This is a genomic window from Phaeobacter sp. CECT 5382 (assembly GCF_001457775.1).
GTDB lineage: Bacteria > Pseudomonadota > Alphaproteobacteria > Rhodobacterales > Rhodobacteraceae > Pseudophaeobacter.
Window position 1 is genome coordinate 1 of the sequence record NZ_CYSG01000022.1, and the last position, 56816, is coordinate 56816.

At 57.4% G+C, this 56816-nt stretch carries 55 protein-coding genes, 2 pseudogenes and 1 riboswitch (1 of these 58 running past the window's edge); of the genes and pseudogenes, 24 read left to right on the top strand and 33 right to left on the bottom strand.

All coding sequences use genetic code 11. The features are described from left to right. Positions 1-323, bottom strand: a pseudogene (locus PH5382_RS16950) (hypothetical protein); the annotation flags it as partial. Next, on the bottom strand, positions 320-1918 hold the full coding sequence (locus PH5382_RS16955) for an aldehyde dehydrogenase family protein (RefSeq protein WP_231751919.1): 1599 nt from the start codon (positions 1916-1918) through the stop codon (positions 320-322). The pseudogene PH5382_RS16950 and the gene PH5382_RS16955, both read right to left, overlap by 4 nt. A gap of 66 nt (positions 1919-1984) precedes the next feature. Here PH5382_RS16955 and PH5382_RS16960 point away from each other — a divergent pair, with 66 nt between their 5' ends. Continuing rightward, positions 1985-2755, top strand: a complete 771-nt coding sequence (locus PH5382_RS16960; RefSeq protein WP_058335587.1) for an AraC family transcriptional regulator — start codon at positions 1985-1987, stop codon at positions 2753-2755. Between the two features lie 206 nt (positions 2756-2961). On the opposite strand, the pseudogene PH5382_RS16965 reads toward PH5382_RS16960, so the two are convergent. The 4 genes and pseudogenes from PH5382_RS16965 to ychF all read right to left on the bottom strand — a co-directional run bounded on the left by PH5382_RS16965 (position 2962) and on the right by ychF (position 8745). Beyond that, positions 2962-4056 (bottom strand): annotated as a pseudogene (locus PH5382_RS16965) (IS3 family transposase). A gap of 165 nt (positions 4057-4221) precedes the next feature. Next, positions 4222-5583 (bottom strand): DMP19 family protein, encoded by a 1362-nt coding sequence (locus PH5382_RS16975; protein WP_231751920.1) that lies wholly within the window; start codon positions 5581-5583, stop codon positions 4222-4224. Positions 5584-6551: 968 nt separating this feature from the next. Next, positions 6552-7472: a nucleoside hydrolase gene (locus PH5382_RS16980; protein WP_058335589.1), complete on the bottom strand. Its 921-nt coding sequence runs from the start codon at positions 7470-7472 to the stop codon at positions 6552-6554. Positions 7473-7647: 175 nt separating this feature from the next. Continuing rightward, complete coding sequence (ychF, locus tag PH5382_RS16985) at positions 7648-8745, bottom strand: redox-regulated ATPase YchF (protein ID WP_058335590.1); 1098 nt, start codon at positions 8743-8745, stop codon at positions 7648-7650. Between the two features lie 204 nt (positions 8746-8949). On the opposite strand from ychF, the gene PH5382_RS16990 reads away from it, so the two are divergent. Both PH5382_RS16990 and trpA read left to right on the top strand, forming a co-directional pair. Then, positions 8950-9444, top strand: coding sequence for an acyloxyacyl hydrolase (locus PH5382_RS16990; RefSeq protein WP_058335591.1), 495 nt, complete (start codon positions 8950-8952; stop codon positions 9442-9444). A gap of 86 nt (positions 9445-9530) precedes the next feature. Continuing rightward, complete coding sequence (gene trpA / locus PH5382_RS16995; protein WP_058335592.1) at positions 9531-10322, top strand: tryptophan synthase subunit alpha; 792 nt, start codon at positions 9531-9533, stop codon at positions 10320-10322. Positions 10323-10376: 54 nt separating this feature from the next. On the opposite strand, the gene PH5382_RS17000 is transcribed toward trpA, so the two are convergent. Together PH5382_RS17000 and PH5382_RS17005 are read right to left on the bottom strand one after the other, a co-directional pair. After that, entirely contained in the window at positions 10377-11846 is a 1470-nt protein-coding gene (locus tag PH5382_RS17000) for an ATP-binding protein (protein ID WP_058335593.1), read from the bottom strand. Between the two features lie 3 nt (positions 11847-11849). Then, positions 11850-12110: a heme NO-binding domain-containing protein gene (locus tag PH5382_RS17005; RefSeq protein ID WP_058335594.1), complete on the bottom strand. Its 261-nt coding sequence runs from the start codon at positions 12108-12110 to the stop codon at positions 11850-11852. Between the two features lie 164 nt (positions 12111-12274). Between PH5382_RS17005 and PH5382_RS17010 the strand changes: the two genes are divergently transcribed. Beyond that, on the top strand, positions 12275-13441 hold the full coding sequence (locus tag PH5382_RS17010) for an alpha-hydroxy acid oxidase (protein WP_058335595.1): 1167 nt from the start codon (positions 12275-12277) through the stop codon (positions 13439-13441). Between the two features lie 15 nt (positions 13442-13456). Here the strand turns inward: PH5382_RS17010 and PH5382_RS17015 are convergent, their stop codons facing one another. Beyond that, positions 13457-14173: an HTTM domain-containing protein gene (locus PH5382_RS17015; RefSeq protein WP_082645739.1), complete on the bottom strand. Its 717-nt coding sequence runs from the start codon at positions 14171-14173 to the stop codon at positions 13457-13459. Then, positions 14170-14532 (bottom strand): hypothetical protein, encoded by a 363-nt coding sequence (locus PH5382_RS17020; protein WP_231751921.1) that lies wholly within the window; start codon positions 14530-14532, stop codon positions 14170-14172. Before PH5382_RS17020 ends, PH5382_RS17015 begins: the two co-directional genes overlap by 4 nt. 271 nt (positions 14533-14803) lie before the next feature. Between PH5382_RS17020 and PH5382_RS17025 the strand changes: the two genes are divergently transcribed. The 5 genes from PH5382_RS17025 (at position 14804) to PH5382_RS17050 (ending at position 18910) form a co-directional block, all read left to right on the top strand. Beyond that, entirely contained in the window at positions 14804-15433 is a 630-nt protein-coding gene (locus PH5382_RS17025; RefSeq protein ID WP_058335597.1) for a 50S ribosomal protein L25/general stress protein Ctc, read from the top strand. A 542-nt stretch (positions 15434-15975) separates the two neighbouring features. Next, a complete protein-coding gene (pth, locus tag PH5382_RS17035; protein ID WP_058335599.1) occupies positions 15976-16659 on the top strand; it encodes an aminoacyl-tRNA hydrolase in 684 nt (227 codons plus the stop codon). Between the two features lie 144 nt (positions 16660-16803). Beyond that, positions 16804-17967: a serine hydrolase domain-containing protein gene (locus PH5382_RS17040; protein ID WP_058335600.1), complete on the top strand. Its 1164-nt coding sequence runs from the start codon at positions 16804-16806 to the stop codon at positions 17965-17967. Between the two features lie 10 nt (positions 17968-17977). Next, positions 17978-18358 (top strand): DUF2237 family protein, encoded by a 381-nt coding sequence (locus PH5382_RS17045; protein ID WP_058335601.1) that lies wholly within the window; start codon positions 17978-17980, stop codon positions 18356-18358. A gap of 231 nt (positions 18359-18589) precedes the next feature. Further along, positions 18590-18910, top strand: a complete 321-nt coding sequence (locus PH5382_RS17050) for an antibiotic biosynthesis monooxygenase family protein (protein ID WP_058335602.1) — start codon at positions 18590-18592, stop codon at positions 18908-18910. Positions 18911-18969: 59 nt separating this feature from the next. Here the strand turns inward: PH5382_RS17050 and trpB are convergent, their stop codons facing one another. The 6 genes from trpB to PH5382_RS17080 form a co-directional block, all read right to left on the bottom strand. Beyond that, positions 18970-20229, bottom strand: a complete 1260-nt coding sequence (trpB, locus tag PH5382_RS17055; protein ID WP_058335603.1) for a tryptophan synthase subunit beta — start codon at positions 20227-20229, stop codon at positions 18970-18972. 236 nt (positions 20230-20465) lie between these two features. Then, positions 20466-21119: a phosphoribosylanthranilate isomerase gene (locus PH5382_RS17060; RefSeq protein WP_058335604.1), complete on the bottom strand. Its 654-nt coding sequence runs from the start codon at positions 21117-21119 to the stop codon at positions 20466-20468. Positions 21120-21127: 8 nt separating this feature from the next. After that, entirely contained in the window at positions 21128-21478 is a 351-nt protein-coding gene (locus PH5382_RS17065; RefSeq protein ID WP_058335605.1) for a lipopolysaccharide assembly protein LapA domain-containing protein, read from the bottom strand. After that, positions 21479-21763 (bottom strand): integration host factor subunit beta, encoded by a 285-nt coding sequence (gene ihfB / locus PH5382_RS17070; RefSeq protein ID WP_009811081.1) that lies wholly within the window; start codon positions 21761-21763, stop codon positions 21479-21481. Positions 21764-22186: 423 nt separating this feature from the next. Next, positions 22187-23863: a 30S ribosomal protein S1 gene (rpsA, locus tag PH5382_RS17075; RefSeq protein WP_058335606.1), complete on the bottom strand. Its 1677-nt coding sequence runs from the start codon at positions 23861-23863 to the stop codon at positions 22187-22189. Positions 23864-24205: 342 nt separating this feature from the next. Next, positions 24206-24838 (bottom strand): NAD(P)H-dependent oxidoreductase, encoded by a 633-nt coding sequence (locus PH5382_RS17080; RefSeq protein WP_058335607.1) that lies wholly within the window; start codon positions 24836-24838, stop codon positions 24206-24208. A gap of 113 nt (positions 24839-24951) precedes the next feature. Between PH5382_RS17080 and PH5382_RS17085 the strand changes: the two genes are divergently transcribed. Beyond that, on the top strand, positions 24952-26109 hold the full coding sequence (locus PH5382_RS17085; protein WP_082645740.1) for a serine hydrolase domain-containing protein: 1158 nt from the start codon (positions 24952-24954) through the stop codon (positions 26107-26109). A 101-nt stretch (positions 26110-26210) separates the two neighbouring features. Here PH5382_RS17085 and cmk read toward each other — a convergent pair whose 3' ends face one another. The 14 genes from cmk to miaB all read right to left on the bottom strand — a co-directional run bounded on the left by cmk (position 26211) and on the right by miaB (position 39783). Beyond that, positions 26211-26822 carry a (d)CMP kinase gene (cmk, locus tag PH5382_RS17090; RefSeq protein ID WP_058335609.1) on the bottom strand — a complete coding sequence of 204 codons (612 nt, stop codon included), beginning with the start codon at positions 26820-26822 and terminating at the stop codon, positions 26211-26213. Between the two features lie 36 nt (positions 26823-26858). After that, the gene (aroA, locus tag PH5382_RS17095) at positions 26859-28205 is read right to left on the bottom strand and encodes a 3-phosphoshikimate 1-carboxyvinyltransferase (protein WP_058335610.1); all 1347 of its coding nucleotides are present in this window, start codon (positions 28203-28205) and stop codon (positions 26859-26861) included. 120 nt (positions 28206-28325) lie between these two features. Next, entirely contained in the window at positions 28326-29150 is an 825-nt protein-coding gene (locus PH5382_RS17100; RefSeq protein ID WP_082645741.1) for a tRNA (guanine(46)-N(7))-methyltransferase TrmB, read from the bottom strand. A 142-nt stretch (positions 29151-29292) separates the two neighbouring features. Next, the gene (locus PH5382_RS17105; RefSeq protein ID WP_197410070.1) at positions 29293-29880 is read right to left on the bottom strand and encodes a COG3904 family protein; all 588 of its coding nucleotides are present in this window, start codon (positions 29878-29880) and stop codon (positions 29293-29295) included. Positions 29881-30092: 212 nt separating this feature from the next. After that, a complete protein-coding gene (locus PH5382_RS17110; protein ID WP_058335612.1) occupies positions 30093-30953 on the bottom strand; it encodes a bile acid:sodium symporter family protein in 861 nt (286 codons plus the stop codon). A 138-nt stretch (positions 30954-31091) separates the two neighbouring features. After that, entirely contained in the window at positions 31092-32273 is a 1182-nt protein-coding gene (metK, locus tag PH5382_RS17115; protein ID WP_058335613.1) for a methionine adenosyltransferase, read from the bottom strand. A 5-nt stretch (positions 32274-32278) separates the two neighbouring features. Further along, positions 32279-32328, bottom strand: a riboswitch (SAM-SAH riboswitch). Between the two features lie 61 nt (positions 32329-32389). After that, on the bottom strand, positions 32390-33928 hold the full coding sequence (lnt, locus tag PH5382_RS17120) for an apolipoprotein N-acyltransferase (RefSeq protein WP_058335614.1): 1539 nt from the start codon (positions 33926-33928) through the stop codon (positions 32390-32392). After that, positions 33925-34824: a hemolysin family protein gene (locus tag PH5382_RS17125; protein WP_058335615.1), complete on the bottom strand. Its 900-nt coding sequence runs from the start codon at positions 34822-34824 to the stop codon at positions 33925-33927. The genes lnt and PH5382_RS17125 overlap by 4 nt, the downstream gene beginning before the upstream one ends. Before the next feature lie 21 nt (positions 34825-34845). Next, positions 34846-35358, bottom strand: a complete 513-nt coding sequence (ybeY, locus tag PH5382_RS17130) for an rRNA maturation RNase YbeY (RefSeq protein ID WP_058335616.1) — start codon at positions 35356-35358, stop codon at positions 34846-34848. 51 nt (positions 35359-35409) lie between these two features. After that, positions 35410-35919, bottom strand: a complete 510-nt coding sequence (locus PH5382_RS17135; protein ID WP_058335617.1) for a hypothetical protein — start codon at positions 35917-35919, stop codon at positions 35410-35412. 117 nt (positions 35920-36036) lie between these two features. Then, positions 36037-37044, bottom strand: a complete 1008-nt coding sequence (locus PH5382_RS17140; protein ID WP_058335618.1) for a PhoH family protein — start codon at positions 37042-37044, stop codon at positions 36037-36039. 244 nt (positions 37045-37288) lie between these two features. After that, positions 37289-37588: a hypothetical protein gene (locus PH5382_RS17145; RefSeq protein ID WP_058335619.1), complete on the bottom strand. Its 300-nt coding sequence runs from the start codon at positions 37586-37588 to the stop codon at positions 37289-37291. 11 nt (positions 37589-37599) lie between these two features. Further along, positions 37600-38178: an OmpA family protein gene (locus PH5382_RS17150; RefSeq protein WP_058335620.1), complete on the bottom strand. Its 579-nt coding sequence runs from the start codon at positions 38176-38178 to the stop codon at positions 37600-37602. 282 nt (positions 38179-38460) lie between these two features. Next, complete coding sequence (gene miaB, locus PH5382_RS17155; RefSeq protein ID WP_058335621.1) at positions 38461-39783, bottom strand: tRNA (N6-isopentenyl adenosine(37)-C2)-methylthiotransferase MiaB; 1323 nt, start codon at positions 39781-39783, stop codon at positions 38461-38463. A gap of 141 nt (positions 39784-39924) precedes the next feature. On the opposite strand from miaB, the gene PH5382_RS17160 reads away from it, so the two are divergent. Next, positions 39925-40794, top strand: a complete 870-nt coding sequence (locus PH5382_RS17160) for a glycosyltransferase family 2 protein (protein ID WP_058335622.1) — start codon at positions 39925-39927, stop codon at positions 40792-40794. 70 nt (positions 40795-40864) lie between these two features. On the opposite strand, the gene PH5382_RS17165 is transcribed toward PH5382_RS17160, so the two are convergent. Next, positions 40865-41662, bottom strand: coding sequence for a phytanoyl-CoA dioxygenase family protein (locus PH5382_RS17165; RefSeq protein ID WP_058335623.1), 798 nt, complete (start codon positions 41660-41662; stop codon positions 40865-40867). 108 nt (positions 41663-41770) lie between these two features. Between PH5382_RS17165 and PH5382_RS17170 the strand changes: the two genes are divergently transcribed. Beyond that, positions 41771-42682 carry a LysR family transcriptional regulator gene (locus PH5382_RS17170; RefSeq protein ID WP_058335624.1) on the top strand — a complete coding sequence of 304 codons (912 nt, stop codon included), beginning with the start codon at positions 41771-41773 and terminating at the stop codon, positions 42680-42682. A gap of 47 nt (positions 42683-42729) precedes the next feature. Here PH5382_RS17170 and irr read toward each other — a convergent pair whose 3' ends face one another. Continuing rightward, positions 42730-43146: a Fur family transcriptional regulator Irr gene (irr, locus tag PH5382_RS17175; protein ID WP_058335625.1), complete on the bottom strand. Its 417-nt coding sequence runs from the start codon at positions 43144-43146 to the stop codon at positions 42730-42732. A 232-nt stretch (positions 43147-43378) separates the two neighbouring features. Here irr and fabA point away from each other — a divergent pair, with 232 nt between their 5' ends. From fabA to PH5382_RS17190, 3 genes are all read left to right on the top strand, one after another. Continuing rightward, complete coding sequence (gene fabA, locus PH5382_RS17180) at positions 43379-43888, top strand: bifunctional 3-hydroxydecanoyl-ACP dehydratase/trans-2-decenoyl-ACP isomerase (protein WP_058335626.1); 510 nt, start codon at positions 43379-43381, stop codon at positions 43886-43888. Positions 43889-44883: 995 nt separating this feature from the next. Next, a complete protein-coding gene (gene fabB, locus PH5382_RS17185; protein WP_058335627.1) occupies positions 44884-46113 on the top strand; it encodes a beta-ketoacyl-ACP synthase I in 1230 nt (409 codons plus the stop codon). Positions 46114-46120: 7 nt separating this feature from the next. Beyond that, positions 46121-46912: an enoyl-ACP reductase FabI gene (locus tag PH5382_RS17190; RefSeq protein WP_058335628.1), complete on the top strand. Its 792-nt coding sequence runs from the start codon at positions 46121-46123 to the stop codon at positions 46910-46912. A gap of 104 nt (positions 46913-47016) precedes the next feature. Here PH5382_RS17190 and PH5382_RS17195 read toward each other — a convergent pair whose 3' ends face one another. Continuing rightward, positions 47017-47445, bottom strand: coding sequence for an FKBP-type peptidyl-prolyl cis-trans isomerase (locus PH5382_RS17195; RefSeq protein ID WP_058335629.1), 429 nt, complete (start codon positions 47443-47445; stop codon positions 47017-47019). 282 nt (positions 47446-47727) lie between these two features. Here PH5382_RS17195 and PH5382_RS17200 point away from each other — a divergent pair, with 282 nt between their 5' ends. From PH5382_RS17200 to PH5382_RS17240, 9 genes are all read left to right on the top strand, one after another. After that, positions 47728-48414, top strand: coding sequence for a haloacid dehalogenase type II (locus PH5382_RS17200; RefSeq protein ID WP_058335630.1), 687 nt, complete (start codon positions 47728-47730; stop codon positions 48412-48414). Positions 48415-48441: 27 nt separating this feature from the next. Continuing rightward, positions 48442-49275, top strand: coding sequence for an alpha/beta fold hydrolase (locus PH5382_RS17205; protein ID WP_058335631.1), 834 nt, complete (start codon positions 48442-48444; stop codon positions 49273-49275). After that, complete coding sequence (locus tag PH5382_RS17210) at positions 49275-50252, top strand: threonine ammonia-lyase (RefSeq protein ID WP_058335632.1); 978 nt, start codon at positions 49275-49277, stop codon at positions 50250-50252. Before PH5382_RS17205 ends, PH5382_RS17210 begins: the two co-directional genes overlap by 1 nt. Before the next feature lie 36 nt (positions 50253-50288). Continuing rightward, on the top strand, positions 50289-51500 hold the full coding sequence (locus PH5382_RS17215) for an endonuclease/exonuclease/phosphatase family protein (RefSeq protein WP_058335633.1): 1212 nt from the start codon (positions 50289-50291) through the stop codon (positions 51498-51500). Between the two features lie 78 nt (positions 51501-51578). Continuing rightward, the gene (pcaD, locus tag PH5382_RS17220; protein ID WP_058335634.1) at positions 51579-52370 is read left to right on the top strand and encodes a 3-oxoadipate enol-lactonase; all 792 of its coding nucleotides are present in this window, start codon (positions 51579-51581) and stop codon (positions 52368-52370) included. Further along, a complete protein-coding gene (locus PH5382_RS17225) occupies positions 52363-53085 on the top strand; it encodes an alpha/beta fold hydrolase (protein WP_058335635.1) in 723 nt (240 codons plus the stop codon). Before pcaD ends, PH5382_RS17225 begins: the two co-directional genes overlap by 8 nt. Next, complete coding sequence (locus tag PH5382_RS17230) at positions 53085-54422, top strand: lyase family protein (RefSeq protein WP_058335636.1); 1338 nt, start codon at positions 53085-53087, stop codon at positions 54420-54422. Before PH5382_RS17225 ends, PH5382_RS17230 begins: the two co-directional genes overlap by 1 nt. A gap of 57 nt (positions 54423-54479) precedes the next feature. Then, complete coding sequence (locus tag PH5382_RS17235) at positions 54480-55679, top strand: TCR/Tet family MFS transporter (RefSeq protein WP_058335644.1); 1200 nt, start codon at positions 54480-54482, stop codon at positions 55677-55679. A gap of 90 nt (positions 55680-55769) precedes the next feature. Further along, a protein-coding gene (locus PH5382_RS17240; RefSeq protein WP_058335637.1) for a Zn-dependent alcohol dehydrogenase crosses the window boundary here: on the top strand, positions 55770-56816 show its 5' portion. 48 nt of this gene lie beyond the right edge of the window; 1047 of the gene's 1095 nt are visible here — the first part of the coding sequence; it begins with the start codon at positions 55770-55772; its stop codon lies beyond the right edge, outside the window.

Genomic DNA, 56816 nt, shown 5'->3' on the forward strand with positions numbered 1-56816 from the left:
ATTCCGTCCGGGGAAAGGGGAAGTCCCCTCAGAAACCGATTTGTGCAACAAAGCCTGGTCTTGTCGTCATATGAGATGATCTCAACAGGGCGCCGTGCCCCATCCACCATGAGGCCACCGCGATCATTGACCTGCTTGGACCACAGTTCGATATTTGGAATGTGAGTCACAGCATCGCCACCGGCCAAAGGCCCGGTCAGATGCGACACCACACCGATTTTGATCGGATCAGCGGCTACAGCGGTTGTCGCCATTAATGCGGTCAGCCCCAAAGCTGCACCGGAGCCCAACACCAGCGAACGGCGAATTTTGTCAAAGGTCATAACGTTTCCTCCCATTTCCTTTGGTTTGTCGTCTCGGTCTCTACTGCGCGGGTCACCCACCGCAGTTCAGTAAACTCGTGAATTGCCCAACGCCCACCAAACCGGCCATAACCGCTCGATTTTACGCCCCCAAAAGGCGCGTGTGGCGAGTCGTTTACAGTGCTACGATTGATATGGCAGATGCCGCTTTGGACTTGCGCAGCCAGTTTTTCAGCGCGTTCAATGTTTTGACTGAACACGGAACAGGCCAGACCATACTCGCTGTCATTGGCAACGGTTATGGCCTCAAGATCATTGGCAACGCGGGTGATTGATAGGATCGGGCCAAAGACCTCTTCGTTGTAGATGCGCATGTCGGTCTCGACGTCATCCAGCAATGTAGGCTCGACATATGCCTCGCGAAGTTTCCCACCTCCAACAAGCTTGGCCCCCTTTGAAACCGCGTCACTGATCATCCCGGAGAGGCGCTCGGCCGCAGCCAAACTAATAACCGGCCCAATATCCGTTTCCGGTTTGCGAGGGTCCCCAAGAACCAGAGTTCTGCGACCTGCCTCGATCCGCTCGATCAGTGCATCCGCAACAGAATGTGAAACAATCAATCGTTCTGTCGACATGCAGATCTGACCCTGGTTACGAAAGGCCCCCTTCAGGGCCATGTCCGCCGCGAGATCTATGTCCGCGTCATCCAGTACGACCATTGTAGATTGGCCACCCAGTTCCAGAAGGGGACGCTTCAGGTGTTTTGCACACAGCTCTGCGACACGCCGCCCGACCCGTGTCGACCCGGTAAAGTTCACACGTTGCACGACCGGAGATGAAATCAGCGCTTCGACAATTTCCTCACTGTCTTCCGCGCGGGTTTGGACCACCGCAGCAACATCTGCTGGAAGATGCGATGCATCCAGCACCTCAGCGATGAGCCGGAAAGTACGCGGCGCAAACTCGCTTCCCTTGAGTAGAACAGTGTTGCCGCACAGCAAGGGCATTGCGATTGCGCGAAACCCTAAAACGAGGGGCGCGTTCCAAGGCGCGATACCAAGGCAAACACCGCAGGGCACCCTTACCGCTTTGCTCTCGATATTCGGAGCGCTTTCGATGCGTTCAACATGGTTAACGTCATCGGCGTAAGAGGCCGTATGACGCAGAATTTCACTCGCAAACCGGACATTGCTTTCTGCCCACTCGATCGGTGTGCCGATTTCTTCGGTCATAGCCGAAATGAACGCGTCACGTCGTTGTTCGAGTTGAACAGCAATATCAAGAAGATTATCTGCACGGTCGGTTGCAGAACGTGCTGACCATGCGGGAAATGCAGCGGCTGCCCGAGCAGCAGCTGCCAGACCGGAGGACCGATCATGAGCAGCCTCAATGCTTACAACCTGACCACTTACGGGACTGATGCTTTCAATAACCAAGCCACTTTGAACAAGCGGCACTGCTGACGTGATCGCCATATCCCCCCCCTTGAGCCGAAACCCGGCTCCTCCTGCACTCAACAATAACTCTTGCATATTTGCATGAAATGCTAATTTTTGGGCATTCATTGTTAAATTCTGGGAGGTTTTGACGTGAAACAGTCCTACGCAGTCATCCAAGCGGAGCAAGTCGCATTACACAGCCGTACAATACGGTCACGTTTCCCAGATAGGTTTTCCAACCTCATGTTTCTGGAGCAGGGCCATTTGACTTCCGGCGAAGCAGAAATTGTTACCGTCGGTCCAGCTCTTTGTTTTTGGCCACAAAACCAACATCAAACTCTGAGCCTGAATGCAGGGTCCCGCGCTGTTATTCTGGGTTTGAGTGACACGATTGTTCTCGATGCGATCGGCGCCCGCTCCGAATCGGTGCACCTAAGAATGCTCGTTGAACAGACGTTTGCCGCTCCGCTGCCCCATGACACAGACATCGACCAGATTCGCACACTTTTCACTTGGTTTGCTGCAGAGCAGGCGAAGGAAGAAGGGCAGTCACCCATGACTCTCGCGGCCTATTTGCGTCTTATGCTCATCTGCGCGCTAAGGGCCCACCAACCCGAACCCATCGCAAAAGGTGCAGAGAAAACGAGTATTCTGCGACGGTTTCGACATCTGGTCGAACTACAATATCGAGATCACTGGCCGGTCTCCCGCTATGCGACAGAATTGGGAATAGACTACGATCGGCTGCACCGAACCTGCAAAAGAAAAACTGGCCGTAGCCCCGCCGAACTTGTTCATGAGCGACTGACAGCAGAGGCCAAGGCCCGCCTTGAAAACTCTGGCTCCCCTCTGAAAAAGATCGCCGCTGATCTGGGCTTTGCGGACGCCACACGGTTTTCACACTTCTTCAAACGCCGCACCGACATGTCTCCGGGAGCATATCGTGCGATTGTTTCACGGCCAGACGGAGAAGACCTTGTTGAACTAAGACGTGGATTCTCTGACTGGCCATAATGGCCACTCCACTCACCTGGAAATTGAAAAGCATTAACAAGTGAAAGCATCACAAGTCTAAAAGGAAATCCTTCTCATTGAGCGACACTTCCATACTTCTCCGGCTGTCCGCTGCGATAAAGTCGATTTTACAGTTACTATCCCATGACCTGAGCCCCAAGTTCCCACCAGCTTTACGCGGAGTCCTTGGGGTTAAATCTTTGGCGTTAGGCCGCCATCTTGTCCATCGCTTTTCTCTGTAAAAATTCCATGGGTGTCAGGTTGCCCAAGGCTGAATGTGGTCTGCGCCAGTTGTAATCCTCCTGCCATTCTTCGAGCGTTTCGCGCGCATCGCCTAAGGTGCCAAACAGTGTTTCGTTGAGGCATTCATCCCGCAGTTTACCGTTGAAGCTTTCAATGAAACCGTTCTGCTGGGGCTTTCCAGGCGCAATGTAGTGCCAATCGATACCTGTATCCTGAACCCACTTCAGAATTGCCATGCTGGTGAACTCTGTGCCGCTATCAGAAACGATTGTCTTTGGCATGCCTCGCTCAGCGATCACGCGGTCCAGTTCACGCGCAACCCGTTGGCCCGACAAGGATGTATCTGCGACCAGCACCAAGCTCTCGCGGCTGAAGTCGTCAACAACCGCAAGAATGCGAAAGCGGCGGCCATCCGTCAGCGCATCGGACACGAAATCCAAACTCCAGCGCTGGTTTGGGCCGTCTGGCAACACCATCGCTTCCTCGTGCCCAATGCGCACTTCCTGCCGCCCCTACGGCGCACCTGAAGCCTCTCTTCGGTATAAATGCGTCTGACCTTCTTGTGGTTCACGACAAAACCCTCCCGCGCAATCATCACGTGGACACGACGACAACCAAACCGTCGTCTCTCCCGCGAAACCCGTTTGATAGCATCGCGCAGATCAGCATCATCGCCACGGCGCGACAGATACCGCACCGATGACCGGTCCACTTGCAACACATGGCACGCCCGTCGTTGACTGACCTGATGTCGCGCCATCAGATGCATCACCGCTTTCCGCTTCGCTACGGGCGTCACCACTTTTTGAATTGATGTCTCGCAGCATGGCGTTGTCCAACATCTGTTCTGCCAGCAGCTTCTTCAACTTGCCGTTCTCATCTTCAAGCGCACGCAGTCGCTTCGCATCCGACGGTTCCATGCCACCATACTTCGATTTGTATTTGTAGAACGTCGCTGAGCTGATCCCGTGCCGCCGATATACATCAGCAGTCTTCTCACCAGATTCCTGTTCCTTGATCATCGCAATGATCTGCTCATCCGTGAATCGTGCCTTCATTTGTCCGTCCTTCTGTTGGGCGGACTCTACACAAATTTGGAGGAGTTTTAGGGGCTCAGGTCAGAATGATTGCAAGTCGAGAACCGCCGCCATTTGCAATCACGTCTGCAAACTAGGAAAAGGACCGGCGAGGCTGTTGATACTACCGCCCGACTCACTGATTTTTCAGTTTGTGCCTTCGATACTGTCACGGAGTGCGTGAAGCTCTTCGTGCTGATATACTTGGGTAGTTCCACTTGTGCTGATCTGCACATTCGTAGCAGACGCGATAACGTTTAGTCGAATGTCTCCAATTTCAAATCGCCAATGGATATTGTTGGGTTCGGCCAACTCAAGTCGCCATTTGACGGGAGCTGTGTTGTCCGGTGTCTGCTCGAGCCAAAGCGCTAAGGCTTCTGCCAGGTGGAAGCGCCTGTTGAGTGCTGCTATCTCCTCTCCGACAGAGTTGGCGACCTTACCTAATTTGCGGGTTCTACGGACCACTTTTTGGCGAGCTAGGCGCTTGAAGGCCCGCTCCGTGCGCCGTTTCGGGTCAATGAAATAGAACAGCCGGGAGACGAGCCCGCTAGGGGGAGAGGGAAAGTTGATTCCGTTTTCAAGCACAGCATCTGGGTCGCCTGTGGCCTCAAAGACCGACAGGCTATCTTTGCCCAGCTCAACAACATAGGCATGATCACCTCGTGTCGTTGCCAACACGCCGGCGCGTTCCGGGCGGCGAGTTTTGGCAGCACCAGTGCGCAGAAACTCCGCAGCTGGCAGATGCGCGCCTTCAGCGAATAGACTGAGGGCCGCACAGGTTGCGGGTTTGGGTAGAGCCTGCGCCAGGTCGGTCAATTGTGCGGCAATGCGCTGAACCCGTGCAACAGGATCAGCAGTGACGGCGGCCTTTACCTCGGCCTCAAACGTGTCATCAGAGACGATCTTCACGGGGCTGACCGCAAGCAAGAGTCGAAGTTCTTCAATCTCTGAAACGATTGCGGGAAAACGCACATATCCCTCATCGTAGCTGCACATGTGCAGGAATGCTTGTGCATGCGTCTTTGGCAAAGTGTTCACACGGGCGAGCCAAGTTTCTTCGTCCACTGTATCGGCCTCGTACAAAGCAGTGTCAAAGAGTCTGAGATCAGGCGAGACATATGGAGTGAAGCCTTTCTGCAATAACGCTTCTTTTGGGTTTTTCGCCATCCAAGCCTGTACATCGCGCATGATACTCAGGGTTTCGGGCATCTCGTAGCGTTCGGCAGCCTCCATCGCCCAGTCGAGAAAACGCGACGGGTCACCGTCATAGAAATTGCGCGCATTGCCCATGAACTGGCTATGGCCACCGTTGCGAACATTGCCGAGGTAATAGCCGAGTAAAAACGCAGCGCGAAGATCAGAATTTATTCGATCCCATGAAACACCGCCCCCTAGCAGAATGTGCATTTGCTTATTCAGATAGTATGAGGGAAGAGTTGCACCTGCTTGTGCGGCAGGGGGCAGGAAGAAGGGAAATGTGTCGGTCGAGCGGCTCTGTGATGCTGGCAATTGAATTATTCCGATAAATCGATCTTCGAACCTCTATCTACATCAGCAAGACTTAGCTTGGGAAGCAGACATTAGTGCATTCTGCAGCAGCGATCAAAGTGGGCTCGCTACCGACATTGAGGGCAAATGCCGCGTTTGACAGCTTGAATGTCCGGTTCCGGGAAGTCGAGGCGCGATTTGTGCTAGTGCAGCAACGAGAACAAACCTCGCTTCGCACCGGTCACTTTGGGCTGCGAGCTGCCGTTGACGTGTTTTCTTCGACGACAGGCCTGAGCCGTTCTAGATGGCCGATGGAGACTTTTCCCGAGGCGTTCCAAAGTTTGACTTCTTCACTTCCAAGACATTGGCTTGCCTGAATGGTCACCAATCTTAGATCGCATGGGTGTGAACGTCATCATCCCCAAGCCATCCTTTGGGACACTTTTTTCGCGCCGGAGATTTGAAAATCCCGTAAGAAAGCTCCGCAACCTACGGGCGTGCGTCAGGAAAGTATATTTTAATATCAATACATTGAGATAAGATTAGTCAGAAAACCTTCTTCACTATGAACCCAGGGTCGCCCACCACGCTTGTGTTACACGCATTTGGGAACCAGCAATGATTCTGCGGTAAGTTCCTTTCTTGGTGCGTTTATTCTGCTCGTAGCCTCCTACAACAAAGCCCGCAACAAAACCCGTAACAATCCAAGGCAATTTTCTCCACAACCAAATGATTTAAATAGGTATTTACGTCAAGGTTTAATCCCTTTGTCTCCGCCACCTGCCCGGTGTCGAAACACATTTACCAAAGACACTCAGCTACAGACATCGCCCCGAGCGACCGAAAACTTCGCCAGCGAAGGCAGTTGTTCCCGCTTTGGTATGCTCACACATCTCACCGGTTAGAAAGCGACGGTTACGCTGCTTTCACGGCATGATTTTGCTGGCAGGATCGGGGAGCTAGAGAAAAGGGACGGCTTCCGCTAAAGGCTAAGGAAGGAGTGCCAAACGTTTCAAGAAAAGGGACTTCACCCCACCTGCCTCTACACCCATACAAACCGAAATCTCACCCCGGCAGCTTGGGCCGGCTATGAGGGTTGCCCCAAGCGCCTCCCCTTCACAGGCGACTTTGACCGCCACTTTGCGCCTGTCAAAAAGCTGCGGATGACTGCAGGCGATGACTGCAGCCGGATCATGAAGGGAACAGCCGTCAAATTTCCCCACGGTCTCGTAAAACGCCAGATAGAACTCCGACATCTTCTGCAGCACCCCTCCCAGCTCGGGGGATTGAGCAGCGATAGCGCCAAAATCCGCCTTGGTGCAGAGTATGCGATGCGTGACATCCAGGCCCACCATCTCGACCTTGCCGCCAGCGGCAAAGACGACATCCGCCGCATGTGGATCATGATAGATATTTGCCTCGGCATGAGCCGTGATATTGCCCCCTTCCTCTAGAGAGCCGCCCATGATGACAATGCGTTTGACGTTTTTGACAAAATCAGGATCTCGCTGAATGGCCAGGGCAATGTTGGTCAGGGGCCCGATCGGGCAAAGCACCAGCTCGCCCCTGTGTTCGCGCGCCATGCGGATCAGAAAATCAGCGGCATCTTCCTCAATGGCGTTGCCACGCGGGGTCTGCGCCGGGATATCGCCGAAGCCTTCGTCACCATGAACATAGGCCGAAGGCGCAAAGGGAGCCAGGATCAGAGGCGCCTCTGCCCCACGGGCAACCGGCAGGTCAAGTTCGGCCATTTCAAGCAAGCGCAGGGCATTGCGGGTAGCGATCTCGGTGGTGACATTGCCAAAAATCGTGGTCAGGCCCAACAGCTCGATGTCCGGTGCTGCCGCGGCATAAAAAATCGCCATGGCATCATCGATACCGGGATCTGTGTCGATAATCAGCTTGATCATAAAGGTCTCCACTAGGTCTTTTCCGTCAGGGCTATACCAATATCTGGGCTGCACCAATAGATGCCCCTGGCAAGGCCCTGACCCAGACACAATTTCATCGCGACCAGCAAGGAAAAACGCCCAGGCAGTATCACTGCCCGGGCGTTTTTCTGTCTGGCAACGTGGTGACTGCCGATCAGGTGTTGAACAGGAAATGCATCACATCACCATCCTGAACGATGTAGGACTTGCCTTCGGCGCGCATCTTACCGCTTTCTTTGGCGCCTTGTTCGCCATTGCTGGCGATATAGTCGTCATAGGCGATGGTTTCAGCCCGAATGAAGCCCTTCTCAAAGTCCCCATGAATGACGCCCGCCGCCTGCGGAGCCGAGGTGCCCTGACGAATGGTCCAGGCACGAGCTTCCTTGGGGCCTACGGTGAAATAGGTTTCCAGGTGCAGCAGCTCATAGCCCGCTCGGATCAAGCGATCGAGACCGGCCTCTTCGAGCCCCATTTCCTCGAGGAACATCTGGGCTTCATCGGCTTCGAGCTGGCTGATCTCTTCTTCGATCTGTGCTGAAATGATCACATGTGCGTTGCCCTGCGCGGCTGCCATTTCTGCAACTTTTCCAGAGTGTTCATTTCCGTCGACAGATTCCGATTCGCCAACGTTGCAGACATAAAGCACCGGCTTGGTGCTCAGCAGTTGCAGCATTTTCCAGGCTTTGGCATCCTCTTCGTCGACCTCAACAAGCCGCGCGGGTTTGCCTTCTTCGAGCATCGCCTGTGCTTCAGCCAGCAATCGGTCCTGCTGCTGGGCGTCTTTGTCGTTGCCCTTGATCTTGCGCACCAGTCCGGCGCGGCGCTTTTCGATGCTTTCCAGATCGGCAAGCATCAACTCTGTTTCGATGGTTTCGGCATCTGCAACGGGATCAACGCGCCCATCCACATGGGTCACGTCACCGTCTTCGAAACAGCGCAAAACATGAGCGATTGCATCGGTTTCGCGGATGTTCGCCAGGAACTGATTGCCCAGGCCCTCGCCTTTGGACGCGCCTTTGACGAGGCCTGCAATATCCACAAAGGTCATCCGGGTCGGGATGATCTGTTTGGAGCCCGCAATCGCTGCCAGCTTGTCCAGACGCGCATCCGGAACACCGACTTCACCCACGTTGGGTTCAATCGTACAGAACGGGAAATTCGCCGCCTGTGCCGATGCGGTTTTGGTCAATGCGTTGAACAAGGTCGACTTGCCGACATTCGGCAGGCCCACAATTCCCATTTTAAAGCCCATATCGGCCTCCTGATGCCACTTGGGAGTGGCTTCTAGGCAGCATTGGCGCAAGGCGCAAGCTGAACTGCACGACCTCTCTGTCCTGTGCGCCTTGAAAAAATTCGAAAATCAGGTCACGTTAGGTCGCAATTTCGTGTGCAACCATTTATTTTGACACACACTATCCCATTTCTCCGTGACACCAATGTTTTGCCTGAGGTTTGCATGAAACGTTTTACTCTTATCTGCGCTGCTGTTGCAGGCTTCGCCGCTCCTGCTTTAGGGCAGGAAATTGTCCTTGGGGCTGGCTATACAGACTACTCCCGCGCAGGCTCCGAAGATGGGGTGCTTTTGTCACTGGAATATATCCACAGTCCCTTTTTTGAGAAAAACCGGTTTTCAGCCCGATTTGGCGGTGCGCTGGAAGTGGTGGAAACCGGAGACGCGTTCATCGGCGGTGGCATCAGCGGTAACTGGGATCTGAACCGCAACTGGTTCATCGAAGCCAGTGTCATGCCCGGAGCCTTCTTTGAGGGGCCGACGCTGAACGACCTTGGCTCCTCTTTTGAGATCCGCAGCCAGCTTGCGGTCGGTAAGCGGTTTGACAATGGCAAGGCGCTGTCCCTCGCCATTAGTCACAAATCCAATGCCTCGACCGCGGATACCAACCCCGGCGTCAATACCCTGTCGCTGCGCTGGCATATGCCGATCGGGAACTGAGTTTCGGGCCATTCGCAAACAGGTCGGGATTGATTTCCCCCGGATCTTTCGGCACACCGGAGCTGTAAGTTGCAAGAGGCCCGATCATGACCCGCATTGACGCAAAATTCGCCGAACTCAAAGCCGCCGGAAAAAAGGCCTTTGTGTCCTATGTTATGGCGGGAGATCCGAACTATGACAGCTCATTGGAGCTGGTAAAGGGCCTGCCCGGTGCCGGTGTTGATATCATCGAACTGGGCCTGCCCTTTACCGACCCGATGGCTGATGGTCCCACCATTCAGCTGGCCGGCCAGCGTGCCCTTGATGGCGGCATGACTTTGGAGAAAACGCTGCAACTGGCCAGCGAATTCCGCCAGACTGACGACAGCACTCCGATCGTTTTGATGGGGTATTACAACCCGATCTACAATCGCGGCGTCGACAAATTTCTGGTGGATGCCAAGGCCGCTGGCATCGATGGGCTAATCGTTGTGGATCTGCCTCCGGAAGAAGACGACGAGCTGTGCATCCCCGCGCAAAAGGCTGGCCTGAACTTCATCCGCCTGGCGACCCCGACCACAGATGACGCACGCCTTCCCAAGGTGCTGCAGAACACATCGGGTTTTGTCTACTACGTGTCGATCACCGGCATCACCGGGTCAGCCGAGGCCGAAAGCGCTGATGTCGCGCCCGAAGTTGCCCGGATCAAGGCAGCCACCGATATTCCGGTGATCGTCGGTTTCGGGATCAACACGCCGGAAAAGGCCCAGAACATTGCCGCGATCTCGGATGGGGCGGTTGTTGGCAGCGCCATTGTCAGCCAAATGGCTGCCGGAAAGTCAGTAAACGAGGTTCTCGCTTTCGTGAAAACCCTGTCAGATGGTGCCCACCGGGCCTAAAATTTACCCCAACGCGGCAAATCTACTATCGCAAGGCCCTTGGAGAAGACACCTTCAGGGGCCTTTTTCAGACGGGTGTCCGGCTGTTGATAGCGCTGGTGTTTGCAGCAGGCATCCGCTGGCAGACAAGTCCCCTGCCGCAGCCAAAACCTCTCCCATCGCCTGAATCAGATCCGTCCGGCGAAAGGGTTTTGCCACATGGGCCATCATCCCCTTCGCCAAATAGGCTGCGACCTGGTGGTGCATCGCATTGGCTGACACCGCAATGACCGGCACAGGCACCAAGCCCCGCCTCTGCTCTTCGGTCCGGATCACCGCAGTGGCGGATAAACCGTCAAGAACCGGCATATTCACATCCATCAAAATCAGGTCAAAACCTGTTTGGCGCCAGTGGTGAATGGCCTCCTCACCAGTTTCAACAAAAGTGATATCCAGATCAAGTGGGCGTAGAAAATGCCGTATTACCAGTTGGTTTGTCCGACTGTCCTCGGCCACGAGAATGCGCCAACGGCGCTGCGAAAGAACCGCTTCATAGCTGCTCGCTCTGGTATCCACAGGGGGCTTTGCAGGTTCTTTGGGGGCTTCGGCTCGCGGCACGTCCAAAGACACGGTGAACGTGCTACCTTGGCCTGCCGCACTGACAAACCGGATATCGCCCGCCATTTGTTGGCAAATTTGCTGCGACACCACCAGCCCCAGACCTGTGCCCCCGTGACTGCGCGCAATACTGGCATCCGCCTGCGAGAAGGGTTGGAACAGCCGGGCCTGCTGCGCCTCGGCGATGCCCCGGCCAGTATCAGCGATGCTGAATTCAAGGTGTAGCCGACCCAGCGGCAACGCTTCGGCTTTGGCCGACAGTGTAATTCCACCCGTTTCTGTGAACTTCAGCGCATTGGACATAAGGTTGCCCAACACCTGCCGAAGCCGTGTTGGATCCAGCTGCGCCCAAAGCGTGTCCTGAGCCAACAACTTTGTAGGCAGATAAGCAAACGACAGACCTTTTTCCCGTATCGCCACTTCGAATTGTTGGCATACAGCAGCCAGAACCCCGTCGACCGGACTTGGCAAAAACTCGAGCTCCAGCTTTCCGGCCTCGACCTTGGCAAGGTCCAGAATGTCATTGATGATCGTGAGTAACATGTCCCCGCTGGAGAGAATGACCTCCAGGGCTTCTGTCTGTTCCTGTGATGTCTCGCTCTCTGCCAGACAACTCGCCATACCCAGAATCCCGTTCAAAGGCGTTCTGATTTCGTGGCTCATGACCGCCAGAAAGTTGGATTTGGCCAGACTGGCAGCTTCGGCCTCAAGTTTTGCCCGTTCAAGATCCCGAGTTCTTTCGCGAACAACCGCATCCAGTGTCTGTGCGTGTTTATTCAGAGCCTCATTGGCCTGCACCAACTCCCTGCATTTAACTTCCAACAGATTTTCAGCTTCTTGGCGAGCGGCCTGTTCACGGGCGTAGCGGCGGCGCGAAACCCGATCCGTCGCAGATGGCACTGTCGGTTCTTTTTGTTCCTGGCACATGGGCTACGATACCCGCTCGATCAAAAACTCGACCATCTCCGGCTCCTTTTCAGGATAATCCGTCAAGGAGATCACCGCCTTCTCTGCAAACTGCGCAAGACAGGCCCCGATCAGGGTCAGCAGTTCCTCGCTGGGGTACGTCCCGCCTCTGGTATAGGTTCCGCCACTGGGCAAATCCGCCGCATCGATAATCTCGTCAATCTCGTCTTCGCTCAACACCGTCTCGGCCATTTCAAGCAACTCAGTAAAAACCAAACCCTTCACCACATGCCTCCAATCAACACTCCAATCTCATTTTGATACCACATTTTCTCACTGATGGCATTTGCAACGAAAATCATCGGCAAAAGCCACGATTGCACCGCGGAGTAAAAATTGGTAAGGAAACTTGACCACGCTAGGGCCGCATTAGGGCAAGGAGGCATTCAGTGCCGGTAATTACCAATATCCAGGACCTCAAACGCATCTACGAGCGGCGCGTGCCGCGGATGTTCTTTGACTACGCAGAAAGCGGCAGCTGGACAGAACAGACCTTTCGCGAAAACACCTCTGATTTTGAAAAAATCCGCCTGCGCCAGCGCGTCGCCGTGGATATGTCCGGGCGCACCACCAGCGGCAAAATGATCGGCGAAGACGTCGCCATGCCCGTGGCGCTGGCCCCTGTCGGCCTCACCGGAATGCAGCACGCAGATGGTGAAATCAAAGCCGCCAAGGCAGCTGAAGACTTTGGCGTCCCCTTTACACTTTCGACCATGTCGATCAACTCGATCGAAGATGTTGCCGAGGCCACGACCAAACCGTTCTGGTTTCAGCTCTATACCATGAACGACGAAGACTATGTGCGCCGTCTGATCCAGCGGGCCAAAGATGCCAAATGCTCTGCTTTGGTGATCACGCTGGATCTGCAAATTCTCGGTCAGCGCCACAAGGATCTGAAAAACGGCCTGTCCGCCCCGCCGAAACTGACGCCCAAAACCATTGCCAATCTGATGACAAAATGGGCCTGGGGCATTGAAATGTTGGGAGCTAAGCGGCGTGAGTTTGGCAATATTGTCGGCCATGTCGAAGGCATCTCGGACGCCTCGTCGCTTGGGGCCTGGACATCGGAACAGTTCGATCTCTCGCTGGATTGGGGCAAGATCGCTAAGCTGAAAGAGATGTGGGGCGGCAAGGTGATCCTCAAGGGAATTCTTGACGCCGAAGACGCCAAAATGGCTGTCAAAGTTGGTGCTGACGCCATTGTTGTGTCCAACCACGGCGGCCGCCAGCTAGACGGGGCACTCAGCTCGATCCGGATGCTGCCACAAATCATGGACGCGGTCGGCGGTGAGGTCGAGGTGATCCTGGATAGCGGTATTCGCTCTGGTCAGGACGTGCTCAAATCCCTGGCTCTGGGCGCATCCGGCACCATGATCGGTCGTGCCTTTGTCTATGGTCTTGGAGCCATGGGGCAAAAGGGCGTAACCACCGCGCTGGAAGTGATACACAAGGAGCTGGACACCACCATGGCCCTGTGTGGAGAACGCAAGGTCAGCGATCTGGGGCGTCACAACCTGCTGATCCCCCAAAATTTTGAAGGCGAGTGGCAGGACTAGGCTGCCGCTGCCGCATCAAAAAACCCGGTCCTGAAACCAGATCAGGGCCGGATAAGCGCAAAGCCAAATCCAGAAAAACCGGTTGAGGCCAAAAAAGCAGGCGTTGGAAAAATGGAACCCTGCCGCACAGAGCAGTGCCAGTTTCAGCGCCACAGGATGCAAGAGCGCAAGCGGAAAAACCAGCTCGAACAGCACCACAGACCAGCCCATGACTAACAGAAAACGTGGATGATCAGACAAGCTGCGCAGCGCCTCACTGACCGGGTAGGCTGAAAACCGGAAGACATCGCGCAGGGCTTCGCCCCGCTGCCATTCCGGATTGATCACCTTGATCCAGCCAGAAACGAAATAGGACAGCACCAGCTGCACCGCGAGATACGATAGCGCCATTTCCTGCCAAAAAATGTCCGGCGCCAAATGCGCTAGGCTCAGGCAAGTCAGGATCAGCAGAGTCATCTTATCACTGCCACCATTATATGGCCCCTGATACCGCCAGAGCATAGCCAGCCCCAGCCCCCAGAGCCCCCAAACGGTCCATCCCCCTCCTATTCCCAGCGCCAGAAACAGGCTCAGCACCAGGCGCGGCACAAAAATCATCCGATCACCGCGGGCCAGATGCTCCAGGCTTTGCTGTGCCAGCGCAAAGGAGAGCAGCAACTCGATCCAGCGCATCACCTCGGTCACCGAATGCCCCTGCCCCAGTCCCAGCAAGGTCACAACCAACTCATTCATGCCGCCACCCTCTGCAGTTGCTGCAATGGCACCGGCGTGCTTTCATATTCCACCATCTTGACGATCCGGCTGCCCTCGCGGGAGACAAAGACCAGCCGAAACTGCAGATCCCCGGATCCGCTAGGCAAAAGCCGCGCCACACGGGTGTTGATCTCATCTACACTGTGCTGACTGGGGGCATCGATCAGCCGTTCGGAACAGCTGACCAGAAACAGCTGTTCGTTCCAGTCCGGGTTCCACAGCATCCGCCGCAGCATCGTTGCAATCGACAGGCTGGCCGGTCGCGGACGATCTTCGCGCCAATCGCCCCGCTTTCCATCGCAAATCAGGCGGTATTCAATCCGCGGCGATGGTGCCACGGTTTTGAAAAACCGCCAGGAGGGAATCACCGCGGGCAAAAACAGGGAAATCAGGCGCAGCACTGGCGAGCCTCATAAGAAATCAGGGTTCAACCAGCATAAAGGCCGGGTTTTAACAGAGCGTTCCCAGCCTTTGCACCTGTTTTGCCTGCCGCCTGTGCCGCCGCCGGGGATAGAGACTTTTCAAAGCACACAATCTGGTGTAAGCGCAGGCCTTCACTCGGGGTGACAGCCTTGGAGGCACCCCGCCTAGTTATATTGGAGAATTCGAATGGCAAATGAGATTCCTGATCTCGTCGCCCAGGCACGTGCGGGGACAGGCAAGGGCGCCGCTCGCGCAGCACGTCGTGCTGGCATGGTCCCTGGTGTTGTTTACGGTGGCGAAGCTGACCCCGTTGCGATCCAGATCCCTTTCAACGAGCTGTTGAAAAAGTTGAAAGCCGGCAAATTCAAGTCCACCCTGTGGAACCTGAAGGTCGAAGGCCACGATGATGTGCGCGTGATCTGCCGTGACGTCCAGCGCGATGTTGTCAAAGATCTGCCAACACACCTGGACCTGATGCGCCTGCGTCGTACGTCCGAAATCAACCTGTTCATCCCGGTTGAGTTCCTGAACGAAGACAGCTGCCCCGGCATCAAAAAAGGCGGCATGCTGGCCGTCGTACGTCCCGAAGTCGAGCTGGTTGTGACCGCCGGCGAGATCCCCGAGAAGATCGTTGTGGATCTGGCAGAAGCTTCCATTGGCGATGTGATCACCATCTCGTCGATCGAACTGCCCAGCGGCGCACGTCCAACAATCGACCGTGACTTCGTTGTAGCAAACATTGCCGCTCCTGGCGGCATCTCGGCTGCGGACGAAGAAGAAGAAGAAGCCGGCGAAGAAGCCGCTGCTGAAGAATAAGACCCTCCCCGTTTCAGGGGATGGTGAAACGGGGTCCTTCGGGGCCCCGTTTTTTTTCGTCAGATCGCATTTTCGACTGCGTCCTTCGTGGCGTAGGAACAATCAGGCCAAAAGTAGAAACAAAATCAAAAGATTTTCCTGCTCCCCACACACGGATCCTTTGCCATTTCCCTGCAGGCTGCTGGTTGGGAAAATTACGGGGGTACCTGAGATGTCAAACAGACTGGATCGCGAAGAGGCCAAACTGCGCCGCAGACTTCTTTTTCGCCTTTTGCGGGGCTTCAATTTCGACGCTCCCAGATTTCGCAGCGAAATCATTTCCGATCCGGTCCCACGCGGATTGATGACCGGAGAATACCACTCGACCAATCGGCGCGGGTCGTAATTTTTCGCTCGCCTGCCCTGCACCTATGGCCGCAGAGCACAGAGGCTGGATATTTGGCTCAAAACAGGCCATGTAGCGCCAAAGCCCCTTTCCGGGCCGTGCCCCAGGTCCGGCCCACAGAAGTGGGGACAGCCATGGAACACAGGCGAGGCAAGCCATGAAACTTTTTGTTGGGCTCGGAAATCCCGGTGCCAAATACGCGCAGAACCGCCACAATATCGGCTTCATGGCGCTGGATGAGATCGCCTCGGCACATGGGTTTTCTCCCTGGAAAAGCAAGTTTCAGGCGCAGGTCTGCGAAGGAACCCTGGGCGACGTCAAGGTGCTGCTGCTAAAACCCCAGACCTTCATGAATCTGTCCGGCCAGGCGGTCGGAGAGGCGATGCGGTTTTACAAACTGACGCCACAGGACGTGACTGTCCTGCATGACGAACTAGATCTGGCCCCCGGAAAATGTCGTGTAAAACAAGGCGGCGGTCATGCCGGACACAACGGACTGCGCTCCATCCATTCGCATATCGGGGCAGACTACCACCGTGTGCGTCTCGGCATTGGTCACCCCGGACACAAAGATGCAGTTGCAGGCTATGTGCTGCGCGATTTTCCCAAGGCCGATGAAGGCTGGCTGGACGATCTGATGCGCGGGATTTCCGATGGCGCGGCGGCACTGGCCGCCGGAGATGGCGGTAAATTCATGAATGCGGTCTCATTGCGCACAGCTCCACCGCGCAGCTCAAATACAGCCAAACCCAAAATCGACACTGCAACAACCACAGTGGCCCCCGAACCAGCGCCGGACACCCGCTCTGCCATGGAAAAGCTGGTCGACAAGTTCAAATAGCGGCCCCGGCTTCCGTCGCGTCTCTCTTTGTTGCATGCGGTGCCCCGGTCTATTCCTGTTGAGACCTCCGCCCACAGTCATCTCGGTCTACGGTCATCTGGGCCTGAGGGTGTCTGGGTCTGAAGCGAACTCGGAGGATGCGACATGGGAAGAATTTTCAAACTACTGCTACGGGGCCTTCTGGTTCTCGTGGTTCTGGCCCTGGCCTTCGGGCTCTGGAAACGAGAAGAAATCCAGCGCCTGCTGGCAGTAAATTCCCTGTTTTCCCCTGAAAAGATCGTCGACAATTTCTCCAACATGGACGCAGCCTTTCTGACCACGCCTGTTGGCCGTGGCAACGGTCCCGTCAGCCCCTTGCCACAGGGGGCCGAAATGGCGTTGCCCACAGGAACTGACCAATGGATCAGCGATCGCGCAGTCACCTCGCTTTTGGTTCTGAAGGCCGGCGAAATCCGTCACGAGAGCTATCATCTGGGAACCAGACCAGCGGATAGGCGGATCTCCTGGTCGGTGGCAAAAAGCTATCTGTCCGCGCTGTTTGGTGTATTGCTGGACGAAGGCAAGATTGCCTCTCTTGATGATCCGGTCACTAAATATGCGCCCGCGCTCACTGGTGGGGCCTACGACGGTGCGACGATCCGCAATGTCCTGAACATGGCCAGTGGCGTCACCTTCGACGAGGATTATCTCGACTACAACTCCGACATCAATCAGATGGGGCGCGAAATTGCGCTCGGCGGCACCCTGGATCAGTTTACTGCTGATCTTACCGAGGTCTTTGCCGGCGCAGGTGAGACCTGGAAATACGTCTCCATCGATACCCATGTGATCGGGATGGTTATCCGCGGAGCCACCGGGCAGCCAATCGCACGCCTCCTGCAAGAAAAGATCATCGCGCCCTTGGGACTGGATCGCGACCTTTATTATGTCACCGATGGCGAGGGTGTCGCCTTTGTTTTGGGTGGCCTCAACATCACCACCCGCGATTACGCCAGATTTGGACTGATGGTCGAACAAGACGGCGCCTATAATGGGCGCCAGATTGTACCGGCCGCCTGGATCAAGGCCTCAACCAGACCTTCCGCCCCGACCAAGCCCGACAAGATTTCCTATGGGTATCAGTGGTGGGTCCCGGTGGGAGCAGAGCCCGGTGAGTTTCTCGCTCGGGGCGTTTATGGCCAGTATATCTATATTGACCAAGCCCGAGACGTGGTCATTGTCAGCACCGCTGCCGACCGGAAGTTCCGTGATGCGGGCGTCAGCGAGATCAACATCGAAATGTTTCGAAAGCTCGCCCGAATCCTGTAGGCTGACAGCCATGGAACAAGACAAAAGCATCAACGTACTTGGCGGGGCGCTCGCGCCCTGCTCTCAGAATCCGCTCACAGGCTATTTCCGCGACGGATCCTGCAACACCTGCGCCGAGGATGAAGGCAGCCATACGGTCTGCGCGGTCATGACGGCAGAATTCCTCGCCTATTCCAAATATGTCGGCAATGATCTGTCCACGTCGCGCCCGCAGTATCAGTTTTCCGGGCTGAAACCCGGGGATCAGTGGTGCCTCTGTGCCGCGCGCTTTCTGCAAGCAGCAGACGAGGGCTGTGCGCCACTGGTCAGCTTGGAAGCGACGCATTACCGCGCCCTGGAGATTGTGCCGCTGGCTCTGCTGCAACGACACGCAGCCTCGCCGCAAAGCTGATCCCCGGAAAGTTGCCCCTCCGGCTAAGCCCCAGTCGGACCCCAGTCGGGCCCCAGTCGACCTCAAGCTGGCTCCGGCTTTAGCCCAGACTTGGATCTCACTTGCCGCGTCAGCACCCAGATATGATTGCCCCCAAGGGGCTTTGCCGCTATGGCTTCCTCATAGCCAGCCCCGCGATCCCTCGGTCGCCTTCGCCAGCCTTCTCACACAACACTGACAGAGGAGACCGGCATGAGCTACATCGCCATGAACCGTTTCAAGATCCGCCCTGGACGCGACGCTGATTTCGAAGACATCTGGAAAACGCGGGAATCCCACCTGAACGAACTGAAGGGGTTTCGAGAGTTCCGCCTGCTAAAAGGCCCTGAATCCGAAGAGTACCACCTCTATTCCAGCCATGTCGTCTGGGACAGTCGGGAGGATTTCGAGGCCTGGACCAAATCCGAACAGTTCCGTGCCTCGCACCGCAATGTCGGCAAGCGGGAAGGCGAAAGCCCGATCCTGGGTCATCCTCAGTTCGAGGGCTTTGAAACCGTCCTGCACGAAGCCTGACACGCACAAAAAAGGCGCCCTCTCGGGCGCCTTTCTGTTTCATGAGCCTCAGCTCCGTATCAATCTTCGAAGGAGCGGCCTTCTTCAGTGTCGGACATGTCAAAACCGAGGTGTTTGGCTACGGTAAAGACATCCTTGTCGCCGCGTCCGCACATATTCATCACGATGATATGATCTGCGGGCAGGTCCGGCGCGATTTTCATCACATGGGCCAGCGCGTGGCTTGGCTCAAGGGCCGGAATGATGCCTTCCATGGCACAGGACAGCTGGAACGCCTCCAGGGCTTCCTTATCGGTGATCGAGACATATTCGGCGCGACCAGTGTCATGCAGCCAGGAATGCTCAGGGCCAATGCCAGGATAGTCGAGCCCGGCCGAGATCGAGAAGCCTTCCATGATCTGGCCATCGTCATCCTGCAGTAGATAGGTGCGGTTGCCGTGGAGCACGCCGGGACGACCACCAGTCAAGGATGCGCAGTGCTGCATCCGGTCATCGACGCCTTTGCCACCAGCTTCGACGCCAATGATGTTGACGGATTTGTCGTCCAGGAAGGGATGAAACAGGCCAATCGCGTTGGAGCCCCCCCCGATCGCGGCGATCACGGTGTCTGGCAGACGCCCCTCGCCTTCCTGTTCGGCCAGCTGCCAGCGGACTTCTTTGCCGATAATCGACTGAAAATCGCGGACCAGCGCCGGATAAGGATGTGGGCCAGCGGCTGTGCCGATGCAATAGAACGTATCTTTGACATTGGTCACCCAGTCGCGAAGCGCGTCGTTCATCGCATCCTTCAGCGTGCCGCGCCCAGAGGTAACGGGGATCACCTCGGCGCCCAGAAGACGCATGCGGAACACATTGGGAGCCTGGCGCTTCACATCATGAGCGCCCATGTAGACCACACATTTCAGACCGAACTTGGCGCAAACCGTCGCCGTTGCAACACCATGCTGGCCCGCTCCGGTCTCGGCAATGATCCGGGTCTTGCCCATGCGCCGTGCCAGTAGAATCTGCCCCAACACATTGTTGATTTTATGGGCCCCGGTATGGTTCAGCTCGTCCCGCTTCATGTAGATCTTGGCACCGCCAAGATGCGCCGTCAGACGCTCAGCGTAGTACAGCGGGCTGGGGCGCCCCACATAGTGTTTCCACAGATCATCCATCTCGGCCCAGAAGGATGCATCATCCTTGGCCCGGTTGTATTCCTCTTCGAGGCTCAGGATCAGTGGCATCAGGGTCTCAGAGACAAACCGCCCCCCGAAAATGCCAAAACGTCCCTGTTCATTGGGCCCGTTCATAAAGCTGTTGAAAAGATCGTCGGCCATGGTTCTTCCCCTTGTCACAGCGCTAAGTGTCACAGCACTGGGTGTCACGGCGCTGGGTGACAGCGCTGGATATGACTAGCGCGCAGGCGGCGGCGGGTAAAGAGAGACAGGACAGGATTCGCATCGCTGACCTCGGGTTTCAGGCGGCGGCAGGCAGCGCGCGTAAAAAGACCGGCAAGACTGCCGGTCTGGTTCTCAAATATGGAATGAGGTCTCGGCCACAAGCCGCGAGAGTATCAGCTGCTCACTGCCAGAGCCGCAGCGGTGAAGCTGGCAATCAGGGTTGGATCCTTCTCTCCTGGAGCGCTTTCCACACCAGAGGAGACATCGACCTGACGTGCACCAGTCAGCCGAATCGCCTCGGCTACGTTGTCAGGGGTCAGCCCGCCCGCCAGCATCCAGGGGCACTGCCAGTACTTACGTCCGGCCAGCAAGCGCCAGTCAAAGGCCAACCCATTGCCGCCCGGCAGATCCGCACCTTTTGGAGGCTTCGCATCAATCAACAACTGGTCGGCAACCTGCGAATAAAGGTCGATCTGCTGCAGATCTGCTGCCTCCGAGATGCCAATCGCCTTCATCACCGGCAGACCGTAGCGCGCTTTGACCTCACGTATCCGTTCCGGGCTTTCGGATCCATGCAGCTGCAGCATGTCCAGTGGCACGGCATTCGTGATCGCGTCGAGAGTGGCATCATCAGCATTGACCGTCAGCGCCACCTTGCACAGCCCCACAGGCACTTCGAGCGCCAGCGCACGCGCCTGCTCAAGCGAAACATTGCGGGGAGATTTAGCAAAGAACACAAAGCCGACATAGGCCGCCTGCGCCTTGGCGGCGGCAGCGACATCCTGCGGGCTGCGCAGCCCGCAGATTTTGACCCGAATAGCACTCATGATTTGGCTCAGCTGGTTTCTTCCAGAAGAGCCAGAACTTCGTCCTTGCCCTCATGTTTCTGCTTCTTCAGCTTTTGCACTTCGCGCGAAAGCTTTTTCACTTCGCGGCTGTGATCTCCAGCTGCACGACGATGCTTGTGTTCACGCAACCATTCCCAGATGAAGCCAATCACCAGGCCAGCGCCAAGCCCGCCAATCACCACGACGAACAGCGGCAACGAAATAGCCGGGTTCACCCCTAACAGCTCTGCCACGGCATTTGGCAGAAGCTTCAGGTCAACGATGGCACGGTTTGCCAGGCAAACCGAGACCAGCACAATTCCCAGAACTCCCAGGATAGCATAGCGAATATAGCGCATTTAGGCCTTTCCGTTCAGGCGGTCCCTCAAGAGCTTACCGGTCTTGAAGAACGGAACATGTTTCTCTTCAACCTGGACCGTTTCACCAGTACGTGGATTGCGGCCAACCCGCGAATCCCGCTGTTTCACCGAAAAAGCGCCAAACCCGCGCAATTCGACCCGGTCTCCCCGGGACATTGCGTCGGTCACTTCCTCGAAAACCGTGTTTACGATCCTTTCGACATCCCGCTGATACAGGTGCGGGTTTTCGTCTGCAATCTTCTGAATCAATTCAGAACGGATCATACTTCCTGCCCTCCCAAAACTACGCAAACCTTTGCTGGCTAACGACAACTATAGGTACAAAAGCCCGTTCAAGGAACCAAAACAGCCGCCGTCATATGGCTATTTTCCCTGCTAATTTGGGCAATCGGGCAGAATTTTTTGTTTTCGCCTCAGAAAAAGAGGTCATAAGCCTGCGCCAAAGCCTGAAAGCCCGGTCCGGTCGCGGATAAGAAATGATTGATTCGCAATCAGTTATCAATGTGCCCGTCGCGCGCTACACGCCCGGCCGTTAGGCTAAAGCTTCTGAAATTCGCATTCATCCAGCCCCACCTTCGGAGCCTTTCCTGCATCGCTTGGGTGGTGGAAATCCGCTCAAAACAAAAAACGCCCCCGCCAAAAGGCAGGGCCGTTCAAGTCTACAGGTACCATAGTACCGGTCGAAACTTAGTCGTTGTTCAGAGCTGCGCCCAGGATATCGCCCAGCGATGCGCCGGAATCCGAGGAACCATACTGCTCAACAGCTTCTTTTTCTTCTGCGATCTCGCGTGCTTTGATCGACAGACCCAAACGGCGGGTCTTGCTGTCAACGTTGGTGACGCGAACGTCAACTTTGTCGCCAACATTGAAGCGCTCTGGGCGCTGCTCAGCACGATCACGCGACAGGTCGGAACGACGGATGAAGCTCTTCATGCCTTCGTATTCAACCTCAACGCCGCCTTCTTCGATGGCAGTGACGTTCACGGTGATGATTGAGCCACGCTTCACGCCGCCAACGGCTTCAGCGAACTTGTCGCCGCCCAGGGCTTTGATCGACAGAGAGATACGCTCTTTTTCAACATCCACTTCGGAGACAACGGCCGAAACCATGTCGCCTTTGCGGTAGTTCTGGATCGCATCTTCGCCGCGCTCGTCCCAGGACAGGTCGGACAGGTGAACCATGCCGTCGATGTCGCCTTCGAGGCCGATGAACAGACCGAATTCGGTGATGTTCTTGACTTCGCCTTCGACTTCGGTGCCCTCGGGATGTGTCTCAGCAAAGACTTCCCATGGGTTGCGCTGTGTCTGCTTGAGACCCAGGGAAACGCGGCGCTTGGAGCCGTCGATTTCCAGAACCATAACGTCGACTTCCTGCGAAGTGGAGACGATCTTGCCGGGGTGCACGTTCTTCTTTGTCCAGGACATTTCGGAAACGTGGACCAGACCTTCGACACCAGGCTCCAGCTCAACAAATGCACCGTAATCGGTGATGTTGGTAACACGGCCTTTGTGGACCGATGCCAGTGGGTACTTGGCGCCAACCAGATCCCATGGATCTTCCTGCAGCTGCTTCATGCCGAGGGAGATACGGTGGGTCTCTTTGTTGATCTTGATGACCTGAACCTTGACGGTTTCGCCGATCGACAGAATCTCGGAGGGGTGGTTCACACGACGCCATGCCATGTCGGTGACGTGCAGCAGGCCGTCTACGCCGCCCAGGTCAACAAATGCACCATATTCGGTGATGTTCTTGACCACACCGTCAACGGAATCACCTTCGGAGAGCTTGCCGATGACTTCGGCGCGCTGCTCGGCGCGGGATTCTTCGAGGATCGCACGACGGGAAACAACGATGTTGCCACGACGACGGTCCATTTTCAGGATCTGGAACGGCTGCTTCAGACCCATCAGAGGGCCAGCGTCGCGCACGGGGCGCACGTCAACTTGCGAACCTGGCAGGAAGGCAACTGCGCCACCCAGATCGACGGTAAAGCCACCTTTGACACGACCAAAGATCGCGCCTTCGACGCGCTCGTCGTCGGCGTAGGCTTTTTCCAGACGGTCCCAGGCTTCTTCGCGGCGCGCCATCTCACGGGAGATAACAGCTTCGCCACGGGCATTCTCAGCGGAACGCAGGTAGACTTCTACCTCGTCACCAACTGCGATTTCAGGAGCTTCGCCAGGGTTTGCGAATTCTTTAAGGTCGACGCGGCCTTCCATCTTGTAGCCTACGTCGATCAGGGCCTGGCCCGCTTCAATCGCGATAACCTTGCCTTTAACAACGGACCCCTCGTTAGGGGTGTCCATTTCGAAGCTTTCATTCAGAAGGGCTTCGAAGTCCTCCATAGATACGTTTTGAGCCATGAGGTCTCAGGTTTCCTTTACAAAGTTTTCTGGCCGTGCGGTTGTCTCCGCCGGTCTTGGGGTTTGGTCGTACAAAGCGTAGCCCGAGCGCATCTGCAGCAAACAAACACAAAGGGCCGGAAGTGATCCCGACCCTGCTCAGATTGTCATTCGTGCGTTAGCCGCCTCTATACAGACAGCGCGGTTATTAAGCGGATTCCCTCTGACACGCAAGTGAAACCATAGCCACACCCCAAAACAGGCCTTATTTTTCTGGTCTCACGCGAGAAAATGACCATCAGCGCCCACTTCACACGCCGCCAAAATTGGGGCACCCCTGCTAGGATGCCCCAAGACATTTGATCAGTCGATATTGGTGACAAAGGTGCTCAGCGGCTTGCGCACCTTCTTGAGGTTCAACAACCAATCGCCGCTTTCGTCGCGGTAGCCGAGTGGCAGCAACAGAACCGAGCGCAGGCCTTTTGCCTTCAGCCCGAGGATTTCATCGACCTGTGCTGGGTCAAAACCTTCCATCGGAGTGCTGTCCACTTCCAGCTCAGCTGCGGCCGCCAAAGCAAAACCCAGACCAATATAGGCCTGACGTGCCGCATGGGCATAGTTTTCCTCAGCTGTACGCGGCAGATACATCGCTTTCAGGCGATCATAATACCCCTGCAGCAGATCATTCATGCCACCACGTTCTGCCGCCATCTGATCAACCACTGCATCAATGCGTTCTTCGCTGTAGTTGTCCCAAGCGGCAAACACCAACAAGTGCGAGCCTTCGGTGATCTGGGCCTGATCCCAGGCGACGGGGCGAATGGCAGCGCGGATATCGTCGTTGCGCACAACCAGCAGTTCATAAGGCTGCAGACCACTGGAGGTAGGTGCCATCTGAACCGCCTCGACGATCTTGGCAACCTTGTCTTCCGGAACCGATTTCGAGGGGTCCATCTTCTTGGTCGCATAGCGCCAGTTCAGCTTGTCTAGAAACATAGTCTTTCCCGTCATTGGAAGGTTTGTGTCTCTCTTATTTATAACTAAACTGTTTAGTTCAATACTTGGCTGGCAAATTTCTTTCCTGTTCGGTCAGAACGCGGGAATGAGACATGGCTCTCGTACTCTCTTGGTTGCAGAAAGTGTCTGCTTTGCGCCATTGTCAGCAGGGAATGGGGATAGGAAAGACACAAATGCGTCAATCAAGCTACCGGTTTTCCGAGAAAATTTTGGCCCCTTACAGAGGGGAGGAAACGGCTATTGTGACCATGCTGCTCAATGGCGGAAACATGGATGTCGCCGCCTCTGGAACATTTGGCACAAGAGAAAAAACCGCGCCCGCAGATATGATCTTCGAAATCGGATCAATCACAAAAGTCTTCACGGCTCTTCTTCTCGCCGTTCTCATCGAAGAAGGAAAGGTTGATCCCAATCGTCCAATCAAGGACTTCATTGCAGGCCTGTCAGACGTCCCGCATTGGATCACACTGCAGGCTCTTGCGACGCACACCAGCGGTCTGCCAAGAATTCATATGCCGCTATGGAAAGCACTGATTTCGTCATTGCCAGACGACCCTTATGGGTCTTTCTCCAGAGACGATCTTCTTGATTGGTTGCGCGTTAGAAAGGACGCAACACCTCCCCGGCGCCTGCGGTATGCCTATTCCAATCTGGGTTTCGGGCTTTTGGGCGAGGCCATGGCGATGAGCGAGGGCAAGCCCTACCTGGGTCTACTGACGGAAAAGGTAATAGCGCCGCTCGGGCTGGTTGATACCACCTCGGATTTGACGCAATCGCAGCAGGCGCGATTCATGCAGCCCTTCAATACTAAAGGCAAACCCGTCGTGCCCTGGACTTTCCAGGCCATTGCTGGTGCTGGGTGCCTACGCTCAACAGCACGTGATCTGGGTCATTTTTCTGCCTTTGTGTTGAAGGCTTTGGAAAACCCCAAAACTTCGCTAGACCGCTCAATTTGCAGAAGTGTTGAGCCGCTGTTTGGTTTGGGAAGACGCGGTGCAATGGAGCCTGTCGCTCAATGCCTGGGCTGGCTTTCGATAAAAACAGCACCAGAGGCACCCCAAATGCTCTTTCACAATGGGGGCACTGCCGGTTCAACTTGCGCACTTTACATCTGCCCCGAAGCAATGTCTGGCGCGTTGATCTTGTCCAACCGGGGTGTTGCCGCCAACCTGTGGTCAAGTTTAAGGCTTAGCAGGTCCGATCCCCACGGCGCGACAAACGATTTGTTTGCGAGCCTGGACAGGACCTAACAACGTATTTCAGCTACTTAGACAACTGTCTGTCCTCAGAGCCGCCTTTCTAGCCCCCCAGACACGCATCCAGTCGAGGCCAAAAGCACCTTGAAAGCGCCTCAACGAAGCGTGGCGACCACTTTCAGGGCCTGTGTCACGGCCTCTTCGATGGACAACGTGCTGCTGTCGATGATCACCGCATCCTCGGCAGGCTTAAGCGGCGCTTCGGCGCGGTTCATGTCACGCTCATCGCGGGCCTTCACATCGGCCAGAACTTCCTCCAGCGTTTCCGCCAGCCCTTTGGCAGAGAGCTCCAGAAAGCGCCGCTTGGCGCGCACTTCGGGGCTGGCGGTGACAAAGAGCTTCACCTCAGCCTGCGGGCAAATCACCGTGCCGATGTCACGGCCATCCAGAACGGCGCCCCCGGCGCGGCGGGCAAAGGCACGCTGAAAATCCACCAATGCGGCCCGCACCTCGGCAATCACCGCCACTTTGGAGGCAGCCTGTGCGGCCTCTGGCCCGCGCAAATCACCCCGTTCAAGATCTTCAGCAGTCAGCGTCCGCGCTGCCTCAATGGCTGGGGTGCCCTCGAGCGTCTTGGCCCCGACAGCCCGATACAGCAGCCCGGTATCCAGATGCGCCAAGTCCAAGGCCTCGGCCACGGCTTTGGAAATCGTGCCCTTGCCAGCAGCAGCCGGCCCGTCGATTGCAATGGTGAAACTGGCGGTCATCGGAAATACCTCCTGCAAGGATCAGTCCTACGGGAATCAGTCTTGGCTAAGCTTGGCACCCAGACCTGTCATCAAGGGCTCAAAGATCGGAAACGACGTGGTGATCGGGCTGCCGTCGTCCACCGTGACCGGGTTTTGTGCGCCCATACCCATCACCATGAATGACATGGCGATGCGGTGATCGAGGAAGCTTTCGCAGGTGCCGCCACCGGGAACACCATCGGGCCCCAGGCCTTCGACGGACCACCAGTCTTCGCCCTCTTCCACGGTGACGCCATTGGCCCGCAGTCCCCGCGCCATCGCATCAATCCGGTCGCTTTCCTTGACGCGTAGCTCTTTCACGCCCGCCATCATGGTTTTGCCTGTGGCAAAGGAGGCCACAACGGACAGCACCGGATATTCATCGATCATCGAGGCAGCGCGGTCTGGCGGCACTGCTATGCCCTTCATGGCGGAGGAATATTTGGCCCGCAGGTCAGCCACCGGCTCACCACCCTCTTCGCGCATGTTTTCGAATGTCAGATCCGCACCCATATCCTGCAGGGTATAGAACAGACCTGCCCGGGTGGGGTTGAGGCCGATGCCCGGCACCAGCACATCAGATCCCGGCGTGATCAGGGCCGCACAGACCGGAAAAGCCGCACTGGAGGGGTCACGGGGCACCGCTATGACCTGCGGTTTCAGCTCGGGCTGCCCCGTCAGGGTGATCTCCCGGCCCTCCTCTGTGTCCGCAACAGTGATCTCGGCGCCAAAGCCTGCAAGCATCCGTTCGGAATGGTCGCGGGTGGCTTCTTTCTCGATCACCACAGTTTGGCCGGGCGCGTTCAGCCCCGCCAGCAGCACAGCGGATTTCACCTGCGCCGAAGGCACTGGCACCACATAGCGCACCGGGGTCGGCTCAGCGGCGCCCACGATGGTCATTGGCAAACGGCCGCCTTTGCGCCCCACCGTTTTAGCACCAAACAGCGCCAGCGGATCGGTCACTCGTGCCATGGGACGTCCGTTAAGACTGGAGTCACCGGTAAAAGTGACAGTGATGGGCGAGGTCGCCATGCAGCCCATGATCAGCCGCACCCCAGTGCCGGAGTTGCCGCAATCAATGACCTGATCCGGCTCGGCAAAGCCGCCGACACCCACGCCAAAGACCGACCAGTTGCCGCCACCATGATTGACCACCTCGGCACCGAAGGCCTGCATCGCCTTGGCGGTGTCGAGCACATCGTCGCCTTCCAGCAGGCCGGAAATCTTGGTCTCGCCAATTGCCATGGCCCCCAGGATCAGCGAGCGGTGGGAGATCGACTTGTCGCCCGGCACCTCGGCCACTCCGCTCAGAGGTGCGGCGCGGTGAGAGGTCATCGGGATGGGCGTACCGTGTCCGGACATGGCGCTTCCTTTGTGAAAATCGTGATGATCTGTTCTGTTTCCGCTATCGGTAACGAATAGTCTCGGGGCGGTCCAGCATGGATGCGCCCCGAAGACAGCCCAAACCGTCAGCCAAGACCGTCAACCAAGACGGCGGAAGGTCAGATAGGTCGGGGTGCGCCCCTCGCGCAGGGCTTTTTGCTCATAACGAGTAGAGATCCAGTCCTCCCAGGGCTCGCGCCAATCGGCGGCCTCTGATGCCAGCCACTCAAACCCTGCCTTTGGCACCTCTTCCAGCGTCTGGCGCACATAGTCGGGAATATCGGTAGCCACCCTGAAGATCGCGCCGGGTTTGAGGCAGCGTGCCAGTGGCTCCAGGTGTTCCTGGGTCACAAACCGGCGGCGGTGATGACGGGTTTTAGGCCAGGGATCAGGATACAGCAGGAACGCTTTGGCGATCGATTGTGGCGGGATCACATCCATCAGATCGCGGGCATCGCCGGGATGTACTGCGATATTGTCACAGCCCGCCTTGCGGATCTTGCCCAGTAGCATCGCCACGCCATTGATAAAGGGTTCTGCGCCAATGATGCCCACATCCGGATTGGCACTGGCCTGATGCACCAGATGTTCGCCACCACCAAAGCCGATCTCGAGCCAGGTCTCACGCCCACCAAACAGCGCCGCAAGGTCCAGCGGTGTACGGTCGGGGTTTTCATCCCAGCCCACAGCACCGGGGCTGAGGCGCGCCAGGTCCTCATCAAGATAGCGCCGCTGGCTGTCTTTCAGCGTTTTCCCGCTGAAACGGCCATAAAAATTGCGCCATGGCGCACCACTGACATGGGTACCATCTGCGGTCTCTGTTCCGACCGCCAGTTCGGGTTTCCGGCTGGAAGGAGCGCCGATGGGCGACCCGCCAGGTGCATCCGCAGAGGCGGCGGTTTTGGGCGTTTTGTCATCAGCCATGGACTGGGTGCATCCTTTGTTCGGGCAAAATGGGACGACCCGCCATATTTCACAGGTCACAAGTTGGCCGCCCATCTGCCGCAACTGGCCCCGCAGGTCAAGGTCACGCGCCTTTGCCCCCCCCCCTGCCTTGGCTGTGACGCTAATCTTCTGGGGCCTCTTCGCGCAGCACACCTGCCGCGATCAACTGCAATCGCGACGGATACCATTCTTCACTGGAGATGGCCTGCATCGACTTGATGGCAAACCCCGGATCAACCCCGCGCGACACCATAAAGGTCAGGTGTTCGTAGATCTCCGCCTGCGTGTCGCCATAGATCCAAGCGCCAAATTCAAACGGCGTGGCCCAGTCCTTGCGTTTGCGCCATTCACGATAATAGTTCTGCACCGCTTTAGGCCCCCAGCTGCGGTGGTGAAACCCAAGTTTCGACCCAAAGGTCATACGCCGCCGCTTGCCTGCCAGAAACAGATCAATGCAGGCACTGATGCATTCCCCATCGACCCGAGTGTCGAGCCCGTAGTCCATCACGATCCAGGCCATCTCGCTGCCGGCATAGACACTGCCGCCGGTGCTGTTCAGCCTGAGCTCGGTGATGCCGGAATGCTCATTCAACACCTGTTTCAACGCATCGATATCTTCGTCGCGGATCTCGCCTTTCAGCTTTTCGGTATCATAGATCAGCACGCTTCCCTTAACTTCGAACTTCTCCGAAAGCGGCTCCTTCGCCATGGTTCCCATAGGCAGGAGTGCAAGACATGTGGCGGCGAATAATCGGATCATTTGTCTCGGGTCCTCCGGTCCATTTGCGTTGCCTTGTCTCATCATGGACCATGTATTGGTCTCAAACCAAGAGGGGAATCCGCGAGACGTACTGGCTAATTGTTGTTCCTGTGCTTGTGCCTACCCCCTGCAGGCTGTCCCCTGCCGCGTGTTTTTTGGGATCAAACCTTGTCAAAAATGGCGCGCAGGACAAACATGCCGGGAATGGTCACAATATATGTCGAAATACCATAAACCGCTGCCGGTACGGCATATTCGGGGATGCCGCTCGCCTGCGCCACCAAACCGGCCACTGCAATGCCAAGCGCCGCGTTCTGCACGCCCATCTCAATCGAGATGCACAGGCCATCGCTGCCGGTCAGCCCAATTGCGCGGGCGCAAAGCATCCCGACAAGCAATAGCACCGCATTCAATCCCATCAAGATCGGGCCAAGTACCGCGATACTGTTCACAAACAAATCCCAATTGGTGACCAGAGCCACCACAACGACCACCATAAACAGCACTGTCGCAATCAAGGAGACCGCACTCTCCGTCCGGGTCGCAAAATCCGCCACCAAAAAACGGACCACGAGGCCAACCACAACCGGCACAACTGTAATCGCAACCATCGACAGGGCGATCGATGTCACATCGATCTCCGGCGCGTCTGCCCCCAAAAACTGCTCTGCCGCCCAGGCAATCAAGACTGGCATCGTGAGAACAGACAGCAGGCTGACAATCGCTGTCAGTGTAATCGACAGGGCAACGGTACCGCCAACAAGTTTGGTCAGGATATTGGAGGTCACGCCACCGGGGCAAAACGACAAGAGCATGACGCCAAAGGCCAGTGCAGGCGGCAGCTCAAACACCAAAAGCGCCAGAAATGCCAGCACAGGCACGGCCACAACCTGCAAGAAAAGACCCGTCAACACGGCGCGTGGCAGGATCAGAACCCGCCCGAAATCGGCAAGGGTCAGCCCATAGCCCAGTGAAAACATGATAAAGGCCAGAGACAGCGGCAAAGCCACATCAATCAACATCGCGCATTTCCTCCCAGAAATCTGGGGCAAAGCGTGACATGGAAAGGCAAAAGGGCCAAAGCATTCCGTCACGGAATACCTTGGCCCCAGCGTAACCCCGCAGGGTCAGGCGCTCAAAGGCGCCCAGATTTGTCAGCCTTAAACAGCCTTTTTCAAAGCCTCTGCCAGGTCTGTGCGCTCCCAGCTGAACCCGCCATCGGCATCGGGTTCGCGGCCAAAGTGGCCATAGGCAGCCGTACGCTGATAGATCGGCTTGTTCAGACCCAGATGCCGGCGAATGCCGCGCGGGGTCAGATCCATGGCCTGATCAATGGCGTTTTCGATAGCTGCCGGGGCAACTTCGCCGGTGCCATGGGTATCCGCATAGATCGACAGCGGCTTGGACACGCCAATCGCATAGGACAGCTGAATGGTGCATTTTTCAGCCATGCCAGCCGCCACGACGTTTTTCGCCAAGTAGCGCGCCGCATAGGCTGCCGAGCGGTCAACCTTGGTTGGGTCTTTACCAGAGAAAGCGCCACCACCATGGGGGGCCGCGCCGCCATAGGTATCCACGATGATCTTACGGCCGGTCAGACCGGCATCGCCATCAGGGCCGCCAATGACAAACTTGCCGGTCGGGTTCACGTGCCAGACAGTGTCATCCGTCAGCCAACCCTCAGGCAGGACTTCGTGGAAATAGGGGGCAACGATGGCGCGGATATCAGCAGAACTCAGGGTTTCATCCAGGTGCTGTGTCGACAGCACCAAAGAGCTGACCCGGACGGGCTTGCCATCTTCGTAAACGACGGAGAGCTGCGATTTCGCATCGGGGCCCAGCGCGGGCTCGGTCCCATTCTTGCGCACTTCAGCCAGGCGACGCAGAACAGCGTGGCTGTACTGGATCGGTGCTGGCATCAACTGTGGCGTCTCGGTGGTGGCATAGCCGAACATGATACCCTGATCGCCGGCACCTTCGTCCTTGTCACCAGAGGCGTCGACACCCTGGGCAATATGAGCGGACTGTTCGTGCAGCAGGTTGGTCACTTCCACGGTCTCGTGGTGGAACTTATCCTGCTCATAGCCGATGTCTTTGATGCAGGCGCGGGTGATATCTTCGATCCGCCCCATGTAGTCATGCAGCTTGTCCTGATCTGACAGGCCGACTTCGCCGCCGATCACCACGCGGTTGGTGGTGGCAAAGGTCTCTGCGGCAACGCGCGCCTCGGGTTCTTCAGCCAGAAAGGCGTCGAGAACGGCATCGGAGATCTGATCACAGACCTTATCCGGGTGACCTTCGGAAACGGATTCCGAAGTGAAGGTGTAGTTATTACGGGTCATGAAAGTGCTCCATTGGATTTCACCTCGCCACGCCAGGAAGCCGTTGTGTGAGGTATCAATTCGCTCTACGCGGGGTTACCCTGAGGGTCAATCTATAATTGCCAGAGGTTAAGCAGCTATGAGTGCCGTGCAACGGCTGCACCACGAAACCAGAAGAACGGACCCAAAGCGATGCAAAGCAGAAACACCGGCCAGTCACCAGTGCGGCTATAGAGCGTCGCCGCCAAGGGCTTTGGCAGCAGCGCATCCACTGCCCCGGCCTCTCCGAGCGGGATATTCTCCCGTATTTGGCCATAGGGATCGATCATCGCCGTAATTCCGGTATTGGCCGCGCGCAGCATCGGCAACCCCTGTTCTGCGGCGCGCATCTGGGCCTGCACCAAGTGCTGATACGGGCCAGAACGGGCACCGAACCAGGCATCATTGGTTATCTGGATCAGCATCTCGGGGCGTTGCTTCACCGCATTCACATCCTGGGCAAAAACGGCCTCGTAGCAGATCAACGGCAAAGCCGTGCCAATCGGCAGGTCCATCACCTGCGGCCCTGCACCAGCGCTGTAGCCCGCCCCGGCCTGCGAGGCAAAGCCATAGATGCCAAAGCGCGCCATGGTATCGCCAAAGGGAACATATTCACCAAAGGGCACCAGATGAGCCTTGTCATAGATCTGGACCGCCACCCCTGCCTGATCCACCAGAGCCGCAGAATTGAAAAAGCGCCCGTCTTCTTCGCGCTGGATCCCGACCAACAGGGGAACGCCACCGATCTGGGCCATGATTGCCGCCAGAGTCTCGTCGGCATGGTTCAATAGCTGTGGCACAGCGGTCTCAGGCCAGACGATCAGCTCAGGTTGCGGGGCCGTCGTGCCCTGGCCTTTGGCGCTCAGCTCTACGGCACGACGGGCGAACTCCCAGCGTTTCTTGGGCAGCCATTTTTCCGCCTGCGGTGCATTGGGCTGCACCAGACGCACCAGACGCGTTGTCATTTCAGCCGCGGGCGGAGCAGGCAACAGCAGCACCATGGCCGTAGTCACGACCAGCGGCGATAGCGCCAAAACGGGTTTCCTGCGTAACAGGGCCAGAGGCAAACAGACAGCAAGCGTTAGAAATGCTAGCCCCTGCGCCCCGATCCAGGGCAGCAACTGCGCCATGGGTGTGTCGATCCAGAACTGGCCAAATCCCGCCCAGGGAAACCCGGTCAGCAAATAGGCGCGGCCAAATTCGGCCAGCGACCAAAAAACAAGGAGCACCAACAGCCGCCGCTGCCCAACCGCCCATCTTGCAGCCAATGCAAAGGTCGCGCCCCAGAACAGGGCCAACCCACCCGCAAGAAACACCAGCGCAAAAGGGGCCATCCAGGCGTAGCGTTCAGCGTCAATCTGAAACGGTTCGATAATCCAGGACAGACCAAAGCCGAAATACCCCAGCCCAAAGGCCCAGCCAATCAGGGCCGCTTGGCGCCACCCAACTGCCCGTAGCGCCAGAACGCCAATGCCGCCCAGCGCAAGGGGCAGCGTCCACAAGATGTGCAAAGGTGCCAGAGACAGCGACAGAACCCCGCCAAGCCCCAGCGCCAAAACAAGGGCGAGCCAAAGACTGGCCCGCCCGGAGTTTTTTACCAGAGTCGCAAGACCACTCGCAAAACCTCCCGGTGTCATGCAGGAGTTTCGGGCAGCATAACCCGCAAGCGCTTGATCCGGCGTGGGTCTGCATCCATCACTTCGAATTCAGGGCCATCCGGATGCACGATCACCTCACCACGGGCAGGCACCTTGCCGGACAGCATGAAGACAAGACCGCCAAGCGTGTCGATCTCTTCAGCGTCGACATCCTCATGACTGGTAAGCGATTGGCCGATTTCCGCCTCAAATTCATCCAAAGGCGTGCGCGCCAAAGCGATATAACAACCCGCCTTTTCCTGATACCAGGTCTGGTCTTCTCCGGGGTCATGCTCGTCTTCGATCTCGCCAATGACCTGTTCGATGAGGTCTTCGATAGTGACCAGACCATCGACGCCGCCATATTCATCGATGACCAGCGCCATATGGCGCCGCTCTGCCTGCATTTTGGCCAAAAGCACCCCAATGGGCATCGATGGCGGTACAAAAAGCAAAGGCCGCAGCATCTGGGACAGATCAAAGGGTTTACTGCCACCGTTAAAGCCGTGCGTGAGCGCAAAATCCTTTAGGTGCGCAAAGCCAAGCGGCGTATCCAGCGTGCCTTCATAAACGGGAATACGCGTATAGCCGCTGTCACGAAACACCTGCACCAGATCGTCACGATCAATCGACACCGGAACCGACAGGATTTCCGCCGAGGGAATTGCCACATCTTCGACCCGCATCCGGCGCAGGTTCATCATGCCGTGAGGCTGAACCTCGACGGTCGGCCCATGCGCGGCTTCCGGCTCCGCTATCGGCGCCGCTGGTGTAAAAGAGCCAAAGAGTCGCCCCCAAAGCCCCGGTCTCTCTGCAGCACCGGCTTCTGCCGGGGTGCTGCCAATGTTCTGCTGCGCGCCATGCGCTGCGTTAGAACTGCCTTCTATATCGCCCATTTGTCCTATCCAAAATGCCCCTCAGAGGCTGTCATCTATAGTATATGGGTCATCAATACCCATTTTGCCAAGTATCTCGACCTCCAAGCCTTCCATCACTGTGGCGTCAGGGTCGCGAATGTGGTCATAACCCAAAAGATGCAACACTCCGTGAACAACCAGATGTCGCAAATGATCAGCCAGCGGCTTACCTGCGGCAGCGGCCTCTGCGGCGCAGGTGTCATAGGCAATGGCAATATCGCCCAGCGGGATCTCGCCGGTGAAATCTGCTTCTGGCATGTCGGGTATTCCACCCGGCTCTTCGGCCGCCAGAACCTCTGCAGGCCAGCTCAGAACATTGGTCGCAACAGGTTTGCCGCGAAATTCCGAATTCAACTCGGCGATGCGGTCATCATCGCAAGCCAGCAGGGCAATCTCGCAGGTTTCCAGATCCAGTCCGAAATGAACCAGAGTCCTTGCGATAGCATCCTGTGCCACCTCTTCGACGCCCAGTGACGTCCAACGTTCATCTTCAATTGCAATTTCAAGTGTCATACCCGGCTTGGAGCGGAATTATACGACCCCGTCAAGGCAAGGATTCCGTTTCTAGCGCCCGCCCGCCAGAATGGCCGACAACGCGGCAGTCATCCGCAGCGCCTGATCGGCCGTCATGCGGGCATGACCGGGGAGGAACTCAGCCACGGGGCGCGCACTATAGCGCCCCCAAAGCACGCCATCCCGTTCGATCAGAAACAACTTGGCAAAATCATGGGCGCGCCCATGGCAGATCTTGCAGGTATCGTTGAAAAAACTACCCGCTTCGAGCTGCGACAGGAACATGTCCAACAGGCCGCGGATCTGTTCAGCAGGCAGTCCCCCTTTGTGCACAGACAGGAAGGGTTCCAGATTCTGCCCTGCACTGCCAAGGACCACACCATCCTGAACCTGCAGATGCTCCCGTGCGAAAGCCCCCGCATGACCATGACAGGCGGTACAGCGTTCCTCGAAGAGTGCGTGGTAGTCGAGATCTTCGGCCAAGGCAGCAGTTCCCGCGATCATAACCAGCCCTGCAATTGCTGCCGATAAGAAATTCTTGGTCCAGCGTTGTTTGATCATACCGGCCTCCTATAGCCATCCGCGACAAATTTGGCCGCGCAATCGCGCTAGCCTAGGACGAAAAAAGGGGCGCCACATTGACGCCCCTCAATTCACGAAATCTTTTCACGGGATCTTTCAGCCAGCAGGGGTTTCCGCATCATAGGCCTCGATGATCGCCGCTACCAAGGGATGGCGAACGACATCGCGCGATGTGAAATAGTTGAAGCTGATCTTGGAAATCGGGCTCAGAAGGCGTTCTGCATCTGCCAGCCCCGAAGGCACACCGCGTGGCAAATCGATCTGCGTTCGGTCGCCTGTGATCACCATGCGCGACCCCTCGCCCAAACGGGTGAGAAACATCTTCATCTGCATCGATGTGGCATTCTGCGCCTCGTCCAGCACCACAAAGGCATTGGACAGCGTGCGCCCGCGCATAAAGGCCAAGGGCGCGATTTCGATCTGCTTTTCCTCCAGCAGTTTGGCCAGTTGCTTGCCGGGAAGGAAATCATTCAGCGCATCATAAAGCGGCTGCATGTAGGGATCGACCTTGTCCTTCATGTCACCAGGCAGGTAGCCCAGCTTTTCGCCCGCCTCGACTGCAGGACGTGACAGGATGATCTTGTCGACCTGACCGGTGATGAACAGATTTACCCCAACCGCCACCGCCAGATAGGTCTTGCCGGTACCTGCAGGCCCGATGCCAAAGGCAAGTTCATGCTCAAACAGCGACCGGACATAGGCCTTTTGGGCGTCGGTGCGCGGCTCGACCAGCTTTTTGCGGGTCTTGATTTCCACCTGACCGCCCTTGAACATTTCCAGCTGGTCGTCAGCAGGCGCGTCCTGTTCGTGCCCCATGCGCAACTCGCGATCAACGTCACCGCGTTCGACACTGCGCCCTGTTTCCAGCCTGTCATACAGAGAGATCAAAACTTCGGCAGCCTGCTCGCGCTGCTCAGCCTCACCAAGAACAGAGAGCTGATTGCCCCGGCGAATGATCTGAACGCCTATCTTCTGCTCTATATCCGCAAGATTGCGATCATATTCACCGCAAAGATCAATCAACAAGCGGTTGTCAGGGAATTCAAGCAGCACTTCGTGCGAGCTGTCGGTGTCTGGCGTCTGGATCCGGGCGCTGGTGGCCAATTGGGGACTCCTGTTCTTGAGTTACCCCCTCAGTTTGCCTCTGCCACCGAGCGGGCGCAAGCACAGGCCGCGCAAATTCACAGGAATGAAACAAAAAAGGCGGCCCCTCCGATAAGGCGCCACCTTCTGCTGCATCTTGCACGCAGCATAACTCAAAGGATCAGGTCGGGCAGACTGAGGCGTCAGCCCTGTCCAGTTCCAATTTGTGGTTCGGTCTCTCGATACAGATCACACCGAACAGAGATCAGATGGGATCCTCGAACGAAGACCCGGATTTAAAAGGACCAGTCGCAGTATTGATCGGCAATTCGCTATTGCAGACCGGTTTGCCGTCCGGCGTGCGCCGCAAATCAGCGTAGCCTTCGACACCATCATCAATGATCCAGTGTTCGCAGCCATTGGGATCGACCCAGATACCGGCGGTCAGTTGTGACAGATCCTTGCCGTCAAAGCCGCGATCAACCGTCTTGTCGCGCTTTGGTGAATCACAGGCCGATAGCGCTACAGCACCAACGAGAAGAACAAGCCCCAGAGTTTTTTTCATGATGCCTATCCTTATCGCAGACAATAGATTTCGACGCGGCGATTCTGCGCCATATTGGACGCATTGGTATTAGGCACACGTGGGTCCCGCTCTCCATAAGCACGCACATCTGCGATCCGCGCCCCTACAGACTTGCCCACCTTTGCCACCGCATTGGCCCGGCGCTTGGACAGACGAATATTGTATTCGTCCGAGGCGCGGCTGTCAGTATGACCGGCGACAATAAAGTAGCGCACACTGGCCATTTTTGAGGTGAAAAACTCCATCAGGCGCGCCTTGCCTGCCGCATTGATATAGGACTTGTCAGTGGCAAAGAAATGGTCTGCCTCCAGCACACCGCACATGCTGCCACTTCGGCAGACGGGTTTGCCATCCGGTTTTACATGCGGCGTCATGAACCCCTCGGTGCCGTCGTCCATCACCCAGTGTTCACAGCCATCCGGGTCAACCCAGATCGTTGGCACGTAGCGCTCACCAACGATTGCGACCTGCCCCGTAGCAGCCTGCGCCTGCACAGAAGCGGCCGACAGGCCCAGTGCTGCAAAACCAACCGCCAACAAGCCAAGCATGTTTTTTGCGTTCAATGTCATCACAATCAGATTTCCTTCACCAAAGCCCTCTCGAAGACGAGAGCTCACCACCAAATGCTTTCAAACCCGGAGCATCAGCAGCGACTTACACATACACGGAGACTTACATAGCGATTTTGTTAAATTTCCACGTAGAGACAGCCATTTCGAGCAGAATAGGCTTCTTTGCAGGACACTCAAACCCACTGGCGCGAATTGTGCGGCCTACGCGGCAATAATGACTCACTTTACAGCCTTACTTCATGGCCTCACTTCCACGGCACAGGCCTTGCTGGCCTCACCTCACTCGATCAGCTCACCCGCCAAAGAGTTGGTGCGCGATGACACGATGCGAACCCGCGCCAAATCGCCAATTTCGCGATCGCAATCGGCCACATGCACCGCGTGCAGATAGTCCGATTTGCCGAGCATCTGCCCAGCCTGGCGTCCTGGCTTTTCAAACAGCACGCCGACCTCACGGCCGACCATGCTATCCTGAATCTCTCGCTGCTGCCGCGTCAGCAAAGCCTGCAGCCGCTGCAGGCGATCATCCGCCTCTGCGGGATCTACCTGAGGACGCTCTGCGGCTGGGGTGCCGGGGCGGGTGGAATATTTAAAGGAATAGGCGGTGCCGTATTTGACCTCTTCGACCAGATCGAGGGTCGCCTGAAAATCTGCTTCGGTCTCTTCGGGAAAGCCGACGATGAAATCGCCCGAGATCAGAATATCGGGCCGTGCGGCGCGGATACGTTCGATCAGACGCAGATAGCTTTCAGCGGTGTGGCTGCGGTTCATCCGCTTCAGGATCTTGTCCGAGCCTGCCTGCACTGGCAAATGTAGATAGGGCATCAGCTTTTTGCAGCTCGCATGCGCCTCGATCAAATCATCCATCATGTCGTTGGGGTGACTGGTTGTGAACCGGATACGTTCCAGCCCATCCACCTTGTCCAGCTCCCAGATCAGCTGCGCCAAGGTCAGATCACCGTTGGCACCAGCCCCATGATAGGCATTCACATTCTGGCCCAGCAGGGTGATTTCGCGCACGCCGCGCTCCACCAGATCGCGGGCTTCGGTCAGGATACGATCCGCCGGACGCGACACTTCGGCGCCACGGGTGTAGGGCACCACGCAAAAGGCGCAGAACTTGTCGCAGCCTTCCTGCACCGTAAGAAAGGCTGCAGGGCCACGCTTGGCCATAGGGCGACGCTTCAGCTTCTCAAACTTGTCTTCTTCGGGGAAATCCGTGTCGAGCACCTTTTCCCCGGAGCGCGCCTTTTCTTCCATCTCGGGCAAGCGATGGTAGCTTTGCGGCCCCACCACCAGATCTACCAGCGGCTGACGACGCATGATCTCCTGCCCCTCGGCCTGGGCGACACAACCCGCAACCCCGATCTTCAGATCCGGTTTTTTCGCCTTCAGCTTTTTGAAACGCCCAAGTTCGGAATAGACTTTTTCAGCGGCCTTTTCGCGAATGTGGCAAGTGTTGAGCAGGATCATATCGGCGTCATCCGCCGATTTGGTCTCGACATAGCCCTGCCCGCCCAGCGCTTCGGACATGCGTTCACTGTCATAGACATTCATCTGACAACCGTAGGTCTTGATAAACAGCTTCTTGGGGGCGCTCATGTCTCTACTTAGCCTTCCAGCCTGATATGGGATCAGCGGATTGCCTTAACGGCAAATCTCGCGGCTTGCAATGCAGGCGGGATTACCCGATTTTAGCAGCAATTGCCAGAAAGGCAGCAATACAGGCCGGGACATGAGCGCATGATGTATTCTTCGCTGGATGATTTTCTCAAACAACAACAGGCCCTGCTGACCAAGGGGCCAGTGGCACTGATCTTTGTCGAAGACGATGTCGAGGTGGCCACGACCCTGCGCCACCACCTGCAAAGCGGCTTCAAAGCCGTGGTTGCACTGATGCCGGATGCCTTTGATCTGCCCCGTGACATCAAGAATAAAGTCCACCGGGTGCCCTTTGATTGCAGCGCGCCGGAACGTCCCTTTCACGCCATCAATCAGGTCATCGCAGCCGCCACCCCTGGATGCTGGCTCTATTATTGCTACAACGCCGAATTCCTGTTCTTTCCCTTCTGCGAGACCCGGTCAGTGACCGAAATGCTGGCCTTTCACGGCGAGGAACGCCGCTCGGCCATGCTGAGCTATGTGATTGATCTATACGCGGGGGACCTCAGCGAACATCCCAGCGCGGTCTCGCTGGATACTGCCTACCTGGATAAATCCGGCTACTACGCCCAGGCCCGGCCCGACCTGCCGGATGGCAGCACCCCAGAGCGCCAGCTGGATTTCTTTGGCGGCGTGCGTTGGCGGCACGAGGAACACATCCCCGAAGCCAGCCGCAAGATCGACCGCATTTCACTGTTTCAGGCCAAACCGGGTTTAGAACTGCTGCCCAATCACACCTTCAACGAGCAGGAGTACAACACCTATTCCTGTCCCTGGCACCATAACCTGACCGCCGCCGTGTGTTCGTTCCGCACCGCCAAAGCGCTGAAACGAAACCCAGAATCAGACTATGCCATCCACAGCTTTCGCTGGCACAACTCCACCCCCTTTGAATGGCATTCACGGCAGCTGCTGGACCTTGGCCTGATGGAGCCAGGACAGTGGTTTTAACACCTACTGCCCCCTCTTGCACCACAAGATCCCCCCAATGATGCGACACATCGGGGAGTAAGACTATGATTCAACGCTGCAGCAGTACCGGGAACCAATCTTCGCGCAGGCGCTGTCCGGGTTGCATCTCATGCCCCGGATAGGGCGGCGAGGTTGGGCCGGGACGTTCTACATAGCGGGCGTCTTCACCGACCAGACGCAGTGAAAAGGCCCGGCGGCGGCTGTCGCTGGTATTGCCACGCGCCCCATGCAAGGTCTTGTAGTTGAAAGCCACTGCATCACCGGGCTCCATCGTCCATTCGCGGATCGTCATCCCTTCGGCCTCGGGATCGGGAACCTGCATGTACTGGCCTTCGTCGGCAAAGAATCCCTCGTTCGAGACCCAACGGGTCGGCAACACTTCTTTTTCCCATTTATGCGAGCCTGCAACGCAGCGAAGCGAGGCATCTTTTACCGGATCCAGCGGCGACCAAAAGCTGACGGTCTGCGCACCTTCGACGAAATAATATGGCCCATCCTGGTGCCAGGGCGTCGGCATCGATGTTCCGGGTTCTTTAACCAGCACGTGATCGTGAAACATCTGCACCCGATCTGATTGCATCAGGTCTGCCGCAACTTCAGCCACCGGCGAGGTCTTGATCGCCTGTTCAAAGGTGGGGATTCGCGTCCAGTTGCAATAGTCATCAAAGAACCGCCCGGTCTGCCCCGCCTTTTCATTGTTCGAGGCATAGGGGCCCGGTTCCGCCATGTTCTGGTCGACACCAGCGCGCAGCATGTCGACCTGATCCTTGAACAGACCTTTGATAAACACCACGCCGTCGCGCTGGAACTGATCAATATGATCCTGGGTAATTAGGGGGTGCACCATGCGGGCCTCCGTCTGAGAGTGGGCTGAAAGATGTATTATTGCTGTCGCGACCCTGCCTGCAGCCATAAATAGTTTCAAATCATATATTTCTAAGTTAGGGATAAGCTGATGTTATACCTTACCCTACGCCACTATGAATACGTTTGCGCTGTTGCCCATCACGGCAGCCTTTCAGCCGCCGCCGAAGCGCTGCATGTCAGCCAGCCCGCCCTGTCGGCGGCCCTTTCACGCATTGAAGAACATTTGGGACATGCGCTTTTCCTGCGCCGTCGTGGCGCCCCACTGGCCCTGACACCGCAGGGGCGCAGCTTCACCAAACGCGCCCAGAGCCTGGTCGATCAGGCGGCACAACTGGAAAGCCCCAACGCGACCGCACCAATCGCACAGAAACTTGTATTAGGCTGCTTTTCAGATCTTGCCCCTTTTTTGCTAGCCCCCGCTCTGCAGCATCTGCGCAGCGCCCTGCCCGACCTGGCCATCACCCCACGTGTTGGCGACTTCGCAACACTGACAGAGGCCATGTTGCAGGGCGAAATCGACTTCGCCTTCACCTATGATTTGGGTCTGGATGCGGGGTTCGCGCGGCAGATCATGGATCATCGCCGCCCGCATATCCTAGTACAGCCCGGACACAGGCTGGCAGACCACCCCGCAGTTGCTCTGGCCGATGTCGCACCGGAACCGCTGATTCTGTCACAGGAAGGTCTGTCGGTTCAGCATATGCTGTCCTTGTTCAAATCCCGGAACCTTTCACCCAGAATTGCCCATCGCGCCGCCTCACTGGAGCTGCTGCGCAGCCTCGCTGCCAATGGCGAGGGCGTCGGCATCAGCTACAGCGCGCCGCCCCTTGATCTGAGCTATGACGGCAAGCCACTGATTTCTGTGCCAGTCAGCGACGAGATCGCTCGCGAACCGGTGATCCTCACAAGTCACGGCATGCCCCACCCCGAATCGTCACAGGCGATGGCAACATCTCTGCTCACGGAATTGTTCACCAAACCAGACCGGAACCAAAACTGAGGGAACAAACCGGTACGTCAGTTTGTGCGGCTTCAAATCTTGCGCCTTCAGATTTTGCGGAGGCGGATCACCACATCAACCGAGGCAATCTCCATGCCCTCGGGCGCATCTGGCAGACGCTGGATGACCAGTTGATCAGAGGGCGCATCGGTGACGTGACTGCCATCTTCCCAGAAGTAATGCGGATGATCATGGGTATTGGTATCAAAGTAGCTTTTTGACCCATCCACAGTGATTTCCTGCAACACACCAGCGTCACAAAAGGCCCGCAAGGTGTTGTACACCGTCGCCAGAGACACCGCAGCGCCTTTGGTTTTGGCCGCGTCAAACAGGCTTTCGGCGGTGACATGGCGATGATTGCCATCCCCGACCAGAAGCTCCGCCAGAGCAACCCGCTGACGGGTTGGGCGCAAACCGGCCTCGACCAGCCAATTGGTTGCCACGTCTTCGCTGTTTGGCGTCATGTGCGGTTCCTGCATCGCGTTGCTACCCACGTTTATACAGTCAAAGAGTTGTGTTTTTCAAACGGAATTCCCAGCCCCCGCTGCCATACAGGCAGGCATTGCGCAGCGCCTTTGCACTTTCTGGTGGTACAATCTCCCTGCCCCGCGACTTTCAGCACCCTTGCAGGACCCTTTGGGCGGGTGCTACAGGAAGGAAAACATAGTAAACACCACAGGCAGGAGACGCGCCAGCATGGCCGATTACCCCAGCAGCTTTGACAAAGACGACCTGTTGAAATGTGCCCGCGGAGAGCTTTTTGGCCCCGGCAACGCCCAGCTTCCAGCCCCACCAATGCTGATGATGGACCGCATCACCGAAGTCAGCGCCGATGGCGGCGCCCATGGCAAGGGTCACATCGTTGCAGAATTCGATATCAACCCGGACCTGTGGTTTTTTGAATGCCACTTCCCCGGCAATCCGATCATGCCCGGCTGTCTGGGTCTTGATGGTCTGTGGCAGCTGACTGGTTTCAACCTCGGCTGGCGCGGCTGGAAAGGTCGCGGCATGGCCGTTGGTGTGGGTGAAGTAAAGCTCACCGGCATGGTGCGCCCCGAACGCAAGATGCTGACCTATAAAATCGACTTCAAAAAAGCGATCCAAACCCGCCGTCTGACTATGGGCGTGGCGGATGGCATCGTCGAGGCCGATGGCGAGATGATCTATGACGTCAAGGACATGAAGGTCGTTCTGTCCGAGGCCTAGTTCGCTCGGATAATCCAAGATTGAAGAAGAGGCCCCCGGGCCTCTTTTTTTTGTTATTGAGAGGATATTTACTTCTGAGCCCGTTTGGATGGGTCTATGGACATAGAGTTGGCAGGTATGGATTTCGTTTTGTGTCGAGAATTTCAAAGCGCATTCGCCTTTTTGACCAGTTGTAAACTTCAGTTCGCTCGTGAGCTGGTGCAACAAGGATAGCGTGATAGTCGAAAACGATTGTACCAGTCGGGCCTGTTCTACTGGTCGCGACGTGGGGAAGGCGCATTTCCCAGATAGAGCTTAGCTCGGTGCCATAGCGAACAGGTTTGGGCACCAGAATACACGCCCCATCGGTGTTGCCAGAGGCCCCACGGTGAACGAACATGCCTAGCGCTGAAACCCAAGACCAACTGGCAAGAAGAAACAGAACCCAGAACCCTGTTCCAAAGTGCAAATCAGGGGCTTGTCCGGGCGTCAAAACCCTAGAAATCATATGTAGATAACCGGCAAAACCCACGACGTAGAAAAATGTAATTGCCCCATCTACTGATGTTCCTATACTCCACGCGAGAATAGCGAGAAACGCTCCGCTAATCAGAACTAGGACTGCTAGTACCCGCAACATCTTTGCTGGCCAACGACGATCCTTCAGTCGCTCTTGGGCGACAAATGCCGCGCATAGTCCAAATATACAGACGAAGCTTAAAGAGAGAGGCCATTTATCCAGTGAGGTTGGAAGCCAACTGCTGATCCAGCAAACAAGCACAAGAAATGGCGATGCGAACTTCATTCGGAATTGTGCTCCATACTAAACTATCCTCTATCATGAAAATGGGTATGTGTTGGATACCTTATCTGGGCGCGTTTCCCAAGGTTAGCTCCCTCCGCAAAGCTGCCAACCACCGCAATCCCGTCAGTCAACCACCACCTCTCCGCCAACCCATCTTGCACCCCTCCCCTGCAACGCATACTAAGACATAAGCAATTAAGGGAGTGCACGTATGCGTCGTGTCGTCGTCACCGGTCTGGGGATCGTCTCCTCCATCGGAAACAATGCCGAAGAAGTCATCGCCTCGCTGAAGGCCGGGAAATCCGGGATCGAGGCGAGCCCCGAAATGACCGAGCACGGCTTTCGCAGTCAGATCGCGGGCACTCTGAAGATTGATACCAAGGAACTGGTGGACAAACGCACGCTGCGTTTTATGGGCGATGGCGCCGCCTATGCCCATATCGCCATGAGCCAGGCCATTGCCGACGCGGGACTTTCTGAGGACCAGATCGTCAACACCCGCACTGGACTGGTGGCGGGCTCTGGTGGGCCGTCCACCTCGGCCATGTTGGCGGCGCATCAAGTGGTTGCCAAGACTGGCGCCACCAAACGCATCGGGCCTTTTGCGGTGCCAAAATGCATGTCCTCTACGGTCTCGGCCAACCTTGCGACCGCCTTCAAGATCAAGGGCATCAACTATTCCATCACCTCGGCCTGTTCGACCTCATTGCACTGTATCGGCAATGCGGCTGAACAGATCATGATGGGCAAACAGGATGTTATGTTTGCCGGCGGCGGCGAAGAGCTGGACTGGACCCTGTCCTGCCTGTTCGATGCCATGGGTGCGATGTCCTCGAAGAAAAACGACGCCCCCACAGCCGCCAGCCGCGCCTTCGATCAGGACCGCGACGGTTTTGTCATCTCTGGCGGCGGCGGCATCGTGGTGCTGGAAGATCTCGACCATGCGCTGGCACGTGGTGCCAAGATCTACGCCGAAGTTGTTGGCTATGCCGCGACTTCGGACGGGCACGACATGGTCGCCCCTTCTGGCGAAGGCGGCGAACGCGCCATGCGTCTGGCGCTATCGACCGTGCCCGAGGGCCGCAAGATCGGCTATATCAACGCCCACGGCACATCGACCCCAGTTGGCGACGTTGGCGAAGTCGAAGCCGTCCGCCGTGTCTTTGGCGAAGGCCAAACGCCGCCTATTTCATCCACGAAATCAATGACCGGACACGCACAGGGTGCCGCCGGCGCATTGGAGGCGATCTTTTGCCTATTGATGCTGGACAATGATTTCATCGCTCCCTCGATCAATGTGGACACACTGGCCGAGGGCATTCTCCCCGGCGAGATCGCCACTGACCTCGTGGAAAATGCAGGCCTCGACTCTGTCATGACCAACAGCTTTGGCTTTGGCGGCACCAATGGGTCGATGGTTCTGAGCAAATACAAAGGATAACCCGACAATGTCAGGAATTTTGACAGGCAAACGCGGATTGATCATGGGCGTAGCCAATGATCGCTCCATCGCCTGGGGCATTGCCAAGGCCATGTCCGAGGCCGGTGCTGAGCTGGCCTTCACCTATCAGGGTGAGGCCTTTGGTAAACGCCTGGCACCGCTGGCGCAAAGCGTTGGCAGTGATTTCATGGTCGATGTCGACGTCACCGATGATGCCTCGCTGGACACAGCCTTTGACCAGCTGGCAACCCGTTGGCCGACGATTGATTTTGTCGTCCATGCCATTGCCTATTCGGACAAATCCGAACTGACTGGGCGGTTCCTCGATACCAGCCGGGCGAACTTCAAAAACTCGATGGATATCTCGGCCTATTCTTTCATCGAAGTGGCGCGCCGCGCCCATCCCATGATGGTCGAAAATGGCGGCACTCTGCTGACCCTGACCTATCAGGGCTCCAACCGGGTGGTTCCCAACTACAACGTCATGGGCGTGGCCAAGGCCGCATTGGAAAGCGCCACCCGCTATCTGGCCAATGACCTTGGCCCTGAAGGCATCCGCGTCAATGCAATCTCTCCTGGTCCGATGAAGACCCTTGCGGGAGCTGCCATTGGTGGTGCCCGCAAGACCTTCAAGCACACAGCGCAGAACGCGCCGATGCGCGACAATGCCACGCTCGAAGCCGTAGGCGGCACCGCTGTCTATCTGGCATCTGACGCTGGGGCCTGCACAACTGGCGAAATCATCCGGGTCGACGGTGGCTTTCACGTGTTGGGAATGCCGCAACAGGATCATCTGTGAAGACCTGAACACCAGAGAGAATTTAAACGAAAGAGGGCGCCCAACACATGGGCGCCCTCTTTTTAGTCGATGCAGTTTAGTCAATGCAGTGGCTCAAACCCAGATCAGCCGATCGAGACAAGCTCGATGTCAAAGTTGAGATCTTTGCCCGCCAGCGGGTGGTTTGCATCCAAAGTCACGGTCGCCTCAGTAACCTCAACCACGGTCACAGGCAGCACATGGCCTTCGGGGCTTTGCATCTGCAGCTGAATGCCCACTTCAAGCGGGATATCATCAGGAATGCCTTCGCGCGGGATGGCTTGACGCGCCTCGGGGTTCAGGGGGCCATAGGCATCTTCCGCCGCAATCTCGAGCCGCTTCTTGTCGCCAACCTTCATGCCTGGAAGGCCTGCATCCATGCCGCCAATCACATGACCGGCGCCAACGGTGAACTCCAGCGGATCGCGCCCTTCGGAGCTGTCAAAGACAGACCCATCCGTCAATGTGCCAGTGTAGTGGATCTTGACGGTGTCGCCGTTCTTTACCTCGGTCATAGGACCTCCAGTTGATATACAGGGAAACTAAAGGCGCGCACCCTACAGCCCTTGGGAACAATGTAAACCCGACTTGCTGCCGCATCTGCGCGTCAATTTCGCTGATTCAACCGCTCAAATCCCCGCATATCGCTATCCTGATTTCTATCCACGTCTCTATCCAGGCCCAAGTGCAGATCCCCGGATCGTGCAGGAACTGACTGCAAGGAATTGTAACCATCACAACTTCGCACTTTGCGCGTCCACCTTCTCCGTGACAGGATGCAGGGAACGGAGGATTACATGCCCATTACCACCTGTGTTTTTGACGCCTATGGCACTCTTTTCGACGTCGCGGCCGCCGCGCGTCAGGCCGCCGCGGAACCTGAATTTCCGCATCTGCAAGACAGCTGGGTTGAACTGGCCAATCACTGGCGCCTGAAGCAGCTGCAATATACTTGGTTGCGCGCCATAACGGATGCCCATTGCGACTTTTGGCAAGTCACCCAAGACGGGCTTGACTGGGCGCTGGAGGCTGCAGCCCTGGCAGGCGATCCCAAACTTCGCCAGCGTCTGCTGGATCTCTATTGGGAGCTACAGGCCTATGCCGAAGTCCCCGCCATGCTTGCGGCCCTCAAAGAAGCTGGCATGAACACTGCCATTCTGTCCAATGGATCACCAAAGATGCTGGATGGGGCAGTGCAGTCCGCAGGTATCGGCGCGGTCCTGGATGATGTGCTCTCGGTGGAAAGCGTCGGTATTTTCAAGCCAGATCATAGGGTTTATGATCTGGTCGGTCAGCGCTTTGACTGCGCCAGGGACGAGGTGCTGTTTGTCTCATCCAATGGCTGGGACGCGGCCGGGGCCTCGGGCTATGGGTTCACCACCGCCTGGGTCAACCGCGCGGGCGAGCCTGTGGACCGCCTACCCTGGACCCCGGCCCATATCCTGCCCAACCTCATCACCATTCCCGATCTGGCCAAGCGCTGACCGATCCAGCGTTTAAGGACCAAGGATATGAGTAATTTCACCACCACAGACGGGCTGTCGCTGTTATTTGAAGAAAGCGGCACCCCGACTGGCATACCACTGATCTGTCTTGCAGGTCTGACCCGTGACAGCCGCGATTTTCGTTATTTCGCTCCCCATGCACAGCGCTATCGCCTGATTACGCTCGATGCGCGCGGGCGGGGGCAGTCCGACCATGATCCGCAGTTTGAAAACTACAACGTACCGCGTGAGGCACAGGACGTGCTGGAACTGATGGACCACCTTGTCCTGCCTCAGGCCGCCCTCCTCGGGACGTCACGCGGCGGCATGGTTGCGATGATGCTGGCGGCAAGCGCCAAACCGCGCCTTATGGCGGTGATCCTGAACGATGTCGGCCCGGTGATCCCGGCGAATGGGATCGAGCGCATCATGCAATACGTAGGCCGTCGCCCAGCTGCCAAAACCCAGGCACAGGCTGCCGAAACTCTGACGGCGCTGATGGCGCCCGCCTTTGCGGGTGTTCCCGCCCAACGCTGGCGCGAAGAGGTCGAAACCTTTTACGACAGCACACCCCAGGGGCTGCAACTGCGCTATGATCCGCGTATCCGTGACGCGCTTCTGGCTCAGGCCGAGGCGGGACCGGTGCCGGATCTCTGGCCGCTGTTTCTGGCCCTGGACGGCCTGCCCTGCGGTGTCATTCGCGGTGCCAACTCTGATGTGCTCAGCCATGAGACCTATGTCGAAATGCAGGCCCGCCTACCCGCGCTTCAAGCGGTAGAACTGCCTGGTCGCGGCCATGTACCCTTTCTGGATGAGCCCGCCGCCCTTTCCCTGATACAATCCGTTCTGGAGCAGATCTGATGTCCAACTTTGCCATGATCCAAGCCGCCGCCGCCCGCCTGGACGGACAGGCCCGTGTCACGCCGATGCTCTCGTCTCCGTTTCTGGATGAGATCGCCGGACGCCGGGTTCTGGTCAAAGCTGAATGCCTGCAGCACACGGGTTCGTTCAAGTTTCGCGGCGGCTGGGCGGCTGTCTCGGCGCTTTCACCGGCGGAGCGCGCGCGCGGTGTTATCGCCTATTCCAGCGGCAACCACGCCCAGGGTGTTGCCGCCGCCGCCAAAGCCCATGGGGTTGCTGCCGTCATTTTGATGCCCGCCGATGCACCGCAGTTGAAGATCGACAACACCCGCGCCTTGGGCGCAGAGGTGGTGCTCTATGACCGCGCCGGGGGCGAAGACCGCGATGCCATTGGTCATGATCTGGCACAGGATCGCGGCTTGACGCTGATCAAACCCTACGACGAACCCGAAGTGATTGCAGGACAGGGGACTACCGGGTTGGAAATCGCCGAACAGGCCGCCGCCCAGGGGGTGACCAGCGGCGATGTTCTGGTCTGCTGCGGCGGTGGTGGGCTGACCAGTGGTATCGCCCTGGCACTCGAAGGCCTCGGCTCGGATCTCAGGGTGCGCCCGGTGGAGCCAAAGGGTTTTGACGATGTGGCAAGATCGCTGGCCAGTGGCGAAATCCAGACCAATGCGCAGATCTCAGGCTCGATCTGCGACGCCATCCTGACACCCGCGCCCGGCGCGCTGACCTTTCCCGTGCTGCAACGCCTGTGTGGCGCCGGGATCACCGTGAGCGAAGACGAAGCCATGCACGCCATGGCACTTGCCTTTCTGCGCCTGAAGATCGTGATCGAACCCGGCGGCGCTGTCGCCCTAGCGGCAGCCCTGTTTCATGGCGACAAGATCGAGGGCAACGCGGTGATCGCACTGGCCACTGGTGGCAATGTCGACGCCGCCCTGTTCCAGCGTGCCCTCAGCACCTATGCTTGACGCAGCAGGTCAGAATTTTAGCGAAGGGAAACCCAGATGAGCCGTTTCACCATTGCCTCTTTCAACGTGAAAAACCTGATTGGCCCGGATCAGGAATATTACAAGTTCCAAAACTACACCCCCGAAGAATACGCCTGGAAATCCGACTGGATGGCAGACCAGTTGCTGACGCTGGACGCCGATATTGTCGGCTTTCAGGAGATCTTCGAAGAAGAGCCCCTACGCGCGGTGATCGCCGAGGCAGACAAGCGCGGCATAGAGGCCAATGCCGCCACGGTTCCCGACCGCTCCAAGCGCTATCACCGCAAGGCAATCTTTCGCAAATTGGCCTATGGCCCCTATGGTAGCGGCGGTCTGGCCTTTGCGCCCAACGTGAATGACACCGACACACCCGGCCAGCGCCGTCCTGGCCTCGCGATCCTGTCGCGCTTTGGCTTTGTCGGCACGCCTGAGGTGATCCAGGAGTTGGAACACCCGCTGGATATCCCGATGTCGGATCTGGGCGGCGACGAGGACGCGGGCTATTTCACCCTGCGCCGCCTGTCGCGACCGATCCTCAAGGCGCGTATTCCCATCAATGGCCAGGTGGTCACCGTCTTCAACTGCCACCTGAAATCAAAATTGGGCGAATTCATCACCCCAGCAGGTGCACCCTTTGCGCCCGAAGCGGTGCTCACGGCCTATGATCCGGCGGGGCGGGCATTGGGCGCGTTGCGGGCCGCGCTGCGCCGCATGGGAGAGGCCTGGGTGCTGCGCCGCGCCATTCTGGACGAGCTGGAACAGGACCGGCCTGTTATGGTGCTCGGGGATTTCAACGATGGCGAACATGCCGTCAGCAGCGAAATCATCTCAGGCGAGGTGCCGTTTCGCAACTATTCCTGGATGCTGCGACACGATGCCAAACACGGCAGTGATCGCTATAGCAGCAAGGAAAACACCCAGATCGTTGAAGCTATCGACAAGGTCCGACTGCGGGCTGCAGAAAAGATCTTTCTCAAACGCTCCCTGCGTGATGTGGTCTACACCACGGCTTTTGGCGGTGTGCATGAAAGCATCGACCAGATCTACATGTCGCGTCATTTCGACCCTGAATGGTCGGGTGCTACAGGCAAGATGCATTACTTCAGCGTCTTCAATGATCATCTGACCGATGGCAGCCACCCCGAAGCACCCTACAATAAGCTTGCCTCGGACCACGGCCAGATCATGGCGCATATGGAGCTGCTTACCCCTGAAACGCCCGAATAGGCCAATCCGGGCTGGAACGGGCTTTACCCTGCTTAGGCACCTCCCTAAATTGCGCGCCATATTTACCGGAGAAAGTGCATGCAGATCGCAGACCTGGGCGATGTCCAGCTTCACTACCAAATCGATGGCGACCCAAACGGGGCGCCCATCGTTTTTGCCAATTCCCTTGGCACCGACCTGCGGGTTTGGGACGCCGTGGTGGAACGTCTGCCTGCCGGGTTGAAGGTCATTCGCTATGACAAGCGCGGCCACGGCCTGTCCTCTTGTCCGGATGCGCCCTATTCCATGGGTTCGCTGGTGCGAGATGCCGAACGGCTGCTGGATCATCTGGCGGTACGCGATTGCGTCTTTGTCGGCCTGTCTATTGGCGGCATGATCGCACAGGGGCTGGCGGTGAAACGCCTGGATCAGGTGCGCGCATTGGTGCTCTCCAATACCGCCGCCAAGATCGGCACTGCCGAGATGTGGCAGGACCGGGTCAAAGCGGTCACCGATCATGGCATCGAGCCTTTGGCCGATAGCGTGATGGAACGCTGGTTTGCCCGTGGTTTTCGCGCCAAACCAGAGCTACAGCTCTGGCGCAATATGCTGGTGCAGCAATCACGTAGTGGCTATGCAGGCTGCTGCGCCGCCATTGCAGGCACCGATTTTTACACTCCTACCAGCGGGTTACGCCTGCCTTGCCTTGGCTTTGCCGGTTCTGAGGATGGCGCAACCCCACCTGATCTGGTACGTGAAACCGTTGATCTGATCCCCGGTAGCCAGTTCCATCTGATCCGCCGCGCGGGCCACATTCCCTGCGTTGAGCAGCCCGATGAATATGCCATCCGCCTGACACAGTTTTTGCAGGAGACCGGACACATTGGCTGATATTCTATTGATCCACGGATCCTGCCATGGCGCCTGGTGCTGGCGTGATCTGACCCCAGCACTGGAGGCGCGCGGCCATACTGTGCGCACAATCGATCTCCCAGGAAACGGCAGCGGTCATGAAAACGAACGCGATCTGGGCCAGGTCACCCTACAGGAAAGCGCTGAAGCGATCTTGGCAGCAACCACACCAGACACGTTGGTGCTGGGCCATTCTTGGGCTGGCTATCCCATCTCTGCCGCAGCCGAAATCAACCCACAGGCCATGCGCGGATTGATCTATCTTTGTGCCTATGTGCCGCGTTCAGACCTGTCGCTGATCGACATGCGCAAAGCCGGACCGCGCCAGACCATTGGCTCAGCTGCCATCAAGGATCCCACAGGCACCAGCTACACCATTGATACTGCTGAAGCGCCGCGTCTGTTCTACCATGACTGCCCCGCCGAGGCCGTCGCCTATGCCCTGCCCCGGCTATGCCCGCAGGCCATCAAGCCACAGGACACCCCGCTGACGCTGGGCGAAAACTGGCAAAACACAGCCAAGGCCTATATTCGCTGCACGAATGACCAGACGATCCCGCCGGAGTATCAAGCCGAAATGGTGGCTGACTGGCCCCGGGACATGGTTCACGACATGCACTGCTCTCATTCGCCCTTTTTCGCCGACCCAGAGGGTCTGGCTGATCTCATCGGGCAAATCGCAAAGGACATCTGATGGCGGCTTCGGTCTTTGACAGCCAGATCTATGGCGACCTCTTCACCTCTGGCGACGTTGGTCGCCTGTTCACCGATACTGCTGAAACCCGCGCTATGCTGCTGGTCGAGGGCGCACTAGCCAAAGCGCAGGGTGCGCGCGGCGAGATCCCCGAGCTCAGCGCGGCGGCAATTGGCCGGGCAGTGATGGAAGTGGCAATGGATCCCGGCACCATCCGCAAGCCAACCGGTCAGAACGGCGTGCCGGTTCCCGGCCTTGTCGCCGCCTTTCGCGCCGAGATGAACGCGCCGGAACACGCGCAATATGTGCATTGGGGGGCCACCTCGCAGGATATCATGGACACAGGCCTGATGCTGCGACTGCGTCAGGCACTGGCGCTGATCGAGGATGATCTGAAACTGGCGCTGGCCTCTTTGGGCAAATTGGCCCGTGACCACGCCAAACTGCCGATGCCAGCGCGCACCTATGGCCAGCATGCCACTCCTACCAGTTTTGGCGCGACTGTCGCCGCTTGGGGGGCACCGCTGCTGGATCTGCTGGCAGAGCTGCCTGGTCTGCGCAAATCCTGCTTGCTGATCTCGCTGTCAGGCGCGGCAGGCACGGCTGGTGCTCTGGGCCCCAATGCGGCAGAAATTCGCGCCGATATGGCCAAGGCACTTGGTCTGAATGACCCGGAGCGCAGCTGGCACAGTGATCGCGGCCCCCTGTTGCGGCTGATGGACTGGATGGTGCGGGTGAACCTCGCGCTTGGGAAATTGGGCGAAGACTGCATCGCCCTGGTGCAGACTGGTATTGGCGAATTATCACTGGGTGGTTCTGGGGCGTCGTCGACTATGCCCCAAAAGCAGAACCCGGTCGCCCCTTCGGCGCTGGTGGCGCTGGCGCGTCAAGGCACTGGTCTGCTGTCGATCCTGCACGGCAGCGCTGTGCAGCAGCATCAGCGCGACGGGGCCGCCTGGTTTAGCGAATGGCTGTGCCTGCCGCAGATCACGCTGGGCGCCGCAAGTTCTGCCCGCATTGGCCGGGATCTCTGTGCTGGGATCACCCCGGTGGAGGCCGCGATGACTGCGGCTCTTGCCTCGGGACTTGATATGATCAACGCCGAAGCGCTGAGCTTTGCCCTGGCTGAACCCCTGCCCCGCCCCGAAGCACAGGCGCAGGTCAAAACCCTGTGCCGCGAATCTGGCGCCACCGGGCGCGCTCTCAGCGAGCTGGTTGCGCGGGACTATCCGGATCTGGACAGCTCGCACCTGTTTGACCCGGCTGCCCAGCTTGGCGCTGCCCCTGCGGAAGCCTTGCGTTTTTCCAGTAAAGTGACGGAACTGTCTCAGACCTGATGGCCAAGCCCGGCCGCTGCGTCACCAAGTCGTGATTTCATCAAAAGACGAGTGCTGATGCGCCTGCCCCTGATCTTTGTACTCACCACCGTGATGATTGATGCCATGGGCATTGGTCTGATCATGCCAATCATGCCCAACCTTCTGGTCGAGGTGCAGGGCGGCAGTCTGGCGGATGCGGCGATCTGGGGTGGTATCCTCAGCACCGCCTTTGCGGTGATGCAGTTTCTGTTCAGCCCAGTACTGGGCTCCCTTTCGGATGCCTATGGGCGCCGTCCTGTGCTGCTGATCTCGCTATTCATCATGGCACTGGACTATCTGGTTATGGCGCTGGCGGGCTCGCTCTGGCTGCTGCTGATCGGGCGTCTGGTAGGTGGCATCACTGCCGCCACCCATGCCACCGCCGGGGCCTATATCGCCGATATTTCCAAACCCGCGGAAAAGGCCGCCAATTTCGGCCTACTCGGCGCGGCCTTTGGCGCCGGATTTGTCCTCGGGCCGCTGATCGGCGGTCTGTTAGGAGAGATGGGCACCCGCGCGCCGTTTTATGCGGCTGCCGTTCTGGCCGGCCTCAACTTTGCCCTTGGCTGGTTCGTGATGCGCGAAACCGTCACGGATGATACCCGCCGGGCCTTTGACTGGCGCCGGGCCAATCCCTTTGGCGCTTTTCGCGCCATGGCCAGCATTCCGGGCATCAAAGGTCTGTTGTGGGTCTATTTCCTGTACTCCGTGGCGATCTATGTCTACCCGGCGATCTGGTCTTATTTCACCGCTGAACAGTTTGGCTGGCAGCCGCAGATGATTGGCGTCTCGCTGGCGATCTATGGGATTTCCATGGCCTTGGTGCAGGGCTGGCTGCTGCGCCATGTGGTGCGCTGGGTCGGCGAACGGCGCACGGTGATCTGGGGGCAGGTCTTTGACTTTGTCGCTTTTGGCATCCTTGCCGTTATCACCAGCGGCAATCTGGCGCTGGCGCTGATCCCAATCTCGGCCCTTGGTGCCTTGGTGCAGCCCGCGCTGCAGGGGTTAATGTCGCGCGCCGTCGCCGACAACCAGCAAGGTGAGCTGCAGGGCGTGATGACGGCTGTCCATGCGCTGTCGATGGTGGTGTCGCCACTGATGATGACAGCCGCTTTCGCACAGTTCTCCGACAGGGATACCGCTTACTATCTGCCCGGTGCGCCGTTTCTTTTGGCACTGGTCCTGATGATCATCGGCTGCCTCGTCTTTTTGCGCACGCGCCCTTCCGTGACGTAAAAACGGCAGCCTACGGCGCAGGCCTGACGGTTTCGCGCTTGCAGTAGATCTCCCCCCGCGCCACCGTGCATCAAAACAGGGAGTGAGATCATGCAAACCATCAAAGCCGCCGTCTGTCATGCCTTTGGGGAACCGCTGGTGATCGAAGAGATCCAGATCGAAGACCCACGCATGGGAGAAGTGGAAGTCACCCTGGACGCGGTGGCGATCTGCCATAGCGATATTTCTTTTGCCGAAGGCGCCTGGGGCGGGTTTTTGCCTTCGGTCTATGGTCACGAGGCCGCAGGGGTCGTCACTCAGGTCGGTGAAGGCGTCAGTGGGTTTGCCGAAGGTGACAGCGTTGTGGTCACGCTGATCCGGTCCTGTGGCAGCTGCCCCAGCTGCGCCAGTGGCAAGCCGACCATTTGTGAAACCCCCTATGATGCCGTGAAATCCGGCCCGCTGAAGACTGCGGATGGCGCGCCGCTGATGCAGGCCATGGCCTGCGGTGCCTTTGCCGAAAAGGTCGTGGTGGATCAGCGCCAGATCGTGAAGATCCCCGAAACCCTGAGCAAAGAAGCAGCCGCGCTGATTTCCTGCGGTGTCATCACCGGCGTCGGCGCGGCCGTTAACGCCGCAGGCCTGCGCGCCGGGCAGGATGTGGTGGTGATTGGGGCTGGGGGCGTTGGCCTGAACGCCATACAGGGCGCGCGCATTGCTGGTGCACGGCGCATCGTAGCTATTGATATGACCGAAGAAAAACTGGAGATCGCCAAGGAGTTCGGCGCCACCGATGGCGTTTTGGGTACACTGAAATCACCGTGGAAAGCTGCGTTCAAAGCACTTGGCGGCAAGGGCGCTGATGTGGTTCTGGTCACCGTCGGGGCCATCCCGGCCTATGAACAGGCGCTGCGCTATCTTGGCTATGGCGGCAAAGCCGTGATGATCGGCATGCCACACTCCGGCCAAAAAGCCACCTATGAGCCCGTCATCATGGCAGCCGTCGGTCAAGGCATGATCGGCTCTAAAATGGGTGATGTGGTCATCCAGCGGGATATTCCCTGGATGGTTGATCTATACGAGCAGGGTCGCCTGAAACTGGATGAGCTGATCTCTGGTCGTTGGGAGCTGGAGCAGATCAACGAAGCCATTGCCGAC

Excerpts from the sequence above, each read along its gene's own strand:
- PH5382_RS16960 (WP_058335587.1), top strand. The coding sequence starts at position 1,985 with ATGTTTCTGGAGCAGGGCCATTTGACTTCCGGCGAAGCAGAAATTGTT.
- PH5382_RS16980 (WP_058335589.1), bottom strand. The coding sequence starts at position 7,472 with ATGATCAAGCTGATTATCGACACAGATCCCGGTATCGATGATGCCATG.
- ychF (WP_058335590.1), bottom strand. The coding sequence starts at position 8,745 with ATGGGCTTTAAAATGGGAATTGTGGGCCTGCCGAATGTCGGCAAGTCG.
- PH5382_RS16990 (WP_058335591.1), top strand. The coding sequence starts at position 8,950 with ATGAAACGTTTTACTCTTATCTGCGCTGCTGTTGCAGGCTTCGCCGCT.
- trpA (WP_058335592.1), top strand. The coding sequence starts at position 9,531 with ATGACCCGCATTGACGCAAAATTCGCCGAACTCAAAGCCGCCGGAAAA.
- PH5382_RS17000 (WP_058335593.1), bottom strand. The coding sequence starts at position 11,846 with ATGTGCCAGGAACAAAAAGAACCGACAGTGCCATCTGCGACGGATCGG.
- PH5382_RS17015 (WP_082645739.1), bottom strand. The coding sequence starts at position 14,173 with ATGAATGAGTTGGTTGTGACCTTGCTGGGACTGGGGCAGGGGCATTCG.
- PH5382_RS17025 (WP_058335597.1), top strand. The coding sequence starts at position 14,804 with ATGGCAAATGAGATTCCTGATCTCGTCGCCCAGGCACGTGCGGGGACA.
- pth (WP_058335599.1), top strand. The coding sequence starts at position 15,976 with ATGAAACTTTTTGTTGGGCTCGGAAATCCCGGTGCCAAATACGCGCAG.
- PH5382_RS17040 (WP_058335600.1), top strand. The coding sequence starts at position 16,804 with ATGGGAAGAATTTTCAAACTACTGCTACGGGGCCTTCTGGTTCTCGTG.
- PH5382_RS17045 (WP_058335601.1), top strand. The coding sequence starts at position 17,978 with ATGGAACAAGACAAAAGCATCAACGTACTTGGCGGGGCGCTCGCGCCC.
- PH5382_RS17050 (WP_058335602.1), top strand. The coding sequence starts at position 18,590 with ATGAGCTACATCGCCATGAACCGTTTCAAGATCCGCCCTGGACGCGAC.
- trpB (WP_058335603.1), bottom strand. The coding sequence starts at position 20,229 with ATGGCCGACGATCTTTTCAACAGCTTTATGAACGGGCCCAATGAACAG.
- PH5382_RS17060 (WP_058335604.1), bottom strand. The coding sequence starts at position 21,119 with ATGAGTGCTATTCGGGTCAAAATCTGCGGGCTGCGCAGCCCGCAGGAT.
- PH5382_RS17065 (WP_058335605.1), bottom strand. The coding sequence starts at position 21,478 with ATGCGCTATATTCGCTATGCTATCCTGGGAGTTCTGGGAATTGTGCTG.
- ihfB (WP_009811081.1), bottom strand. The coding sequence starts at position 21,763 with ATGATCCGTTCTGAATTGATTCAGAAGATTGCAGACGAAAACCCGCAC.
- rpsA (WP_058335606.1), bottom strand. The coding sequence starts at position 23,863 with ATGGCTCAAAACGTATCTATGGAGGACTTCGAAGCCCTTCTGAATGAA.
- PH5382_RS17080 (WP_058335607.1), bottom strand. The coding sequence starts at position 24,838 with ATGTTTCTAGACAAGCTGAACTGGCGCTATGCGACCAAGAAGATGGAC.
- PH5382_RS17085 (WP_082645740.1), top strand. The coding sequence starts at position 24,952 with ATGGCTCTCGTACTCTCTTGGTTGCAGAAAGTGTCTGCTTTGCGCCAT.
- cmk (WP_058335609.1), bottom strand. The coding sequence starts at position 26,822 with ATGACCGCCAGTTTCACCATTGCAATCGACGGGCCGGCTGCTGCTGGC.
- aroA (WP_058335610.1), bottom strand. The coding sequence starts at position 28,205 with ATGTCCGGACACGGTACGCCCATCCCGATGACCTCTCACCGCGCCGCA.
- PH5382_RS17100 (WP_082645741.1), bottom strand. The coding sequence starts at position 29,150 with ATGGCTGATGACAAAACGCCCAAAACCGCCGCCTCTGCGGATGCACCT.
- PH5382_RS17105 (WP_197410070.1), bottom strand. The coding sequence starts at position 29,880 with ATGGCGAAGGAGCCGCTTTCGGAGAAGTTCGAAGTTAAGGGAAGCGTG.
- PH5382_RS17110 (WP_058335612.1), bottom strand. The coding sequence starts at position 30,953 with ATGTTGATTGATGTGGCTTTGCCGCTGTCTCTGGCCTTTATCATGTTT.
- metK (WP_058335613.1), bottom strand. The coding sequence starts at position 32,273 with ATGACCCGTAATAACTACACCTTCACTTCGGAATCCGTTTCCGAAGGT.
- lnt (WP_058335614.1), bottom strand. The coding sequence starts at position 33,928 with ATGACACCGGGAGGTTTTGCGAGTGGTCTTGCGACTCTGGTAAAAAAC.
- PH5382_RS17125 (WP_058335615.1), bottom strand. The coding sequence starts at position 34,824 with ATGGGCGATATAGAAGGCAGTTCTAACGCAGCGCATGGCGCGCAGCAG.
- ybeY (WP_058335616.1), bottom strand. The coding sequence starts at position 35,358 with ATGACACTTGAAATTGCAATTGAAGATGAACGTTGGACGTCACTGGGC.
- PH5382_RS17135 (WP_058335617.1), bottom strand. The coding sequence starts at position 35,919 with ATGATCAAACAACGCTGGACCAAGAATTTCTTATCGGCAGCAATTGCA.
- PH5382_RS17145 (WP_058335619.1), bottom strand. The coding sequence starts at position 37,588 with ATGAAAAAAACTCTGGGGCTTGTTCTTCTCGTTGGTGCTGTAGCGCTA.
- PH5382_RS17150 (WP_058335620.1), bottom strand. The coding sequence starts at position 38,178 with ATGACATTGAACGCAAAAAACATGCTTGGCTTGTTGGCGGTTGGTTTT.
- miaB (WP_058335621.1), bottom strand. The coding sequence starts at position 39,783 with ATGAGCGCCCCCAAGAAGCTGTTTATCAAGACCTACGGTTGTCAGATG.
- PH5382_RS17160 (WP_058335622.1), top strand. The coding sequence starts at position 39,925 with ATGATGTATTCTTCGCTGGATGATTTTCTCAAACAACAACAGGCCCTG.
- PH5382_RS17165 (WP_058335623.1), bottom strand. The coding sequence starts at position 41,662 with ATGGTGCACCCCCTAATTACCCAGGATCATATTGATCAGTTCCAGCGC.
- PH5382_RS17170 (WP_058335624.1), top strand. The coding sequence starts at position 41,771 with ATGTTATACCTTACCCTACGCCACTATGAATACGTTTGCGCTGTTGCC.
- irr (WP_058335625.1), bottom strand. The coding sequence starts at position 43,146 with ATGACGCCAAACAGCGAAGACGTGGCAACCAATTGGCTGGTCGAGGCC.
- fabA (WP_058335626.1), top strand. The coding sequence starts at position 43,379 with ATGGCCGATTACCCCAGCAGCTTTGACAAAGACGACCTGTTGAAATGT.
- fabB (WP_058335627.1), top strand. The coding sequence starts at position 44,884 with ATGCGTCGTGTCGTCGTCACCGGTCTGGGGATCGTCTCCTCCATCGGA.
- PH5382_RS17190 (WP_058335628.1), top strand. The coding sequence starts at position 46,121 with ATGTCAGGAATTTTGACAGGCAAACGCGGATTGATCATGGGCGTAGCC.
- PH5382_RS17195 (WP_058335629.1), bottom strand. The coding sequence starts at position 47,445 with ATGACCGAGGTAAAGAACGGCGACACCGTCAAGATCCACTACACTGGC.
- PH5382_RS17200 (WP_058335630.1), top strand. The coding sequence starts at position 47,728 with ATGCCCATTACCACCTGTGTTTTTGACGCCTATGGCACTCTTTTCGAC.
- PH5382_RS17205 (WP_058335631.1), top strand. The coding sequence starts at position 48,442 with ATGAGTAATTTCACCACCACAGACGGGCTGTCGCTGTTATTTGAAGAA.
- PH5382_RS17210 (WP_058335632.1), top strand. The coding sequence starts at position 49,275 with ATGTCCAACTTTGCCATGATCCAAGCCGCCGCCGCCCGCCTGGACGGA.
- PH5382_RS17215 (WP_058335633.1), top strand. The coding sequence starts at position 50,289 with ATGAGCCGTTTCACCATTGCCTCTTTCAACGTGAAAAACCTGATTGGC.
- pcaD (WP_058335634.1), top strand. The coding sequence starts at position 51,579 with ATGCAGATCGCAGACCTGGGCGATGTCCAGCTTCACTACCAAATCGAT.
- PH5382_RS17230 (WP_058335636.1), top strand. The coding sequence starts at position 53,085 with ATGGCGGCTTCGGTCTTTGACAGCCAGATCTATGGCGACCTCTTCACC.
- PH5382_RS17235 (WP_058335644.1), top strand. The coding sequence starts at position 54,480 with ATGCGCCTGCCCCTGATCTTTGTACTCACCACCGTGATGATTGATGCC.